The sequence below is a fragment of the Streptomyces sp. C genome, from assembly GCF_000158895.1.
Taxonomy (GTDB): domain Bacteria; phylum Actinomycetota; class Actinomycetes; order Streptomycetales; family Streptomycetaceae; genus Streptomyces; species Streptomyces racemochromogenes.
The window spans coordinates 5,453,352-5,499,710 of the sequence record NZ_GG657750.1; the positions used below are offsets into that span (position 1 = coordinate 5,453,352).

The following is a 46,359-nucleotide window of genomic DNA, read 5'->3' on the forward strand; positions in this document are numbered from 1 at the left end:
CCCCGTGGTTTCAGCGGTTCAGCCGTGGTTCACTTCCTGCCCCGAAGGGGTCAGAAGGTGAGCTTCCAGCTGTCGATCTTGCCGGTGTCCAGGCTCGCGTTGTCGTTGACCCGGAGCTTCCAGACGCCCTGGGCGACCTCGGAGGAGGCGTTCACCGTGTAGCTCTTGACGATGTTGTCCGCACTGCCGCCGGAACGGTTGTGCAGGTTGTAGACGGAGCCGTCGGGCGCGACCAGGTCGACCTTCAGGTCACCGATGTAGGTGTGGACGATGTTGACGTCCACCTTGAGGGTGCTCGGCGCGTTGCCGGTGCGGGTCACCGTGATCGGGGAGTCGACGGTCGCGTTGTCGGCGATCGCGTAGTCGTTCGTGTTCTCGAACACGTTCTGCTGCGAGGTGCCGACGGTCCAGGTGAAGGACGCCGTGCCCGTCTTGGACGCGGAGTCGGTCACCGTGACGGTCACGTTGGACGTGCCCGCGGTGGTCGCCGTACCGGAGATCAGGCCGGTCGAGGAGTTGATCGACAGGCCGGCCGGCAGGCCGGTCGCCGAGTAGGTCAGCGCGCCCGGGTTGGTGCTGGTCGCCTGGACCTGGAGGCTCACCGCGGTGTTGATCTGGGTGGTCTGGTTGGCGATCGCGGTGACCGTCACGCCGTCGTTGATGCGCGGGCCGACGTTGATGGCGGCCCAGGCGTTGGCGACGTTGTTGTAGGTGGCCGAACCCTGGCCGTACAGGTCGGCGGCGGCCTTCAGCGTCTGGACGCGGGCGTCGGCGTAGTTGGTGGTCGACTTGAAGTAGCCCACCGTCAGCGCGCGGAACCAGATCTTCGAGGCGGCGTCACGGCCGATCGCGGTGACCGGCAGACCGTCGGAGGTCGGCGAGTCGTAGCTCACGCCGTTGATGACCTTGGCGCCGGAGCCCTCGGAGGCCAGGTAGTACCAGTGGTTGGCCGGACCCGAGGAGTAGTGGACGTCGATGCCGCCGATGCCGGAGTACCAGGCGTCCTTGGAGGAGCCGTCCTTGCTCGGCTTGTCCATGTAGCGCAGCGGGGTGCCGTTGCCGCGGATGTCGATCTTCTCGCCGACGAGGTAGTCGCCGACGTCCTGCGGGTTGTTGGCGTAGAACTCGACCGCCGCCGCCATGATGTCGGAGGTGGCCTCGTTCAGACCGCCGGGCTCGCCGCTGTAGGTCATGTTGCCGGTGACCGAGGTGAGGCCGTGGGTCATCTCGTGCGCGGCCACGTCTATGGAGGTGAGCGGCTTGGAGTTGCCGTCGCCGTCGCCGTAGGTCATGCAGAAGCAGGAGTCGTCCCAGAAGGCGTTGACGTACGCGTTGCCGTAGTGGACCCGGCTGTAGGGGGCCACGCCGTCGTTGCGCAGGCCGTTGCGGCCGTGGACGTTCTTGTAGTAGTCCCACGTGACCTGGGCGCCGTAGTGGGCGTCCGCGCCGGCGGTCTCCGTGTTGGAGGCGAGACCGTTGCCCCAGATGTCGTCCGGGCCGGAGAACAGGGTGCCGGTGCCGGAGGTGCCCCGGTTCAGGTTGTAGGTCTTGTGGCTGCCGCGGCCGGCGTCGGTGAGCGTCCAGTTGCTGCCCGACTGCGAGGAGCCGAGGGTGACCTGACCGCTGTACTGGGTGTTGCCGGTGCCGGTCTGGACGCCCTGCCACTGGGAGATCTTCGCGCCGGTCTTGGCGTTGGTGATCACGTGCAGCTGGCTCGGGGTGTCGTCGTCCTGGAGGCCGCCGACGACGGTCTCGAAGGCCAGGACCGGGACGCCTTCCGCGGCCCAGATCACCTTGCGGGCGCTCTTGTCGGCCTTGGTCTGCTTGGAGCCCTCGGCGTTCGCAGCCGAAACGGCCTGGCCCTCGGCGGCGGCCGGGGTGACGGTGGCGGTGGTGTCCGAGACCTTGATCTCGTGCTGGGTCGCCTTGCTCACGCTCTTGGTGACGCCGTCCTTGGCGTGGACGGTGAGGTCACCGCCGAGCACGGGCAGACCGTCGTAGGTCCGCTCGTACGTGGTGTGCGTGGTGCCGTCCGCGTCCTTGACCACATCGCGGACGATCAGCTTCTCGCCACCACCGAGGCCGAGCGCCTTCGCGGCCTGGGCGGTGGTCGAGTTGGCCTCGGCGAGGAGCGTCGCACGCTCCGAAGCGCTGAGCTTGGCGGCCGCCGCGCCCGGGTTGGGCTGGGCAGCGGTGCGGGCCTGCGACGCGGTGGCGTCGGCGGCGGCGGTGGCGGTGCCGGCCTGTATGCCTACGGCGAGCAGGGCGGCCGCGGCTACGAGGGCGCCGGCCGCGGTGGCACGCCGCTGGGGGGTGGGACTCAACGCAGACTCCTTCTGCAAGGGGGGTTCGGATGGCTGGGTGGGCCTCCGGGCAGATCAGGGCTGGTGCGATGAACGGATCGAAGAGTGCCAGCTGTGGGCTGCGATGTCAGGGCCACATCAAAAGGTTGGCCGGAAACAGTCCGTTGTCCGAAGATACGTATCCGGTATCCGAACCATTCACCTTTGTGTGGGAGGGGTTCCGCCGACGCCCGGAACGGTTGCTACCGGCTGTTAACACTTGGGCAACAAGGGGTCCCGTTCACCCGAAGGGCGTTTACCGTACGGGTGTTTGTCGTACTGTTTCCCGGTGCGACATGTGTTCGCTGCCAGGGGAAGCAGTGGACAGGTGGCACCGAAACAGACCACGTGCCAGGGGGGACCATGAGGCATGTCCGTTTTCCTGAGCAAAGAGAGGCCTCCGGGGCGGCGGGGCCCCACACGTCGCCGGCGGCCCCGGTGCGGCGGCTCGGCGACAAGCCCCGGTGGTACCTGCCCGTGGCCGTCACGGCCGATCTCGTCGGCGCCGCCGTGCCCGTCGGCCTGGTCTTCGACGCCGCCGGACAGGCCAGGCCCCTGCACTGCGCACTCGGCGCGGCCCTCGCCTGGACCGGGGTGCAGGTGCTGCGCCGACGGTACGCCGGCCGCGTGCTCGGCGAATCCCGCGGAGTGCTCCCCGTACTGCACGACTGGCTGATTCTGATCGGTGTCCTGGCCGTCGTCCGCGTGGTGACCGCGGAGGAGACCCCCCGCCTCGCCGCCCTCGGCGCACTGCTGCCCGCACTCCTCGTCACCGTCGCCTGCCACAAACTGACGTACCGCCACCTGACCGCCGCCCGCCGCGAGGTGCAGGCCGTCAGCCGGGTGCTGGTGGTCGGCGAGCCCGCCGCCGCCGAGCACGTCATCGCCCGCCTTGCCGCGCGCACCGACCACCCGTACGTCGCCGTCGGCCTCGTCCCGGTCGGCGGGGGCCCCCTCGCCGGCGGCATGCCGGTCGCGGCCAGGCTGGACGCCTCGATGCCCAAGGCGCCGAACCGGGACGCATCCGCCGTGCTGCGCGCCGTCCGCCGCCACCGTGCCGACCTGGTGCTGGTGGCGCCCGGGGCGCGGTTCGCGGGGGAGCGGCTGCGGCGGGTGGCCTGGGCCCTGCACGACGAGGGCCTCGAACTGGCCGTCTTCCCCGGCCTGGTGGAGGTGTCCGTCAAGCGGCTGGAGACCCTGTCGGCGGGCGGACTCGCCGTGCTGCGGGTCGCGCCGCCCGTACGGCGGGGGGTGCAGCCCCTGCTCAAGGCGGTGCTCGACCGGGTGGGGGCGGCCGTCGGGCTGCTGCTGCTGTCGCCGCTGTTCCTCGGGATCGTCCTGGCCATCCGCCTCGGCTCGAAGGGGCCCGCCTTCTACAGCCAGCGCCGCGTCGGACGCGACGGGGTGCCCTTCGTCATGTGGAAGTTCCGCACGATGGTGACGGACGCCGACCGCCTCAAGGCCGGGCTGGCCGGGGCCAACGAGAACGACGGCCCGATGTTCAAGATGCGCCGCGACCCCCGGGTGACCCGGGTGGGCCGACTGCTGCGCCGCACCTCGCTGGACGAACTGCCTCAGCTGCTCAACGTGCTGACGGGCAGCATGTCGCTGGTCGGCCCCCGTCCGCCGCTGCCCGAGGAGGTGGCGGAGTACGACGAGGTCGAGCTGCGCCGGCTCACCGTACGGCCCGGGATGACCGGCCTGTGGCAGATCAGCGGGCGGTCGGACCTGTCCTGGGACGAAACGATTCAGCTCGATCTGCAGTACGTGGACAACTGGTCCTTCACCAGCGATGTCGACGTGATGGGCCGTACGCTCCGCGCCGTGGTCGACGGCCGCGGAGCGTACTGAGGGGACGTGCGGTGACGTCAGCCCCGGTCGAGCCACCAGCGGTAGGTGGCGTCGATGCCGTCCCGCAGCGCGATCCCCGGCTTCCAGCCCAGCGAGGCCAGACGGGACACGTCGAGCAGCTTGCGCGGGGTCCCGTCCGGCTTGGAGGCGTCCCAGGCCAGGCGGCCGCGGAAGCCGGTCACCTCGGCGACCGTCTCGGCCAGCTCCTTGATGGTGAGGTCCTCGCCGCAGCCGATGTTGACGGGCTCGTCGCCGTCGTAGCGCTCCAGCAGCACCACGCAGGCGGCCGCCAGGTCGTCCACGTGCAGGAACTCCCGCCGCGGGGTGCCGCTGCCCCAGAGGACGACCTCGTCGCGCCCCTCCGCGGCCGCCTCGTGGAAGCGGCGGATCAGCGCCGGCAGCACGTGCGAGGACTGGAGGTCGAAGTTGTCGCCCGGGCCGTAGAGGTTCGTGGGCATGGCCGAGACGTACGAGGCCCCGTACTGCTTGCGGTACGACTGGACCTGCACGATGCCGGCGATCTTCGCGAGGGCGTAGGCCTCGTTGGTGGGCTCCAGCGGGCCCGTCAGCAGGGCGTCCTCGGTGATCGGCTGCGGGGCCAGCTTCGGGTAGATGCAGGAGGAGCCGAGGAACAGCAGGCGGCCCACGCCGGCCGCGTGCGCGCCGGCGATGACGCTGAGCTGGATCCTGAGGTTGTCCTCCAGGAACTGCACCGGGTACGTGCTGTTCGCCATGATCCCGCCGACCTTCGCGGCGGCCAGCACGACCGCGTCCGGGCGGACGTCGCGCAGGTACGCCTCCGTCGCGGCGGCGTCGCGCAGGTCGAGCTCGGTGCGGCCGCGCGTGAGCACCTGGTGGCCGTCGGCGGTGAGGCGGCGCGCGACCGCGGACCCCACGAGGCCGCGGTGTCCGGCGACGAAGACGCGGGCGTGCGGGGGGAGGAGGGGCGGGGTGCTTGTCATACCGCCGATGATGCCAGTCCGCTGGCCGCGGGTTTCGTGGGGCCGGACTGCGCGTCCGGAGCCTCGGGTTGGCGCCCCGGGGGCGTCGTCGTGCGGGTGCGGCGCCGTTGCCGGGGGCTCCGCCCCCGGACCCCCGCGCCTCAAACGCCGGCGGGGCTGGAAGGCGTGGCGGCGCCGGAGCGTGCGGCGGGGACGGGGCGTGCGGCGGAGCCGGGCCGGGCTGCGGGGACGGGGCGTGCGGAGTGGGCGTGTACGGTACGCATCCAGTCCCGGACCAGGGACGGGCGGGCCTGGCCCGCTGCCTGCCGGAATGCCGCAGGGCCGTCGGGGGGCCCTGCGGGCGGGGCCGGGGGCGTGAACGAAGAGGCCGGCCGGACCAGAGGCCGGAGCACCTCAGAACAGCAACTGACCCCAGGGGGACACCACATGGGAAAGACCGCACTGATCACCGGCGTCACCGGACAGGACGGCTCGTACCTCGCAGAGCTCCTGCTCTCCAAGGGCTACACGGTGCACGGGCTCGTGCGGCGGTCCTCCAGCTTCAACACGGAGCGGATCGACCACATCTACCAGGACCCGCAGACGGCGAATCGTTCCTTCGTCCTGCACCACGCCGACCTCTCCGACGGCGTCGCCCTGGTGAACCTGCTGCGCGACATACGCCCCGACGAGGTCTACAACCTCGGCGCCCAGTCCCACGTCCGCGTCTCCTTCGACGCCCCCCTCTACACGGGCGACGTGACCGGACTCGGCGCGCTGCGGCTGCTGGAGGCCATCCGGGCCAGTGGCGTCGACACCCGCATCTACCAGGCCTCGTCCTCCGAGATGTACGGCTCCACCCCGCCCCCGCAAAACGAGGACACCCCCTTCCATCCGCGCAGCCCGTACGGCGGAGCCAAGGTCTTCGCGTACTGGACCACGGTCAACTACCGCGAGGCGTACGGCATGTTCGCCGTCAACGGGATCCTCTTCAACCACGAGTCGCCCCGCCGCGGCGAGACCTTCGTGACCCGCAAGATCACCCGCGCCGTCGCCCGCATCAAGGCCGGCCTCCAGGACCACCTCTACCTCGGCAACCTCGACGCCGTCCGCGACTGGGGCTACGCCCCCGAGTACGTCGACGCGATGTGGCGCATGCTCCAGCAGGACGAGCCGTCGGACTACGTGGTCGCCACAGGAGTCGCCGCCACCGTGAGGGACTTCGTCGAGTCCTCCTTCGCCCACGCGGGCCTCGACTGGACGGACCACGTCCGCTACGACCCCAAGTACGAGCGCCCCAGCGAGGTCGACGCCCTCATCGGCGACGCCTCCAAGGCCCGGGAGATCCTTGGCTGGAAGCCGATGGTCCTGGCGCCCGAGCTGGCGCAGATCATGGTGGACGCCGACGTCCGCCAGGTCGAGGACCAACTGGCTGGCGCCACCGTCCGGATCGACCGCTAGGCTCCGGCTTCACCTACGATTTGCCGTGTCCCGGTCAACTTGGTGGCCGGGTGCGCACCCGCCGTACGTGGCTCTGGCCTGCGCCAGTCCATGCGGCTGTTCGGACATTTCCAGCCATCAAGCCGGGCCAACGGCCCTGGGGGGCTCATGCGTAGATCCAGAGGGCTGAGTGCTGCCCTCGCACTGTCACTGGCCGGTGCCGGCACGGGCCTCGGCCTGGTGCTGACGCCCGAAGCGGCCGCCATCACACCGCCGGTGGCGTTCACCGCCGACGAACTGCCCACCTGGCAGCCGAACGGCGTCGTCTTCGCCATGGAACAGGCGAACGGCACCGTCTTCGCCGGCGGCACCTTCTCGGCGGTCCTCCCGCCCGACGCGGTCGGCGGTGCCGAGCAGGAAGCGGTCAACTTCGTGGCGCTGGACGCCGCGACGGGCGAGCCCACCTCCTGCAAACTGGCCTTCACCGTCGGCGACGGCACTGCGACCGTCCGGGCGCTGGCCGTCTCCAAGGACAAGAAGACCCTGTACGCGGGCGGCTACTTCGGCGCCGTCAACGGCACCCCGGTCTCCAGCCTCGCCGCGATCGACATCGAGACCTGCACCCCCAAGGCCGCCTTCCACCCGGGCGTACCCGCCACCGTGCGCGCGCTCGACGTCAGCGACGACACCCTCTACGTCGCCGGCGACTTCGCCGCCGTCGAGGGCCAGACCCGCGAGCGGTTCGCCGCGGTCGACGCCACCTCCGGCGCCCTCAAGCCCTGGACCGCCAACGCGGACGAGCCCGGCCGGGCCGTCAAGGTCAGCAACGACGGCAAGAACGTGCTGCTCGGCGGCGACTTCTTCGCCGTCAACGGCACCAACACCCACGCCCTCGCGGTCGTCAGCGCCACCACCGGCGCGGTCACCAAGACGTACTCGACCATCCCCTCCAACTCGGTCGTCAAGCACATCTCGGCCGACGCGACGGGCTACTACACCGCCAACGAGGGCTCCGGCGGCGGTGTCTTCGACGGCCGCATGGGCCTGAGCACCGACTTCAGCGAGAAGTGGCGCGACCGCTGCCTCGGCGCGACCCAGTACGTGCTGCCCTACGACGGCGTGCTCTACAGCTCCTCGCACGCACACGACTGCTCCAGCGAGCTGGAATTCCCCGACGGCAAGCGGAACTACTTCCTCGCCCAGCCCACCGACCACACCGGCGCCGCCCCCGCGCCCGTGGACGGCTTCGTGCGCGGCCCGCGCAAGCTCGGCTGGCACCCCACCGCCAACGACGGCGTCGGCGAGGGCATCGGCCCGCGCGTCATGTCCGTCGCGGAGAAGAACGGCGTCAAGTACCTCTGGGCGGGCGGTGAGTTCACCCTCATCAACGGCCAGCCCCAGCAGGGCCTGACCCGCTTCGCCAACACCGGTGACGTCGGCGCGCCGACCACCCCCGCCGCCAGCGCCGCCAGCTTCAGGCCGGGCGAGGCCCAGGTCCGCTGGCGCACCAGCTACGACCAGGACGACAGCCGGCTGACGTACCGGATCTACCGCAACGGCTCGGCGACCCCGATCGCCACCGTGACCGCGGACTCACTGGAGTTCGAGCGGCCGCAGGCCTCCTGGAACGACACCACCGTCAAGGCCGGCCAGTCCTATTCCTACCGGGTGACCGCCACCGACGCGGCCGGCAACACCAGCGCCCTGTCGGCGAACGCCTCCGTCACCGTCCCGGCCACCGCGGCGGCCTACCCGGACCGGGTCCGCGCCGACGGCGCCAACCTGTACTGGCGCTACGACGACACCGTCAGCCCGTACGTCGCGGACTCCTCCGACGGCGGCAACACCAGCGGCATCCAGGTGGGCGCCCCGGCCCTGCGCCAGAGCCCCGGCGCCGTCACCGGCACCAGCACGGCGATGGGCTTCAACGGCACCAGCCAGCAGGTGTACAGCGACCACCGGCAGAGCGTCGGCGCCTCCTTCACCGTCGAGACGTGGTTCAAGACCAACACCACCCGCGGCGGCAAGCTCATCGGCTTCGGCAACAACACGGTCAACAACAGCGGCACGACCGACAAGCAGCTGTACATGACCAACACCGGCCGCCTGGCCTTCGGCGTCCACAACGGCAGCACGCGCACCATCACCACCGGCCTCTTCGAGACGTACAACGACAACAAGTGGCACCACGTCGTCGGCACGCAGGGCCCCGGCGGCATGACCCTGTACGTGGACGGCCAGAACAAGGGCACCAACAGCGCCACCAACTCGACGCCGTACGCGGGCTTCTGGCACGTCGGCGGCGACAGCCTCACCAGCTGGCCGAACCGTCCCACGAGCAACTTCTTCGCCGGGCAGATCGACGAGACCGCCGTCTACCCGACGGCGCTCACCCAGGCGCAGGTCAAGGCCCACTTCGACCTGGCCAAGGCGCCGGCCGACACGGTCTCCAAGGTCACCGCGTCCGAGGACACCTACGTCAACCAGGGCGCCCCGGGCACCGTCTACGGAACCTCGTCCTCGCTCGCGGTGCGCGGCACCTCGGCGTACGAGTCGTACCTGCGCTTCACCCTCCCGGCCGCCCCGGCCGGACAGGTCCTGAAGGCCGCCGCCCTCCAGTTCAAGACCTCCACGCAGAGCGGCGCCGGCACCGCCGACACCGTCTCCGTGGTCCCGGTCACCGGCACCTGGAGCGGAGCCGCCACGACGTTCACCACCAAGCCCGCCCTCGGCACCACCCCGCTCGGCAGCATCGCGGGCGTGCCGGACGGCTCGGCCGTCCAGAACGTCGAACTGGACACCGCCGCGGTCTCCGCGGTGCTGGGCAGCAGCTACAGCCTCGCCCTGACCAGCACGGGCACCGACCCGCTGTGGCTCTGGTCCTCGGAGTCGACCGCCGCGGACGCCGCTCCGCAGCTCGTCCTCACCTTCGGCCAGAAGTAACCGCCCTCCTCCCCACGTACGGGAGCCACCTGATGCACCGACGCCCCGCCGCGGCCGCGGTCCTGCTCGCCGCCGCCCTGACGCTGACCGGCTGCAGTTCCCCCGACGGCGCCGAGGCCGGCACCGCCCGGGCCGCCACCACGCCGAAGCCGCCCGCCTCGTCCCCGGCGCCCGACCCGGCGGACGCCACGGCGGCGTCCACCGCACCGGCGTCACCGGACGCGAAGCCGACGGGACCGGTGCTCCCGGACGCGAAGCTCACCCCGAAGACGGGCAGCTTCAAGGAGAACGAGAAGAAGTACCTGAGCGGCCGCGTCCCCGAGAAGACGGACCCGGCCGCCGTCCTCCAGACCGGCCAGGAGACCTGTCAGCGGCTGGAGCGCACGGCCAAGCGGGACAGGGACGCGGCGGCCGCGTCGATCGTCGCCGGCGAGGTCACCGGCGCCGCGGACGCGATCACCTTCCTCTGCCCGGAGCAGAAGCCGGTCCTGGAGGCGGCCCGGAAGGGCTTCCCCGACGGCCCCCGCTCCGCCCCCGCCTCCGGCACCTACCGGGCCGCCACCCAGAGCACCGCGTGCACCTGGGAGGCCACGTCCAAGGACGGCTCCGTCCTCGCCTCCGGCCCCGAGACCCCGCCCAAGCCGGGCGACAGGATCACGGCCACCGTCCCCGCCGGCACCGACCGGTTCACGTCGACGGGCTGCTACGCCTGGCTCCCGGCGTAACCCCCGCATGCGCACGGCCCTGTTTCCGGTGCCGCCTTCCGGGTATCCGCGCGGTCACACGACACAGCGGAGGGGATTCCCGTGCGCGGCATCGGTGGTTGCATCACCCTGATCGTGGTGGGGGCCGTCCTCACCTTCGCGAGCGACTGGGAGATGGAGAGCGTCAACGTCGACCTCGTCGGCCTGATCATGATGGTGGCGGGCGGCATAGGCCTCGCCGTCTACGCCAGCGTCCTCAAACGGCGCCGCCTGGGCGCCCTCCCGGTGGTGGAGGAACACCACCGGGACGGTCTGTGAGGCCTCAGCGGCGCGCGGCCGCTTCGTACACGCCGAGCAGGGTGTCCAGTACGGCGTCCATCGAGAAGGACCTCGCGGCCAGTTCGCGGGCGGCCGTGGAGGCCGTGGCGTTCGCGGCGGGGGCCAGGAGGGTCAGGACCGCCTCCGCGACCGGGCCCGGGCCGGGGTCGACGGTCAGGCCGGCGCCGGCCGTCGCGATGTCGCGGGCCAGGCCGTTGGAGTGGGTGACCACCGGCGGGACGCCCACCGCGAGGGCCTCCAGGACCGACATGGGGAACGGCTCGTCCACCGAGGGCAGTACGTAGACGTGCGCGCGGCGGAGTTCGGCGAGGACCTCGGCGGTGGACAGGGCGCCGGGGACCGTGAAGCGGTCGGTGAGGCCCAGGGCCGTGATCCGGGCCCGGACCGCCGCCAGCTCGCCCTCGTCCGGGCCGGCCACCACGAACTCCGCGCCCGGGTGGGCCGCCAGGACGGCCGGGGCGGCGTCCACGAAGTCCACCGGGCGCTTGCGGGCCTGGAGGCGGGCCGAGAACAGGATGCGGGGCGGGCCGGACAGGGGCGGCCGTTCCTCCTGGGACGGGGTGCCGTTGACCAGGCGGACGGCCTGCGCGAGCGGCGGGGAGCCCACCACCGCGTCCAGGCCCTCCTGCTCGTGCGGGGTCAGGTACAGCACGGCGTCCGCTCCGCGCAGCAGGCGGCGTACCGCCACCGCGTCCAGGACCTTCGCGAGGAGCTTCCCGCTCGGGTCGACCATGCCGTGGGTCTGGAGGACGAGCGGCTTGCCCGCGCGCAGGGCCGCCAGGGCGACGGGCAGGGTGACCAGGTCGCGGGCCAGGTGGACGTGGACCACGTCCGCCTCCCGCACCAGGCGGGACGCCGAGGCCAGCAGGGCCGGCGAGGTCATCCCGCTGAAGCCGAGGGGGAGCAGACGGCGGGCCGGGAACAGCTTGGCCGGGACGCCCTCCACCGACGCCGGCCACGGGTCGAAGCCCTCGCCCAGGGCGAGGAGGCGGGCCTCGTGGCCGCGCGCCCGCAGGCCCTTCGCCAGGTTCAGCGCCACCCGCACCGGGCCGCCGAAGGCGTGCGAGGGGGAATGCAGGGTGACGGCGTGCAGGACCTTCACTTGGGCTCCTCCACCGGGCGGCGGCGGCCGTCCCGGGTCTGCAGGGTCAGTTCGGGCAGGTCCTCGTGGACCACCGCGCCCGCGCCGGCCACCGCGCAGCGGCCCACGGTCACGCCCGCCAGCACGGTCGCCCGTACGGCCACCCACGCGCCGTCCTCCACGGTGATCGGGGCGTTGCGGTAGCGGAAGTCGGCGGCCCGGTGGTCGTGCGAACCCGTGCACAGCATCGACTCCTGCGACAGGCACACGTGCGAACCGATCGTCACCGGCTCCAGGTTGAGCAGCCACGCGCCCTCACCGATCCACGTGTGGTCGCCGACCTCCAGCTTCCACGGCCACAGCACGCGCACCCTGTGCCGGATCAGCACCCCCTCGCCGACCTTCGCCCCGAAGGCCCGCAGCAGCGCCACGCGCAACCGGGCCGGGCAAAGCCACGACATGAACAGGGTGTTCATCACGGCGAACCACAGAGCCTGCGTCAGGAACCCGCGCCCCTTGTCGTATCCGGCCAGCGTGAAGGAAGGAAGATCGCGCAACAGAAGCCCCTCGTCGTCCACCCCGGGCGCGCCTCCCCGGGCGCCGGACGCCCAGACTAAACTGCGGGCTGATCACGTACGGGGGTGGGGGCAACAGTGGCCACGGACATGCGCGAGCCCGCCGTGGAGCCGGTGCCGACGCCCGTCGAGGACGAGTCCCAGTGGGGGAGGGTCGCCACCCCCCGCACCCTGCTCTCGCGGGCCCTGTCCGTGCCGCTCGCCCTCGGCTTCACCGTCTTCTTCCCCCTCTTCGTCGCCGCCCAGCCCGGCGACGGCCGGCGCGACGCCGCCTACTGGCTCCAGCTGCTGCTCACCATGTACGCGGGCGCCCGGCTCTCCGCGATGGTCCTGACGAGCCGCCGCAAACTGCTCCAGGGCTCCTTCTGGCTCTTCGTCTACATGGCCATGGGCGTCGCCCCGCTCGCCCAGGCCGTCCTCGGCCGGGTCCCCACCCCCGTCGTCGGCCCCCGCTCCGACCTCACCCTGGCCATCGGACTGGTCCTGCTGGGCTGCACCGCCTTCGACGTCGGCGTGCTGCTCGCCCGCCACCGGCCCGCGGGCCGCGCGGGCGGCTCCCCGAAGGAACCCCGGCCGCTCATGGCCCACCGGCGCAGGCTCCAGCTGCTGACCGCCCTGGCCTTCCTCGGCAGCGCGGCCTTCATCGTCAAACTCGGCGGCCCGGCCGTCTTCTTCTCCAGCCGCCAGGAGATCATCGCCGGCATCCAGGAGGCGGGCGTCTCCAACGGCGACGGCCAGGCCGGGCAGGCCCTGCTGCGCGGCTTCGGCACCGTGCCCGCGCTGCTCGCGCTGCTGCTGTACACCCGGTGGCTGATCACCTCGAAGTTCGCCCGCCGCAAGGTGTCGGTCATCGCCACCTGGGCGGCGCTGGCGGCGCTCAACCTGATCGTCAACAATCCGGTCTCGAACCCGCGCTACTGGTTCCTGACCGTCCTGTTCGCGCTGCTGTTCACCGTCTTCCCGGTGAGCGCCGCCATGTACCGGGTGGCGTTGTCGATGGCCGTCGTCGTCGCCCTGCTCGTCTTCCCCTTCGCGGACCGCTTCCGCTACGACGAGAAGAACTACAAGCCCGTCGAGACGACCTCCTTCCTGGAACCGATGGCGCTCAAGGACTACGACCAGATCGGCATGTTCGCCAACACCATCACCTTCTCCGAGTCCGGTCCCGGCCACTTCTACGGGCGCCAGCTCGCCGGCTCCGTCTTCTTCGCGGTGCCCCGCTCGGTGTGGCCCGGCAAGCCGCGCGACACGGGCGTGATGGTCGGCCAGTGGATGGGCACGGTCAACACCAACCTCTCCTCCCCGGTCTGGGCCGAACTCTGGCTGGACTTCGGCCCCTTGGGCATGGGCGCCGGAATGCTGGGCATCGGGTACGCGGCGGCGCGCGTCGACCGCCGCTACGCGAAGCGGGCCACGCGCCGCGCCGCCCCGGGCAGCCTGGTCTCCGTGGTGGTCCCGCTGGTCGCCGGGTACTCCTTCATCCTGCTGCGCGGCCCGCTGCTCCAGGCCTCCGGCCGGGTCGCGATCGCCGCGCTGTGCCTCGCGCTCGTGGCCACGTACCGCCAGGACAAGGCCGCCACCCTGCGCTGACGCGGCGCACTCCGGCGGCCGGTCTGGCCGCATGGAGCCAGGCACCTCCGTGCCACCCCGAACCCCTGGAACACCCCCGGGCCCGGAAGACATGATCTTCTCAACGGCGCAGCAGTGAGGCGCCGGGGGGAACCGGGCCGGCGCCGATGGGCGCACACCTGGAGCGCCACGTCACACCACAGGTCCGCGCGATGGCGCACGCCTGGCCCATCCGCGTCCGAAACATGGGGGATTGTCATGTCTGTTCGCCGTCGACTCACCACGCTCGCGTCGGTCCCCGCCACCGTCGCCGCCTCCGCCACCGGCATCGCCCTCGCCGCCTCCGGCCTGGTCGCCTTCGCCGCCTCCCCGTCCTACGCCGCCGGGCCCGCCTACCAGATGCCCTTCAGCTGCAACCAGGCCTGGCTGGGCAAGACGTACAGCGGCCACAGCCCGTCGCTCCAGTCGATCGACTGGACGCACGGCAACACCACCGCCGACCAGCCCGTCCTCGCCAGCGCCGACGGCGTCGTCAGCACCGCCACCACCCTCACCAACCCCGACGGCTCGTACCGCAGTTACGGCAAGTACGTGGTCATCGACCACGGCAACGGCTCGACCAGCCTGTACGCCCACCTCAACGGCTACGACGTCAGCGCGGGAACCCGCGTCGTACGCGGCCAGAAGATCGGCGTCGTCGGCAACACCGGCAACTCCTCCGGCGCCCACCTGCACTACGAGCAGCGCTACAACGGCACCGTCAAGCAGTCCGTCTTCGACGGCGAGCCCTTCCAGATGGGCTCGACGCTGACCAGCCGCAACTGCGCCGACACCACGACCCCGCCGGCCCCGACCGGCCAGTGGCGGGCACAGGTCGCGGTCGAGTCCGGCGGCGGGCTCTACCACGCGGTCCGCAACGCCGACCGGACCTGGACCGGCTTCGGCGACGTCCAGGGCGTCACCGGCGCGGTCCCGGGCGGGGTGCGCACCACCGCCGAGGCGGGCATCAACGGCGACACGCACGTCCTGGCCGTGAGCAACGAGGGCAAGCTCTACCACTCCATCCGCTTCGCCGACCGCTCCTGGTCCGACTTCGGCGACGTGGCCGGCGAGGCCGGCCCGCTGGCCAACATCACGCAGGTGGCGGCGGTTTCGTCGGGCACCGAGGTGCAGGTCGTGGTGGTGGCGGACGGGAAGGTCTACCACACGGTCCGCCGGGCCAACGGGACGTGGGCGCCGTTCGGGGCGGTCGGCAACCCGGGCGGGGCGCCGGTGACGAAGGTGGCGCTGTCCCAGACGGGCACCGACACGCAGGTCGTGGCCGTCTCCGCCGGCACGCTCTTCCACACGGTCCGGCACGCCGACGGCACGTGGACCAACTGGGGTGACGCCTCAGCGGAGACCGGCGTGAGCGGCATCGACGACATCGCGGTGGCCGGCACCGGCGGCGACCTCCAGCTGGTGGTGACCACCCAGGGCGGCGCCAAGCGCTACCACGGCGCCCGCCTTGCCGGCGGCCAGTGGGTCCTCAACGACCTCTCCTCCGTCGTCCCGGCCGGCGTCACCGTCACGGACGTGGCGGCGGCGCAGGTGAACAACGAGCTCCAGGCGGCCTTCGTGACCACCGACGGGCGCGTCCTGCACACGATCCGCGCCGTCAACGGCACCTGGAGCCCGGCCGCCCCGGTCGACCTGACGGGCGTCCCCGGCACCCGCACCGGCGTCTCGATCACCGGCACCTACAACTGATCCGGTACCTGATCCGGACACACCGCGGGCCCGGGACGACGACCACCGTCCCGGGCCCGCTCCCGTGCACCTCAGGCGGCGGCCGCGACCTCCGCCGGAACCTCCAGCCGGGCCACCCGCAGCCACCCGGCGGCGGCCTTCGCGGCGGAGCCCAGGGCCAGCCCCCAGGCGGCGCCCATGACGCCCCACCCGGCGTACCCGCCCAGCAGCAGGGCCACCGACAGCAGCGAGAACACCACCTGGAGCGAGAGGGTGGCCTTCGGTTCGAGCACGCGCAGCGTGAGCAGGGCGCAGGTGCCCAGGCCCATGACCGCGTACTGCGCACCGGTGGCGGGCAGCAGCGCGGCGGCCGCCGGCCAGGTGTCGCCGAGCAGCTGCCGGCCCAGCCGGTCCGGCAGCACGTACAGCACCGCCGCCCAGCCCCCGCCCAGCACCGCCAGGACGGCCCCCGTCAGCAGCGTCAGCCTGACCACGCCCCGCTTGCCGGAGGCCCGGCCGACCACCGGCGGCCCGAAGGCGTTCGCCGAGTTGAACAGCACGTTCAGGGGGCCGAAGAGGGTGCCCGCGCCGCGCAGCGCACCGACGGCCAGCGGCGTCGCGAACGCCCCGAGCCCCAGCACCGCGAGCTGGCTGGAGCCGTTGCCCACGGCGAACTCGACGACGAAGCGCCGCCCCAGGTGCCCGCGGCGCAGATAGGGCCGCAGGTCGGCGCGCACCCCGCGGACGAACGGCCGCAGCAGCCACAGCCCCACCGCCAGCGCCGGCAGCGCGGACAGCCCCCACACCAGGACCAGCCGGCCCGCCGACACCCCCTGCGGCTGTACGGCCAGCGCCGCGACCACGCACACCAGCCGCAGCGCGTCCGCGGCCAGCGCCCGCTCGGGCACCCGCAGGGCGGAGAAGCAGTAGCGCAGCCCGTCCTGTACGAGGACCGGCGGCAGTACGAGGCCCAGCGCGAGCAGCGCCCACCCGGCGTCCCCGGGCACCGCGAGGCCCGCCGCGGCCAGTACGAGCCCGGCCGCGGCGGACGCGGCGGCCGTGAACAGTACGGAGGAGCGGCACACCCCGCCCAGCCCCGCGCCCTTCTCCAGCACCACGGTCTGGCCGACGTAGGCCATGTTGAGCCCGAGCAGCACGCTGAAGGCCACGTAGACCATCGAGAAGGCGGCGAAGTCCGACGCCGACGACAGCCGGGCGGCCAGCACCAGCACCAGGATGTTCGTGGCACTGGAGGCGGCCTGGTCCAGGACCGAGGAGACCGCGGCGAGACCGCGCCGGCTCACCTCTGGCCCGTGCGGACGGTGCGCAGCGCCACCGTGTCGCTCCCCTCGCCCGGGGCGGCCTCCCCGTCTCCGGCGGCCGTGGACCCGCGCTTCCCGGAGGGCAGCGGGGCGTGCAGCACCGCGCCCAGCACGGTCCCGCCCGCGCCGCTGATCAGCTCGCGGATCCGGGAGAGGTCGCTGCGGTGCACGGCGCGCGGGTCGCAGACCACGAGGACGCCGTCGACGCGGTCGACCAGGGCGAGCGCGTCGGCGTACGAGAGCACGGGCGGTGCGAGCACCACGACGGTGGAGTTGGGGGTGTCGGCCTCGGCGATCAGCCGGCCGGTGCGCCGGGAGGTCAGGGCCCTCGCCACGTTGCGCACCCGGTCGCCGGGGATCAGGTCGAAGTCGCCGGACTCGGCGGCGTCCACGACGACCCGGCGCCCGTCGGGCCACTCGGAGTCGCCGCCGGCGGAGTCGCCCGAGAGCGCGCTCCGGCGCGGCCGGTCGCCGGTGTCGGTGGGCAGCTGGCTGGCCAGGACCGGGGTGCGCAGGTCGGCCTCGATGAGCAGGACGTCCTTGCCGGTCTCGGCGAAGGAGGCGGCCAGGTTCACGGCCACGGCGGCGGCCGTCTCGCTGCTGCCGCGCGGGGCGACCACCAGCAGCCGGCGCCGGTCGGCGAACCGGGAGTCGTAGGCGAGGCGGAACGCCACCGAGCGGTACTCCTCGGCGAGCCGCGGATCGGCCTCCCCGGCCGCGAGGAGCGGGCCGCCGCCGGTCCGGTCCCGGGGCAGGTAGCCCAGTACGGGTGCGCGCAGGGACCGGGCCACGTCGCCCTCGGAGCGCGGTGCCGGGTCGAAGACCAGCCGGACCCAGGCGGCGAGCAGGCCGAGCGCCACGCCGACGGCCGCGCCGAGCGCGAGGGACATGGGGAGGCCGGGCCCGTCGGGGGCGGCGGGCGGGGCGGCGGCGCTGGTGACCCGGCCCGGGGTCATGTCCAGGGCCTGGAGCTTGGCGATGTTGCCGTTGAGGGTGTTGACCTTGTTCTGGAGGTCGGTCCGCGAGGAGAGGGAGGCGTCCCGGGCGTTGCCCGCCGGCATGCTGTTGATCTGCCGTGCCACCTCGTCGAGCTGCCTGGCGACCGGGTCGCGCTGGGCCTCGTACCCCTTGACCATGGTGGTGCGGGTGACGTCGAGGGCCTCCTGCCGCTTGAGCAGGTAGGCGGCCGCCATTCCGTTGGCGCGCTTGGCGGCCTCCTTGGGGGAGGCGGCGGTGTAGGTGAAGCGCAGCACCATCGTCTGCGGCGGGTTGGTCACCTGGAGGCCGCCGCGGAACGCCGGGACGTCCTCGGCGGCCACGCCGAGGGTCTTCGCGGCCTGCTCGGCTATGGAGCGGGAGAGCGCGACCTGCCGCTCCGAGCCGATGTTGATGGCCTTGTCGGGGGCCAGGCTCGGGTTGAACGGGTCGTCGGTGGGCGCGCGCAGCACCACGTCCGCGACGGACACGTAGGTGTCCGCCGTGGAGACGCCGAGGTAGACGCCGCCCAGCAGGCCGACGGCCAGGCCGGCGCCGAGGAGCCGGCGGTAGCGCAGGAGCTGCTTGAACTGGTCCCGGAGGAGGTCCGGTTCGTCCTCGGCGGGGGCCGTCGCCGGGCGGTTCGTCTCGGTCACGGCCGGTTCCCCCCGAGTGCTTCGCCGATCAGCGCGTCGATGCGGGCCAGGCCCGCTTCACGGCTCAGGTGGGCGGCCACGTGGACGGGTCCGGCCGCCCCGAGGGCGTCCGCGCCCTCCGGGTCCTCGGCCAGGGACCGGACGGCCTTCAGCAGCGCCTCGGGGTCCTCCGGCGGTACGAGCACCCCGGCGCCCGAACGCCGTACCTCCTGCGCGGTCCCGCCCTGCGCCGCGACGGAGGCGACGACGGGCCGGCCGGCCTGGAAGTAGGAGGTCAGCTTGGACGGCACGCTCATGTCCAGCACCGCGGCGTGCTGCGTGACGGCGAGGACGTCCGCCGCGGCGAGGACGTCCGGGAACCCCTTGTCGGCGGCGGGCGGGATGATGTCCAGGTTCGGCACGTCGGCCGCCATGTCCGCGAGGGCCGCGCGCTGGCTGCCGTCGCCCATGAGGACGAAGCGGACCTCCGGATCCAGCCGGGCGGCGCCGACGAGGACTTCGAGGCCCTGCTTGAGGCCCATGTTCCCGGAGTGCAGGACGACGGTCTGGTCCGGCGCCCATCCCAGGTGGTGACGGGTCTCCCCGCGCGGCTTGGTGGGCTTGGCCACGTGTGACCAGTTCGGGACGAGGCGGATCCTCCCGGGGTCCACGCCCATCGCCACGACCCGGTCCACGAAGGTCTCGTGGATGACGCCGACCAGCGTGGCCCGCTTGAGGGCGTACGCCTCCGCGCGCGCGGCGAACGCGGCCGCCCGGTCCCCGCCGCTGATGCCGCTCTGCGCGGCCGCGGCGCCCATCAGGTCCTGGACGACGGGTACGAACGGCACCTTCCAGCGGGCCGCCAGCCGTGCGGCCGTCACCCCGCCGGCGAGGCTCGGCATCTGCGCCATGACCAGGTCGGGCTTCGGCATCCGGGGCGGGGCCGCGGCACCGTGCAGCAGAATCGATCCTTCGAACAGGGCGCGCCGCACGGCGGTCTGACGCGGCGGCACGGTGTGGGCGCGCCGGTGCACGGTGACCCCCGCGCGCTTCTCGGTGCGCCGCAGCACCCCCTTGTACTCCGGTTCGACCGACCAGGCCGGGTAGTGCGGCATGCCCGCCAGAACGTGCGCGTCGTGGCCGGTACTCGCCCAGTGCTCCGCGATCTGGGTGGCGTACGGGCCGATGCCCGCATGCTCCGGGGCGTAGTTGGTGGAAACCAGCAACAGGCGCCGGTGACCGGATGTGGACACTGAACGTCCCCTTCTCCCCTGGATGATGCGCACGTCACCCTATTCGTTCACCCGACGGGGTGTGGAACGCGCGCGCTATTGTCGGCTGATCCGCCGCGCCGGGGGGTGCGGCCGCTGGGGGGTAACCGATGACGGAGCGCGACATGACCGACCCTGTGCCGTCCGAGCGCAGGCCGTACCGGGTGGGCTACGCGCCCGGTGCGTACGACCTGTTCCACATAGGCCACCTCAACATCCTGCGCCACGCCCGCAGCCGGTGCGACTACCTGGTGGCCGGCGTGGTCTCGGACGAGATGGCCGAACGGGCCAAGGGGCGGCGCCCGATGATCCCGCTCGTCGAACGGCTGGAGATCGTCCGCAGCGTCAAGTACGTCGACGCCGCCTTCGTGGAGACGGTCCCGGACAAGGTGGAGACCTGGAAGCAGGTCCGCTTCGACGTCATCTTCAAGGGCGACGACTGGCGGGGCACCCCCAAGGGGGACAAGCTGGAGCGGGACTTCGCCGCCCACGGGGTCGACGTCGTCTACTTCCCGTACACCGTGCACACCTCCAGCACCCAGCTGCGCCGCGCCCTGGACGCCCTGGCCGAGCCGGCGCACCCGCCGCTGCCGGAGCAGTTCACCGCCGAACGGCGCTGAGCTCGCGGAACCACTTCGTCAGGAACGCCAGCAGGAACAGGGCGGCGACCGCGCCCAGACCCGCGTACGCCCAGCGGAACAGCGCCCCGCCGCCCAGCAGCAGGAAGACGAGGCAGAACACCCCGTAGTCCACGGGGAGCAGGGCCACCGCGCGCAGGGTCGACGGGGCGGCGGCCGGGCTGCCGGGGGCGGCCTTCGGCTTGAGCTTCTCGGTCAGCAGGCCCCCGAAGAAGGTGACGACGGCGGCGAACTGGAAGCCCAGCGGCACCAGCAGCCAGCCGTCCGAGGCGGCCCCGCCCCCTCCGATCCCGTACGCCTCGGGGAAGCGGTGGAAGGCGATGAGCACGCAGGCGTGCAGCGCGGTCAGCTTGGCGGCGTCCACCACGTGGTCGAGCCACTCGCCCGCCGCGCTCCCGCCGCCGCGGAGCCGGGCCAGCTGGCCGTCGGCCGAGTCGAAGGCGAAGCCGACCGCGAGCGCCGCCCAGACGGCGGCCCCCAGCCCCCACGAGGGCGCGGCCAGCGCCACCGCCGCGACGGCGGAGAAGCTGAACGCGGCGCTGATCAGGGTGACCTGGTTGGGGGTCAGGCCCAGCGCGTAGGACCCGGCGGCCAGGTACCGGCCGACCGGCCGGTTGACGAACCGGGAGTAGAGCGACACCCCCTTGGCCGACTTCTGCGCCCCCCGCAGTTCCCGGAGCGCGGTCCCGAATCTCCCCATGCCTGCCCCTGCCCTGTCCATGTGGTCATGTGATCGTGTGTTCACAGGAAGGGCACATCATCGCAGGGGGAACGAAAGCCTCCGCTCCGGATCGGTCAACTCCCGCAAGCAGGCCGCCGTCTCAGCCCACCACCCGCAGCAGCAGTACCGACCGGGCCGGCACCGCCAGCGCCTCCCCGCCCCGGTGCCGCGTCCCCGGCGGAGCCTCCTGGGACTCCCGCGCCGTGTCCAGCACCAGTTCGTACGCCGCCGCCCACGGCGCGCCCGGCAGCACCCACTCCACCGGCCGGTCCCCGGCGTGCAGCAGTGCGAGGAAACTGTCGTCCGTCACCTGCCGGCCCCGCTCGTCCCGGCCCGGGATGTCCCGCCCCGACAGGTACAGGCCCAGAGCCGCGGCCGGCGCGTACCAGTCCCGCTCCGTCATCTCCGCACCCGCCGGGGTGAACCAGGCCAGGTCCCGCAGCCCGTCCGCGCCCTGCGCCCGGCCCGAGAAGAACGCCCGCCGGCGCAGCACCGGATGCGCCCGGCGCAGCGAGAGCAGCCGCCGGGTCAGCGCGAACAGGCCGCTCCACTCGGGGTCGGACAGCAGCGACCAGTCCACCCACCCCGTCTCGTTGTCCTGGCAGTACGCGTTGTTGTTGCCGCCCTGCGTACGCCCGAACTCGTCGCCCGCCACCAGCATCGGCACCCCCGTCGACAGCAGCAGCGTCGTCAGCAGGTTGCGCAGCTGCCGCCGCCGCAGCGCCCCGATCCGCGGGTCTCCGCTCTCGCCCTCGGCCCCGCAGTTCCAGGACCGGTTGTCGTTGGTGCCGTCCCGGTTGGCCTCCCCGTTCGCCTCGTTGTGCTTGCGCTCGTACGACACCAGGTCGCGCAGGGTGAACCCGTCGTGCGCGGTCACGAAGTTCACCGAGGCGTACGGCCGCCGCCCGCCCCACGCGTACAGGTCGCTGGAGCCCGACAGCCGGTACCCCAGGTCCCGTACGTCGGGCAGCGCGCCCCGCCAGAAATCCCGCACGGCGTCCCGGTACCGGTCGTTCCACTCCGTCCACAGCGGGGGGAACGCCCCCACCTGGTAGCCGCCCGAGCCCACGTCCCACGGCTCCGCGATCAGCTTGACCCGCCGCAGCACCGGGTCCTGGGCGATCACCGCGAGGAACGGCGACAGCATGTCCACGTCGTGCATCGAGCGGGCCAGGGCCGCCGCCAGGTCGAAGCGGAAGCCGTCCACCCCCATCTCGGTCACCCAGTACCGCAGCGAGTCCGTGATCAGCCGCAGCACGTGCGGGCGCCCGGCGTGCAGGGTGTTCCCGCAGCCCGTGTAGTCGGCGTAGCGGCGCTGGTCCGACTGGAGCCGGTAGTAGCCCCGGTTGTCGATCCCGCGCAGCGACAGGGTCGGCCCCAGCTCCCCGGCCTCCGCCGTGTGGTTGTAGACCACGTCGAGGATGACCTCGATGCCCGCCGCGTGCAGGGCCTTCACCATCCGCTTGAACTCGCCGACCTGCTGCCCCGTCGTCCCGCTGGCGGAGTACCCGGCGTGCGGGGCGAAGTACCCCACCGAGTTGTACCCCCAGTAGTTGCGCAGGCCCCGCCGCAGCAGGTGGTCCTCGTGCGCGAACTGGTGCACCGGCAGCAGCTCCACCGCCGTCACGCCCAGCGACTTCAGGTGCCCCACCGCCGCCGGATGGGCCAGCCCCGCGTACGTGCCGCGCAGCTCCTCCGGAACACCCGGATGGCGCATCGTGAACCCGCGCACGTGCAGCTCGTAGATCACCGTGTCGGCCCAGGGGGTCTTCGGCCGGACGTCGTCCGACCAGTCGTCGTCATCGTGGACGACCACCCCCTTCGGGACGTACGGGGCCGAGTCCCGGTCGTCGCGCACCGTGTCCGCGATGTACTGCTGCGGCCAGTCCCGGACGTGCCCGTACACCTCCGGCGGCAGCGAGAAGTCGCCGTCGACCGCCCGCGCGTACGGGTCCAGCAGCAGCTTCGCCGGGTTGTACCGGGCACCCGTCCAGGGGTCCCAGCGCCCGTGCACCCGGAAGCCGTACCGCTGTCCGGGCCGCACGCCCGGTACGAAGCCGTGCCAGATCTCGTGCGTCAGCTCGGTCAGGGTGCAGCGCGTCTCCGCCCCGAAGGCGTCGAACAGACACAGCTCCACCGCCTCCGCGCCCTGCGCCCAGAGCGCGAAGTTGGTGCCCTCCACCCCGGCCGGTCCCGCGTGGTAGCGGGCCCCCAGCGGGTGCGAGGAGCCCGGCCACACCGGTGGCGGCGGGTGCGCGGCGGCCCGTAACACCTTCGCCTGGACCCGTTCCCGTACGGAGTCCATCCCCTCGACGGCCCTGCCGGCATCACTGCCGGCGGTATCCACCGCCTCTTGCTCGGCTGCGCTCGACACTGCCCGCCTCCACGGCTCCTCGGTACCGGCGGGGGCAATGCGGCCCGGCGTCCCGGCCAGGGCCCGCCCCGTCTGGTCCTTCCCACTGTTCTGCCCGGACTGTTCTGCCCGGAACGTGCCCGGCCCTCACGTTTCCCCCGGAGGGCCCCGGTCGTTGGACGGAACGTGACTCTTCTGACGAGGCGGGCAGGGGCGGGATTGGCCGCCGTGGCGGCGTGGGCGGGCCTGCTGGGCGGTCTGACCGGCTGCACCGAGGACGGCGGATCCCCCGTCGAGATCCAGCTGCCCGGCAAACCCCGCTCCCCGGACGAAGCCATTCGGATCACCCCCGACGACAACGCCAAGGGCGTACCGGCCGAGGGCCCGCTGCGGGTGAACGTCCCCGAGGGCCGCCTCGAACGGGTACGGGTCACCAAGGTCGAGGACGCCCAGGAGGAGGAGGTCCCCGGCGAGATCGCCGCCGACGGCCTCAGCTGGAGCCCCGACCCCGACGCCGGACGGCTCGCGCTCGCCGCCAAGTACACCGTAGACGCGGTCGCCCTCGACGGGCACAACCGCCGCCAGGCCCGGCACACCACCTTCACCACCTACGTCCCCGAGGAGCGGTTCATCGGCTACTTCAAGCCCGAGAACCGCTCCACCGTCGGTACCGGCATGATCGTCTCCTTCAACTTCAACCGGTCGATCAAGCAGCGCGCCGACGTGGAGCGCGCCATCACCATCACCTCCGACCCGGCCGTGGAGGTCGTCGGCCACTGGTTCGGCTCCGAACGCCTCGACTTCCGGCCCAAGGCCTACTGGAAGGCCGGCACCGAGGTCACCGTGAAGATGAAGCTCCGCGACATCGAGGGCGCACCCGGCTCGTACGGCATCCAGGACAAGACCATCCGCTTCACCGTCGGCCGCTCCCAGGTCTCCACCGTCGACGCGGAGGCGCACACCATGGAGGTCCGCCGGGACGGGCAGCTGCTGTCCACCATCCCCATCAGCGCCGGGGCGCCGAAGAACACCACCTACAACGGCAAGATGGTGGTGATGGAGATGTTCGACGTGACCCGGATGAACGGCGCCACCGTCGGCTTCACCAGCGAGGACGGCAAGGGCGAGTACGACATCCCGGACGTCCCCCACGCCATGCGGCTCACCGCCTCCGGCACCTTCCTGCACGGCAACTACTGGGCCAGCCCCGACACCTTCGGCTCCACCAACACCAGTCACGGCTGCGTGGGCCTGCGCGACGACAAGGGCGGCGGCTCGGACACCCCGGCGGGCTGGTTCTTCGACCGGACGCTGGTCGGGGACGTGGTGGAGGTCGTGAACTCGCAGGACAAGACCGTCGCCCCCAACAACGGCCTGGGCGGTTGGAACATGTCCTGGGCCGACTGGGTGGCGGGCTCCGCCATCGGCTGACACACTCCGGCCCTCCCCGCACCCCGGGGAAGCGGTGCAATCGAGTGATTGTCAGACCGGAATGCCGTACTCGCCGAGTGTCTTCCGTCCGCCGCGCCGAAGCCCGCCCGCAGCCTGTCAGGGCCACCGGCGCGGGCAGGTGGCCGAGACAGCGGACGGAGTGTCATGTCAGCAAGGAAATGGACCCTCGGGCTGGCCGTGGGCGTCGTACTCGCCGGCGGGTCCCCCACGGCCCTCGCGGCGGGCCCCGGCACCGAGCCGCCGGCCACGGCTCGCACCCTGAGGGCCCCGCTGCCGGGCGGCCTCGGGCCGTGCATCCCGGGGGACAAGGTGGGCGAGGCCTGTCCGTCCTCCTGGCCGGATCCCAACAACCGCGACTTCACCGGCCGCGACCGGAACATCAACGTCTTCGTCGGCGGGGACATGCTGGTGCGCCGGGGCGCCGCCGAGGCCGAGGGCAAGGTCGTCGTCCTCGGCGACTTCGACATGAACAAGACCGCCGGCGTCTACAACGTGGGCATCGCCGGAGTCGGCTCCCGCGTTCCCCCGCCGAACGGGTCGGACTTCCTGACCACCGGCGGCGACGTCACCGTGGCCACCGGCCAGACCCTCCTCGCCGACGGCGGTGTCGTCCGCTACGCGGGCACCCTCACCGGCAACGTGACCGGCACCCGCACCCGCGATGCCAACGCCGCCGACCCCTACACCCGCCTGCGCGGCGCCCTCACCACCGCCAGCACCTGCTACGCCTTCCCCGGAGGAGCCCCGCGCACGGCGACCGGCCGGGCCGTGTACAGCGACCAGGAAACCGTGTTCACCGGTGACGGCCGCTCGCCGCTCCAGGTCTTCAACGTGGACTTCGACCTCTCCGCCCCCTCCGGCGGGCAGCAGACCCTGCGCTTCGCCGGGATCCCGGAGAACGCCACCGTCCTGGTCAACGTCACCGGGGAGAACCCCGCACTCCGCGTCAACAACGCCCTGCTCCCGGCCGGTCTGCGCGAGCGGCTGCTGTGGAACTTCCCCAACGCGGAGTCGGTCACCATCGCCGGCTCGGCGCAGCTCGGCGGCAGCGTCCTGATCGGCCCGCAGGCGTCGGTCGCCGACGTCTCCGTGATCGGCATGAACGGCCGCTTCTTCACCGCCGGCAGCATCACCCACACCAGCCCGACGCCGACCACCGGCCTGGGCGCGGAGTTCCACGCGTACCCCTTCAACGGCGACCTGCCCGACTGCGCGCCCGTCCCGCCGGCCCGTGGGTCGGTGTCCGTCCTCAAGCACGACGAGAACGGCCGGGCCCTGTCCGGGGCGAAGTTCGAGCTGTGGAAGGAGACCAACGGCGCCGACGGACTCCAGGCCACCGGCTCGGACCCCGACACCAAGGTCGCCGACTGCACCACGGGCGCGGACGGCATCTGCGCGCGCGAGGAGGAGCTCGGCACCTACTACTGGCGCGAGACCACCCCGCCCACCGGCTACGACCTCCCCGCGCAGCCCGTCCACACGCTGGTCCTGACGGCCGAGAACGCCGCCCAAGGGGTGCGGTGGACGGCCGTGAACACCAGGACCCCCGTACCGCCGGACGAGAGCGCCCGGGTCGTGCTGCGGAAGATCGACAAGGACTCCGGCGACCCGCTGCCGGGCGCCCGCTTCGAGCTGTGGCGCGAGAGCAACGGCACCGCCGGCCTCCAGACCGGGACGAACCCCGACACCCTCCTCGGCGACGGCGCCTGCGTGACCGATGAGCGGGGCACCTGCACGGTCGAGCTGCCCGTCGGCGAGCGCTACTACTGGCGGGAGGTCGGCCTGCCGGCGGGCTACGAACGGCCCCGCGACCCCGTCACCCCCTTCGACGTGGAACCCGGCGAGACGGAGGAGTACGTCATCGTCACCGTCCCGAACCGGAAGGCTGACGAGGACCCGGGCGGCGTCATCAAGGTGCTGAAGAAGGACGCCAAGACGAAGCGGCCGCTGCGCGGCGCGGAGTTCGAGCTCTGGCGGGAGACCGGCGGGGCCGTGGGCCTGCAGCGCACCGGGGACAACGCGGACGAGCGGGTCGGGGACGAGTGCACCACCGGCCGGGACGGCGTCTGCGCCTTCGACGAGCTCCCGGACGGTTCGTACTACGTGGTCGAGGTGGACGTACCCGACGGCTACGTGCTGCCGCGCGACCCGGTGACGGGCCCGCTGACCCTGGACGGGCGCACTCCCGGCCACCGGATCGCCGTCACCCTCCTCAACAAGCGCGCGCACGACGGCCAGACCTGCCACTGCAAGGACGAGCCGGACCACGGCAAGCCGGACCACGGCAAGCCGGACCACGGCAAGCCGGACCACGGCAAGCCGGACCACGGCCGTCCCGACCACGGGAAGCCCGACCACGGCCGTCCCGACCACGACGGTCCCGACCACGGGCGTCCCGACCACGACGGTCCCGGCTGGAACCCCGGTGGTTGGCCCCTGGGCGGTGACCGCAAGGCCTGACCCCCCGTCCGCCCCGGCACTTGGGACGGAACGGTGACACGACTGTGCCTATTCGTAATCTCCCCATGTGATTTCCTGTCGACAAGCGCGCGACTGTCCGTGCGCGGGGGACATGGGGAGAACACGAGTGAACCTGCAGCCGATACGCGGCCGCGTCCGCACCGGCCTGCCGGCCGTTCTGCTGGGGGCGGCCCTGCTGCTGACCAGCGCGTGCAGCGGCGGCGGCAACAGCGGGGGCAGCGGCGGGGACAACGGCAAGGCCGGTGGCGGTACGGCGAAGACCGGTACCGAGGCGTCCAAGGCCGTGGTCAACGTCAAGCCGGACGACGGGTCGAAGGAAGTCGCCACCAGCGGCGTCCTGAAGATCACCAGCAGCGGGGGCAAGCTGACCACCGTGACGGTGGCCGACACCAAGGGCAACGCGGTCGAGGGCAAGCTGGCCGCCGACGGCGCGACCTGGGAGCCCGCCCGCAACCTGGCCGCCGCCACCGAGTACAAGGTGCACGCGGTGGCCAAGGACGAGGCCGGCCGCGAGTCCGCCAAGGACACCACCTTCAGCACCCTGACCCCGCAGAACACCTTCGTGGGCCACTACACGCCCGAGGACGGCTCGACCGTCGGCGTGGGCATGCCCGTCTCCATCAACTTCACCCGCGGCATCACCAACACCGAGGCCGTCGAGAAGGCCATCACCGTCACGGCCGAGCCGTCCGTGCCGATCGAGGGCCACTGGTTCGGCAACGACCGCCTCGACTTCCGCCCCGAGAAGTACTGGGCGGCGGGCACCAAGGTCACCGTGAAGCTCGCGCTCGACGGCGTCGAGGGCCGCCCCGGCGTCTACGGCAAGCAGACCCGCACGGTCACCTTCACCGTCGGCCGCTCCCAGGTCACCACCGTCGACGCCACCTCCAAGAAGATGGAGGTCGTGCGCGACGGCCAGGTCCTCAAGACCATCCCGATCACCGCGGGCGCCCCGTCGACGACCACCTACAACGGTCAGATGGTCATCAGCGAGAAGTACAAGGTGACCCGGATGAACGGCGCCACCGTCGGCTTCGGCGGCGAGTACGACATCTCGGACGTCCCGCACGCGATGCGCCTGTCGACCTCGGGCACCTTCGTCCACGGCAACTACTGGGCCCCCTCCAGCACGTTCGGCTCGGAGAACGTCAGCCACGGCTGCGTCGGCCTGGAGGACGAGCGCGGCGCCGGCGACCCCAACACCCCCGCGGCGTGGTTCTTCAACGAGTCGCTGATCGGCGACGTGGTCGTCGTGAAGAACTCCAAGGACAAGCAGATCGCCCCGGACAACGGCCTCAACGGATGGAACATGGACTGGGCGGAGTGGATCAAGTAGCCGATCCGCGCAGGTGAGCCGGTGGCCCGGTGCTGTGACCCACAGCACCGGGCCACTCGGCGTTAACCGCCGCTAACCTTCCCTGTATGACCATCTCTCTCGAAGTCTCCGAAGGCGTCGGCACCATCCTGCTGGACCGCCCGCCCATGAACGCCCTGGACATCGCCACCCAGGACCGGCTGCGCGAGCTCGCCGTGGAGGCCACCGACCGCGCCGACGTGCGCACGGTCGTCCTCTACGGCGGGGAGAAGGTGTTCGCGGCCGGTGCGGACATCAAGGAGATGCAGAACATGGACCACGCGGCCATGGTCGCCCGGTCCCGCGCGCTCCAGGACGCCTTCACCGCCGTGGCCCGGATCCCCAAGCCCGTCGTCGCCGCCATCACCGGCTACGCCCTCGGCGGCGGCTGTGAGCTCGCCCTGTGCGCCGACTACCGGATCGCCGCCGACAACGCGAAGCTCGGCCAGCCCGAGATCCTGCTCGGCCTGATCCCGGGCGCGGGCGGCACCCAGCGGCTCTCCCGGCTGATCGGCCCGTCCAAGGCCAAGGACCTGATCTTCACCGGCCGCATGGTCAAGGCCGAAGAGGCCCTCGCCCTCGGCCTGGTGGACCGGGTCGTGCCCGCCGCCGAGGTGTACGAGCAGGCGCACGCCTGGGCCGCCAAGCTGGCCCAGGGCCCGGCGATCGCGCTGCGCGCCGCGAAGGAGTGCGTGGACGCCGGCCTGGAGGCGGACATCGACACCGGCCTGACCATCGAACGCAACTGGTTCGCGGGCCTGTTCGCCACCGAGGACCGCGAGCGCGGGATGCGCAGCTTCGTCGAAGAGGGCCCGGGCAAGGCCAAGTTCGTCTGAGGAGTGCTCGAAGGCGGCCGGACGGAACCCCTGCGGGTGGATTAGCCCAGCCTTAAGGCAGCCTTAAGGGCACCTGGTGATCCACTGACGGTGATCGTCGCACAGCGGAACGTCACCCCAGGTCAGGGTGGTTCATGCAGCCCTCGATTGCCTTTCGCATATGCCGGGACACCCCCTCGGAATCCATGGTTCCGGGGGGTGTATTCCTGTGGAACGGCCCGGACGGGCGCGCGGGCCGTCCATGATGGGTGCATGGCGGGCCTGGAGGGTGTGGAACAGCCGCGGCAGCGCAGCAGCGCTTCGGCCGTACGGCTCACGGCGGCGGTCGAGGACGAACAGGGGCTCAGAGCCCTGGAGTTGTACGGCAACCCGGCCGAGGCGGAAGTGACCCTGCCGTCCATGCCGGAGTCCGCGAGTACGGCCCGCCGGCTCACCCAGAGCGTGGTCGTCCGCTTCTGGGGGCTGTCGCCGCAGATCTCCGAGCACGCCGTCCTGCTGGTCTCGGAGCTCGTCGGCAACGCCGTGCGCCACACCGGCGCCCGCTCCTTCGGCTTACGGATGCTGCGGCGGCGCGGCTGGATCCGGGTGGAGGTGCGCGACCCCTCGCGCGGGCTGCCCTGCCTGATGCCGGTCCACGAGCTGGACACCACCGGCCGGGGGCTCTTCCTCGTCGACAAGCTCTCCGACCGCTGGGGCGCCGACCTGCTGCCGCGCGGCAAGATCACCTGGTTCGAGATGCGGGTCGCCGACCGCTGAGCGGCCCCGGAACGCCAGAAACCCCCTGTCGCCGAGGTGGGGCGCTACGGGGGTTTCATGGGTGCGCCGAGGATCGATGGGGTGTGTGATCCTCGGCGGGGTGACTTCGCTCGGGTCAAAGGGAAGCCGTGGTTCCGACTATGGCAGACGAGCGCCTGAACGCCAAAAGTCCCGACTCGGACATAAGTGTGCATATCCCAAGAGTTTCCACCTAAATCCTAGGTGAGATGGGCCACTCGCCTCGCAATCAACGAATAAATATCGACCGCTCTGCGTAAATCGTTGATCACATAGCGGACGGCCGGGTCTGGGCCCCTGTCCGACGAAAGTCCCAAATTGGGTCAATCATTACCTTGAGGGTGATCCGGCTCTTAAATGGGCGGGTGCTCTGTTATCCAGACCGCCGTACCGCCCTGCGCGCCGCGGCGGCGGCCGCCGCCGGCGCCCTCACCGCGGCCTGCGGCACGGGCGGCGGCCGGGCAGCGCCGGGACCCGTCCGGGCCACCGCCGCCCCGCCCGCCCGCCCGGCCGGGCAGGCGCCCGCGGCCCCGGCCCCCCGCCGCATCCCGGGACAGCCCGTGGAGATCGCGCACGGCCCCCGCGACCGGCCCCGGGTCGCCCTCACCTTCCACGGCAACGGGCACCCCGCCACCGCCCGCGCCGTACTCGCCGCGGCGGAGGAGGCCCGCGCGCGGGTCACCGTACTGGCCATCGGCAGCTGGCTCGACGAACACCCCGACATGGCCCGGCGGATCCTGGACGGCGGCCACGAACTCGGCAACCACACCCAGCGCCACCTCGCCATCAACGGCATGTCCGAGGCCGAGGCCTACGCCGAGATCACCGGCTGCGCCCAGCGCCTCAAACGGCTCACCGGCTCCATCGGCACCTGGTTCCGCCCCTCGCAGACCCAGTACGCCACCCCCCTCGTCCGGACCCTCGCCCAGCGGGCGGGCTACCCGCACGTCCTCTCGTACGACGTGGACTCCCTCGACTTCACCTCGCCCGGCGCGGCGGCCGTCATCCGCAACGTCACCGGGACGATCCGGCCCGGATCGGTGGTGAGCCTGCACTTCGGCTACGCGGACACGGTCGACGCGATGCCGCCCCTCCTCGAAGAACTCGCGCGCCGCGAACTGCGCGCGGTGACCACCACGGAGCTGCTGACCTCATGAAGACCACCCGCCTTCCCCGGAAGGCCACCGTGCTGCTGGCCGGTCTGGTCCTCGCCGCCCTGGCCGGCTGCGGATCGGCCGACAAGGCCCCCGCCGAGGCGCTCGGCACCAAGGGGCCCGCCAGGCAGCCCGTCAAGGCCGTCCCGGCCGTGCCGCCGGGCCTGGCCGGGATGCCCCCGCTGCTCGACCCCCACGACGTGTACGCCGCCGACCGGCCGAACAAGCTCTCCCCGGCGGTCAAGGACTTCCCGTCCCGGGTCTACGTCCCGAACACCAACTCCAACACGGTGTCCGTCATCGACCCGGCCACGTACAAGGTCATCGACACCATCCCCGTCGGCGTCCAGCCGCAGCACGTGGTGCCCTCCTGGGACATGAAGACCCTCTGGGTCAACAACAACCGCGGCCACACCCTCACCCCGATCAACCCGGCCACCGGCGAGGCCGGCAAGCCCGTCGAGGTGCACGACCCGTACAACCTGTACTTCACGCCCAACGGCAAGTACGCCGTCGTGATGGCCTCCATGGACCGCGAGCTGGTCTTCCGCGATCCGCACACCATGGACCGGGTGAAGACCGTCCCCGTCACCTGCTTCGGCGTCAACCACGCCGACTTCTCCGCGGACGGCCGCTACTTCATCGTCAGCTGCGAGTTCTCCGGTGAACTGCTCAAGGTCGACACCGAGAAGATGGAGGTGATCGGCCAGCAGAAGCTGCCCTTCGAGGGCGCCATGCCGCAGGACGTCAAGATCTCCCCCGACGGGAAGACCTTCTACGTCGCCGACATGATGGCGCACGGCATGTGGGTGCTCAGCGGGGACAAGTTCGACGTACCCAAGCTGCTGCCCACCGGCAAGGGCTGCCACGGCCTGTACGTCAGCCGCGACTCCAGGGAGATGTACGTCTCCAACCGCGGCGAGGGCAGCGTCTCGGTCTTCGACTTCAAGGAGAACCGCCTCACCAAGAAGTGGCAGCTGCCCGACGGCGGCAGCCCCGACATGGGCGGCGTCTCGGCCGACGGCCGGGTGCTGTGGCTCTCCGGCCGCTACAACTCCGAGGTCTACGCGATCGACACCGTCACCGGCAAGCAGCTGGCCCGCATCCCGGTCGGCGGCGGCCCCCACGGCCTCGCCGTGTACCCCCAGCCCGGCCGCTACTCCCTCGGCCACACCGGCATCTTCCGGTAGCGGGACGCGACGGTGCCCCGGGAGCCCGCAGCGCACCCGGGACACCGTGGGTCTGCCGCCCGAACGGGACCCGCGGGAGCCTCCGGCACCCCGGGCCGCTACCCTGAGCCGGTCAAGAAGCACCGAGAAGGGGTGGACCCAGTGGCTGACATCGAGAGCGCACGGGCGACGTTCGACAAGTTCGACGTGAACGGTGACGGCTTCGTCACGGCCGACGAGTACAGCGCGGCCATGAAGGCGATGGGTGACCACTACGTCACCGCCGCGGTCGCGGACTCCGTGATCGCCGCCAAGGACAGCGACGGCGACAAGCTGATGAGCTTCGACGAGTTCTGGGCCTCCCTGAACAAGTAGGCGCGGCGCGTCCGCCTCCGCCCCGCCCGCCGGGGCGGGGGCGCGTCAGGCCCCGCCCTCCCTCTCCGACAGCGCCTCGACCTCCGCCAGGGCCTCCTCCAGCCAGCTCAGCCAGAAGCCCTCCAGGGCGATGCCCCCGCGCAGCACGAGCCGGCGCAGCCGGTCCGCGTCCGCGTCCCGCCCCGCCGGAAAGTCCTTCGCCTCGATGGCCTCGTACGTGGCCAACTGCGCCCGGTGCAGGTCCAGGTGGCGCCGCAGCTCCGGCCCCAGCCCCTGCGGCCCGACCACCGCCGCCGCGCGGATCCGCAGCAGCAGCGCGTCCCGCACCGGCTTCGGGTCCTGGCTCTCGTCCACCCACCGCGCCAGCTCCGCGCGGCCGTCGGGCAGCACCTCGTACTCCTTCTTCTGCCCGCGCACGGGCACCTCGCTGGGCAGCGCCCGGATCAGCCCCGCCTCCTCCAGCCGCCCCAGCTCCCGGTAGATCTGCTGGTGCGTCGAGGACCAGAAGTAGCCGATCGACTTGTCGAACCGCCGGGTCAGCTCCAGCCCCGACGAGGGCTTCTCCATCAGGGCGGTGAGGATGGCGTGCGGCAGCGACATAGGGCCATGTTAGGTGTGGGCGATCGACCCGCAGGGCGGGACGGGTGGGCACACCGGGACACCCCGCCCCGCAGGGCCACCCCGCTCCGGGTCCGCCCCTGCGCGGCCCCGCTCAGCCCAGCGCCGCGAGCTCCTCCGGGGTGCGCGGCCCCGGCGCCCCGTCCGCCAGCACCCCCCGCGCCCGCAGGAACGCGCCGACCACCGGCGCCCAGGCCGACCGCAGCCCCGCCGACGCGAGCAGCTCCGGGTCCGAGAGCAGCTCGGCGGCCGGGCCCGTGCGGATCCCCGACGGGGTGAGTACGGCCGCGTCGTCGGCCCAGCGCACCGCGAGGTCCACGTCGTGGGTGGCCATGACCACCGTGGTGCCGGCCGCGCGCAGCCCCGCGAGGACGTCCAGGAGGCGCTCCTGCCCGTCCGGGTCGAGGCCGGCCGTGGGCTCGTCCAGGATCAGCACCCGCGGGGCCATCGCCACCGCGCCCGCGATCGCCGCGCGCTTGCGCTGCCCGTACGACAGCAGGTGCGTCGGGCGGTCCCGCAGCGCGGTGATGTCCAGCGCGGCCAGCGCGGCGTCCACCCGCTCGCGGACCTCCGCCGCCGGCAGCCCCAGGTTCATCGGGCCGAAGGACACGTCCTGCTCCACGGAGGCCGCGAAGAGCTGGTCGTCGGGGTCCTGCACCACCAGCTGCACCGAGGTGCGCAGCCGGACCAGGCCCTTGCGGTCGTACGCCACCTCGGCGCCGCCGAGCCGCAGCGTCCCCGAGCCGGGCCGCAGGCCCCCGCTCAGCAGCCGCATCAGCGTGGTCTTGCCGCTGCCGTTGCGGCCGAGCAGCACCAGCGCGCGGCCCTCGGCGATGCCGAAGTCCACCCCGGACAGCACGGCCGGGCCGTCCTCGTACGCGTACCCCGCGCCGACCAGCTCCACCAACGGGGTCACAGCCACAGCTCCTTCAGTACGAGGGTCCCCGCGACCAGGGCGGTCAGCAGGGCGGCGGACCCCGTCAGGAACCGCCAGGACAGCGCCGCTTCGGGTACCAGCACCCGCAGCGCGCCGTCGTAACCGCGCCCCGCCAGCCCCTCCTGGAGCCGGGCCGCGCGGTCGAAGGCCCGGACGAACGAGGTCGCGGCGAGCCCTGCCAGCGATCGCCACACCGCCGCCCGGCCCGCCTGCCCCAGCCGGGCCGCCTGGGCGCGCCGGACCTGCGCCATCGAGTCCAGCAGCAGGAAGCCGATCCGGTACATCACCAGGGCCACGTCCACCACCGGCGCCGGCACCCCGGCCCGCACCAGCCGCGGCAGCACGTCCGAGACCGGCGTCGTGAAGGCGAACAGCAGGACCCCGAGCGAGGCCGCCGAGGTGCGCAGCAGCAGCTCCGCCGCGTGCCGGGGCCCGTCCGGGGCCGGGGCGAGGAACCCGTCCGGGCCTCCCACCGACACCAGCAGCGGCAGCGCACCGGTCACGCAGAAGCCCAGCGGGACCCGGAAGGCCCGCCAGAGCTGCCGCCCGGCCACGCCGGCGGGCCCGAGCAGCACGGCCAGGGTCGCGGCGGCCACCAGCGGCCCGCCCGGCCAGGGCGGCAGGCACACCGCGGTGACGGTGAGCCCGAGCCCCAGCAGGGCCTTCTCCAGGGGGTGGCGGCCCCGCCAGCGGCTGGAGTGCGCCGCCACGTCGATCGGCAGCACCGCCTACGGCTCCGATGTCGTACGGGTCTGCTCGGCGCCGGCCCCGGCCTGAGCGCCGGCCTCGGCCTCGGCCCCGGTCCCGGCCTGGGCATCGGCCCTGGCTCCGGCCCCGGCCCCGGCCCCGGCCCCGGCCTGGGCATCGGCCTGGGCCTCCGCCTCGGCTTCGGCACGGGCGAGGGCCTGCGCCGCGCCCTGGCGGCGGCCCTTGCGGACGCCGAAGTAGTAGGCGAGCACGCCCGCCCCGAGCGCCGCCTGGAGGGCGAACAGCGCCGACTCCACCTCGCCCGACGGGGGCTCGTACAGCGGGGCGAACCAGGGCTCGTAGTCCGGCTTCAGCTCGGTGATGGCCGCCTCGGCCTGCGCGTCGGCGCCGGTGAACGGCTCCTCCTTGCCGTCGCCGAGCCCCAGCGCGAGCGGGATCACCGCCAGCGCCGCCACCAGGAGCAGCAGCAGGGTGTTGATCTTCGCGTTCCTGCTCATCAGAGGGCCGCCTCCTGCTTCGCCTGCTTGCCCCCGGTCAGCTTCGCGACACCGAGCCGGACCAGGTCCGACTTGCTGGACTGCATCAGCAGCCGCATCACGAGGACCGTCAGCAGGCCCTCGCTGATCGCGAGCGGGATCTGGGTGAGGGCGAAGATGCCCGCGAACTTCTCCAGGGAGCCCAGGAAGCCGCTCGCCGGGTCGGGGAAGGCCAGCGCCAGCTGGACGGAGGTGACGCAGTAGGTGACCAGGTCGGCGAAGAACGCGCCGAAGAAGACGGTCACCATCAGCGGCGCGCCGGACTTCCGCAGCAGCCGGTAGACCCCGTAGCCGGCCCAGGGCCCGGCGACGGCCATCGAGAAGACGTTGGCGCCCAGCGTGGTGAGTCCGCCGTGGGCCAGCAGCAGCGCCTGGAAGAGGAGGGTGATCGTGCCGAGCACCGCCATGATCGGCGGCCGGAAGAGGATGGCTCCGAGCCCCGTCCCCGTCGGGTGCGAACAACTTCCCGTCACGGAAGGGATCTTCAGGGCGGACAGGACGAACGTGAACGCACCGGACGCCCCGAGCAGCAGTGTGCTCTCTGGGTTCGCCTTCACCTCGCGGGTCAGCGCGCGGACCCCGTGGACGACGAAGGGGGCGGACGCGGCGCCCCAGGCGGCCGCGTGCAAAGGGGGTAGGAACCCCTCGGCTATATGCATGGGTTGGGAGACCTCTCCAGCACCTCGTGGATGGACGACGCGCCCCGGCCGGTCTCCTGGCTCACGGGTACTGATGCCCTGGCTCCGCCTTCCCGGGCCCGTGCGGTATCCCGCGCGGGCCCAGTGGCTTCCCGCGGGGGAGAGTGGAGCCGGACTTCCCGATCACAGTGGCGAGGGCCGCACCGGTCTTGCACCGGTTTCCCGAACACCAAGGCCAGACGACCCTAGTCGCCCGCACGGACCGTCACAACCCGGACCGATCCGGCCACCCGCCCGCCCACCCGCCGAGCACCCGTACGGGCCAGGCCCGCTGGCCGGTCCGCCGGGCCCCCGGCACGGTGGAGGGCATGGCCGCCGACGACAGCCCCCGGTACGAGGACCTCTCCGCCGTCTACGTCAACTGCACCCTCAAGCGCTCTCCCGAGACCAGCAACACCGAGGGCCTGATCGCCCGGAGCCGGGCCGTCATGGAATCGGCGGGCGCCCGCACCTCGCTGATCCGCGCCGTCGACCACGACATCGCCACCGGTGTCTGGCCGGACATGACCGACCACGGCTGGGAGAGCGACCAGTGGCCGGTCCTGTACAGCCAGATCATGGACGCGGACATCCTGGTGCTGTGCGGCCCCATCTGGCTGGGGGACAACAGCTCCGTCATGAAGCAGGTGATCGAGCGGCTCTACGCCTGCTCCTCCCTGCTGAACGAGCAGGGGCAGTACGCCTACTACGGGCGGGTCGGCGGAGCGCTGATCACGGGGAACGAGGACGGCGTCAAGCACTGCGCCATGAACATCCTCTACAGCCTCCAGCACCTCGGCTACGCGATCCCGCCCCAGGCCGACGCGGGCTGGATCGGCGAGGCCGGCCCCGGCCCCTCCTACCTGGACCCGGGCTCGGGCGGACCCGAGAACGACTTCACGAACCGGAACACCACGTTCATGTCGTGGAACCTGATGCACCTGGCGGCACTCCTCAAACGCGCCGGCGGCATGCCGGCCCACGGCAACCAGCGCTCCCTGTGGGACGCCGGCTGCCGCTTCGACTTCCCCAACCCCGAACACCGCTAGCCGGGCGGCTCCGGGGCGGCCACGGGGTCAGCAGGTGTTGGGGTGCGGGAAGTCCAGCACGAGCCGCTCGGGCGAGTGCAGGACGGAGGTCTTCCAGGTCGGCTGGGTGTCGAAGGCGGCGCCGAAGGTCACGTACCCCTCGTAGTCGCCGGTCATGGCGATGCCCTTGAGCTTGCTGAGGTAGATCTTCTGGAGCCTGGGCCCCTGGTAGACGTTCTGCCCCGCGTCGTCGTGCCCGGCCGCGGGGTGCAGGCGGATCTCCAGGAAGTACTTCCCCGCCAGCGGCACGGGCCGGCCGGACCCGTCGTAGACGAGCTCTGACACGGGAGTGACGGTGACCGGGGGCACGTAGCCCTGGACGTCTATGACGAGCCGGTCGTACGTGCAGTGCCCGCCCCAGCGGGCATTGACGACGAGCGGCGTCTGGGTGCGGGTGGTCGTGGTGGCTGCGGAGGCCGGCGACGCGGAGAACGCCAGTCCGGCGGTGAGCAGGGCACCCGTGGCGAGGGCCACGATCCGGCGGCGGTGCAGAGGTGAGCGCGAGTGCTTCATGACGGCCCCCCGGTTCTTCGGAGACGGGTCGATGCTGTCCCCCATAGGGACGCCCACCGCGCGCCGATGGTTGCACGGGCGCTCCCGAGCAGTGCGGAGGGGAGGCGTGTGCGACGGCTAGGGAGCGTTCGTCGCGGGGGTCGTGAATCCGGAGGGCGGCACATGGGGATCGGCGCCCCCGTACGGTGCGGGCGGCGGGTCGACGGCACGGGTGGACCCGCGCACGTTGTCCAGCAGGATGTTCCCCTGCTTGTCGAGCATGCGCGTCAGCGCTTCCTGGCCGATACCGAATACGACGGCCCAGGCGGATATCTGGGCCGGGCTGTCCAGCGCGGAAAGCCCGGGAATGAATTCCCCGTGGATCAGGACCAGGCCCAGGAGGGCGGACAGCGCGCCGACGGGCACCCGCAGGAGCAGGAGGGCCATCGGGACCTTGTACGGGACGGCGCTGCCGCGCATCTTGTGCATCGCGGCGGCCCCTGCCAGAGCCGCTGCTCCGGCACCGAGGGACGCCACCAGCAGGACGTCGCCTCCCACGGGGACGACGGTGCCGCCCTTCTGCGTGTTCAGCGGGCACACCCTCTCCGTGGCACCCGGTTCCGCGACGGTGGGCGCCGGCGGGTCGAAGCAGAGCTTGTCCGCGAGTGCGGTCGAGTTCTGGTACCCGGAATAAATGAACAGGAGCACGATCGCCGACATGATGAAGAACGCCAGCATCAAGGCGCTCTGGAAATTCCGGACCCGGGCTATTTCCTTTTCCTCCATGTGGTTCGCCGCATGGAGGACACTGACCGCGAGCTCCCGGAAATCGGCGCCGAGCTGGTTCTCGTTGTCGCGCAGCCGGTCCTCCAGGAGCCGCAGTCGCGGGTCGTCGCTCCAGAGGTGCTGCCGGCCCACGGCCAGCACTGCGGGGCCCCGCCAGCCGAGCTCGTCGGCCGGGGCGATCTGCAGGAGGATCAGTTCGACCTCGTGGATGCTGGCCAGGGCCCGGTCCTTGGCCGACCCGAGCGTCCAGAAGGACCACTTCGGCCAGCTCTCCGCGGCGTCCCGCGCCGCGTCCAGCAGGCTGTGGGCCTTCTTCGCGAGCTGCTGATCGGCGTTCGGCAGTTTCCCGGTGGCCTCGATCCGGTCGAGCTGGCCCTGCAGCACCGCGATGTGCGCGGACCAGCGCTGGCGCCACGGTCCGAACTTCCTGTGTGCGGCCACGTCCCGGCTGCTCATGGGTCACTCCCGTCCGTTGACCCACCCCGCACCACCTACATCCAGTACACCGCCGGGTCGGACCCCCTGCAACCCAACGGACGTGCGGTGGAGGAAGGTTGACGCTTCACGCAGCTGCGCGTGCGAGAGGAGGAGGGACGGCCGCACGGTGCCGCGCCGGGCCTCAGAACGTCAGCAGCGCGCTCAGCTCCGCGTCCAGGTCGTAGTGGCGCCGTTCCTGCCCGCGCGGCACCAGCTCCGTCATCCGGCGGCACAGCCCGCGCACGTCCTTGGCGCGGGCGGAGACCACGCAGCTCTGCTCGCCGTTGCTGAAGCCGAGCAGGACGCGCGGCTCCGATCCGCTCCACCGCGGCCACACGTGTATGTCGCCCTCGCCGGTGGCGGCGCTCTGCCCGTCGAGCAGCAGCTCCCGCGAGAACACCCAGCGTGCGAGGTGCGTACCGGCGCCCCGGAAGTCCACGGCCACCTCGTACGGGCGGTCCGTGCGGTAGACGAACCGGCCGGTCAGGGGCACGGACAGGGGGGCGGCCTCCAGCCGCAGCGGCAGGAGTCTCTGTTCGGTGATGGTGGCCATCGGCGGCTGCCTCTCGTCGCGCGTGGGTTCTTCCCGCGCCCCTCCCGGCACGCTATCCCCGGCTCGGGGGAGCGGCGCGGGGCCGAAGGTCCCGAGCCACCGGGCCGCAGGGCCTCTTTTCGGCCACGCCCCGCGCCACACGCCCCGGGCATGCGAAGGGCCCGCCCTCCGGGGGAAGGGCGGGCCCGTTGGCACGCTGCGGCGGGGCCGCGCGGCCGGCCGCTACGGGACCGGGTTGTAGATCAGCGAGTCGTGGTTGTTGGACTGGCCGACCGCGGTGAAGCCGGAGCCGTTGGCCTGGGCGCCGTTGTTCTGGTTCGACGCCCCGAAGCCGGACGCGACCTGCTGCGCGGTGGAGGAGTTGCCGAGGTTGCTGCCGCCCACTCCGCTGCCCAGGATCCCGGCGAGGGCGGCGTTCGAAGCGGTGCCGGCGGCGCCGGCCCCGTTGTCCGCCTGGGCCGTGCCCGTGAAGAGCGCGGCGGCGAGGGGGAGCGATGCGAGCGCCGCCATCACGCGGATGCTGCGGATGCCTGCCATGGTGAAGCCTCCAGTACGCAAAAGAGCAAGGGGGTGTGGCGGTTGGCCTACCGCCCGGGGGTGACGCGACGTCGCGTGACCAGACTGGCCCACGTGATCATCGAGAAACCAGCCCGGACCGGCTTCTTCCCTCGCAAGCGTGATCAACTCGGTCCAAACCTCGAACCGGAGACCATGTGCGTACTTCGCGGATCAGCACTCGATGACGTTGACCGCGAGGCCGCCGCGCGCCGTCTCCTTGTACTTGATCTTCATGTCGGCGCCGGTCTCCTTCATGGTCTTGATGACCTTGTCGAGGGAGACCTTGTGGCTGCCGTCCCCGCGCATCGCCATCTTCGCGGCGGTGACGGCCTTGACGGCGGCCATGCCGTTGCGCTCGATGCAGGGGATCTGGACGAGTCCGCCCACCGGGTCGCAGGTCAGGCCGAGGTTGTGCTCCATGCCGATCTCGGCGGCGTTCTCCACCTGCTCGGGGGTGCCGCCCAGCACCTCGGCGAGGGCGCCGGCCGCCATCGAGCAGGCCGAGCCCACCTCGCCCTGGCAGCCGACCTCGGCGCCGGAGATCGAGGCGTTCTCCTTGAAGAGCATGCCGATCGCGCCCGCGGCCAGCAGGAAGCGGACCACGCCGTCCTCGTCCGCGCCGGGCACGAAGTTCACGTAGTAGTGCAGGACGGCCGGCAGGACGCCCGCCGCACCGTTCGTGGGGGCGGTGACGACGCGGCCGCCCGCGGCGTTCTCCTCGTTGACGGCCATCGCGTAGATCGTCGTCCACTCGCTGCGGTGCATCATCGGGTCGCCCTCGGTGCGCAGCTGGCGCGCCGTGGACGCGGCGCGGCGCTTGACGCGCAGGCCGCCCGGCAGGATGCCCTCGCGGGACATGCCGCGCGAGACGCAGGACTGCATGACCCGCCAGATCTCCAGCAGGCCCTCGCGGATCTCCTCCTCGGTGCGCCAGGCCTTCTCGTTCTCCAGCATCAGGGAGGAGATCGACAGGCCCGTCTCGTTCGCCAGGCGCAGCATCTCGTCACCGGAGCGGAAGGGGTACTTCAGCACGGTGTCGTCGAGCTTGATCCGGTCCTCGCCGACCGCGTCCTCGTCCACGACGAAGCCGCCGCCCACCGAGTAGTACGTCTTCTCCAGCAGCGGCGCGCCGGAGGCGTCGTACGCGAAGAGGGTCATGCCGTTCGCGTGGTAGGGCAGCGAGCGGCGGCGGTGCAGGATCAGCTGGCTCGGCTCGTCGAAGTCGATCTCGTGGGCACCGCCTATTTCCGCACCCAGCAGCCGCAGCTTGCCGCTCTTGCGGATGCGCTCCACCTCGGCGTCGGCGGTCTCGACGTCCACGGTGCGGGGGGAGTGGCCCTCCAGGCCCAGCAGGACCGCCTTGGGCGTGCCGTGGCCGTGGCCGGTCGCGCCGAGGGAGCCGAAGAGCTCCGCCCGCACGGCGGCGGTCTGGGCGAGGACGCCGTCCTTCTTCAGCCGCGTCACGAACATGCGCGCCGCGCGCATCGGGCCGACCGTGTGGGAGGAGGACGGGCCGATGCCGATGGAGAAGAGGTCGAAGACGGAGATGGCCACTGGCGGACTCCCTTGTCTGCTCGTGGGGTGGGGAGGGGGCAGGGGTGTGGTGATCAAGACGGGGGATCTGCGGATTTTGTCCGGCAGACGAGCGTAACGCGTGGAGATGAACGTTTCGCCTCCCGGACGGGGCCGTCAGGCGTGAGCCGGATCGCGTTCCGGTGCCGGGTTCCGGTCATGGAAAGGGCCCGGCCTTGTGGAGAACAAGGCCGGGCCCCCGAAACCGTGCCTAGAGCGACGGGTACAGCGGGAACTTCGCGGCCAGGGCCGAGACGCGCGCCTTGAGGTCGGCGGCGTCGTAGCTCGGCTTCAGCGCCTGCGCGATGATCTCGGCGACCTCGGTGAAGGCCTCGGCGTCGAAACCGCGGGTGGCCAGGGCCGGCGTGCCGATCCGCAGACCCGAGGTGACCATCGGCGGCCGCGGGTCGTTCGGGATGGCGTTCCGGTTGACCGTGATGCCGACCTCGTGGAGGCGGTCCTCGGCCTGCTGGCCGTCGAGCTCCGAGTTGCGCAGGTCGACCAGGACCAGGTGCACGTCGGTGCCGCCGGTGAGGACGTCCACGCCCACGGCCTTGACGTCGTCCTGGACCAGGCGGGCGGCGAGGATCTTCGCGCCCTCCAGGGTCCGCTCCTGGCGCTCCTTGAACTCCGGCGAGGCCGCGACCTTGAAGGAGACGGCCTTGGCCGCGATCACGTGCTCCAGCGGACCGCCCTGCTGGCCGGGGAAGACCGCGGAGTTGATCTTCTTGGCCAGCTCCTGCGTCGACAGGATGACACCGCCGCGCGGACCGCCGAGGGTCTTGTGCGTGGTGGTGGTGACGACGTGGGCGTGCGGCACCGGGTTCGGGTGCAGACCCGCGGCGACCAGGCCGGCGAAGTGCGCCATGTCGACCATGAGGTACGCGCCGACCTCGTCCGCGATCCGGCGGAAGGCGGCGAAGTCCAGCTGGCGCGGGTACGCGGACCAGCCGGCGACGATCAGCTGCGGCTTGGACTCCTTGGCCAGGCGCTCGACCTCGGCCATGTCGACCTGGCCGTCCTCGCCGACGTGGTACGGGACCACGTTGTAGAGCTTGCCGGAGAAGTTGATCTTCATGCCGTGGGTCAGGTGACCGCCGTGGGCCAGGTTCAGGCCCATGATCGTGTCGCCCGGCTTCAGCAGCGCGAACATCGCGGCGGCGTTGGCCTGCGCACCCGAGTGCGGCTGGACGTTCGCCGCCTCGGCGCCGAACAGCGCCTTGATGCGGTCGATCGCGATCTGCTCGACCACGTCGACGTGCTCGCAGCCGCCGTAGTAGCGGCGGCCCGGGTAGCCCTCGGCGTACTTGTTGGTCAGGACCGAGCCCTGGGCCTCCATGACGGCGACCGGAGCGAAGTTCTCCGACGCGATCATTTCCAGGGTCGACTGCTGGCGCACGAGCTCCGCGTCGACGGCGGCGGCGACGTCGGGGTCGAGCTCGTGGAGGGGGGTGTTCAGAACGGACATTCAGGGCCCCTGGGGTGTCAGTTGTCGGAGTGGGTGAGCGCGGCGTACTCGTCGGCGGAGAGCGCGTCCTTCGGCTCCTCCGACAGGCGCACCTTGAACAGCCAGCCACCCTCGAACGGGGCGGAGTTCACCAGCGACGGGTCGTCCACGACGTCCTGGTTGAACTCCGTGATCTCGCCGGAGACGGGGGAGTACAGGTCGCTGACCGACTTGGTCGACTCCAGCTCGCCACAGGTCTCGCCCTCGGTCACGGTCTCGCCGACCTCGGGGAGCTGGGCGTAGACGACGTCACCGAGCGCGTTGGCCGCGAACTCCGTGATGCCGACCGTCGCGACGCCGTCCTCGACGGCCGACAGCCACTCGTGCTCCTTGGTGTAACGCAGCTGCTGGGGGTTGCTCATGACCTGATTCTCCTGGATGCGGGGAGGTGGATACGAACGGTGGTCTTGCTTGCTGAGACGGGGGGACCCGGTACGAGCGTTACTTCTGCCGCTTGTAGAAGGGCAGGGCCACGACCTCGTACGGCTCATGCGTACCGCGAATGTCGACGCCGACGCCGGAGGTGCCGGGCGCGGCGTGCTCCGCGTCGACGTACGCCATCGCGATCGGCTTGCCCAGCGTCGGGGAGGGGGCGCCGGAGGTCACCTCGCCGATGACCTCGCCGCCCGCGACCACGGGGAAGCCGGCGCGCGGGACGCGGCGGCCCTCGGCGACCAGGCCGACCAGCTTGCGCGGCGGCTTGGTGGCGGCGACCTCGGCGGCGGCCTCCAGGGCGGCGCGGCCGACGAAGTCGCCCTCCTTCTCGAACTTCACGACCCGGCCCAGCCCGGCGTCGAAGGGGGTCAGCGCGGTGGTCAGCTCGTGCCCGTACAGCGGCATGCCCGCCTCCAGGCGCAGCGTGTCGCGGCAGGACAGGCCGGCCGGCACCAGACCGGCGCCCTCGCCCGCCGCCGTCAGCGCCTGCCACAGCTCCACGGCGTGCTCGGGGGAGACGAACAGCTCGAAGCCGTCCTCGCCCGTGTAGCCGGTACGGGCGATCAGCGCGGGTACGCCCGCCACGGTGCCCGGCAGGCCGGCGTAGTACTTCAGGCCGTCCAGGTCGGCGTCCGTGAGGGACTTCAGGATGCCGGGGGACTCCGGGCCCTGGACGGCGATCAGCGCGTACGCGTCACGGTCGTCGCGGACCTCGGTGTCGAAGCCGGCCGCGCGCTCGGTGAGCGCGTCCAGCACGACCTGGGCGTTGGAGGCGTTGGCGACGACCATGTATTCGTTCTCGCCCAGGCGGTAGACGATCAGGTCGTCGAGGATCCCGCCGTCCTCCTGGCAGATGTGCGTGTAGCGGGCGCGGCCGACGCCGACGGTGGAGATGTTCCCGACGAGCGCGTAGTCCAGCGCCTTCACGGCCTCCGGGCCGGTCAGGGTGATCTCGCCCATGTGGGACAGGTCGAAGAGGCCGGCCTTCGTGCGTACGGCGTTGTGCTCGTCGCGCTCACTGGCGTAGCGCAGCGGCATGTCCCAGCCCGCGAAGTCGGTCATGGTCGCACCGAGCGAGCGGTGCAGCGCGTCGAGCGCGGTCAGGCGGGGGGCAGTGCTCATGGGTGTGGCTCCCGGGTCCCAGGGCATGACATGACGAGGAGGTTCCTCCCCATCTGTCATCGGAACCTGAGAGGTTCGCCGAGAGTTCCCCGAGGGGGAACGCCGACTTGCACCTTGGGTGGAGCACGCGCCGGGCGGCCGTCGGGGACGGACGCGGCGGGGCTCGCTTTTCAGATCTGCCTCATCCACGCGGTACGGGGCCTGAGAGATTCAAGGGAGGTACTTGCTCCTTCGGCGCCCGGGCACGGCCTCACGGCCTGCCGGGACTCTCCCGCGCGGATTCAAGCGGCCGGTATGCAGTTTGGTGTCCAGATGGCGCACATCATTGCACGGGACGGGCGGGGGAGGGCAGTGGGGCCCGGAAGAACGTGCGGTCCGGACGGGGCCGGCCGTCCGCGCTGTGGAACGCCCGGCCGCAACCGGGGCCGTCGGATTACCGTCTCTTTACACGGGGCGGGCAGGGGGCCCTCGCGGCCCGATTCGGGGGAGACGATCACTGTGCGGAGACTCGGAGTGGCGACGACTACAGGCGCGGTCGGGGCGGCCCCGGAGCGGCGGAACACCGCCCGGTCCGCGCCGGCCGCCGGCGGCCCCGTCCGCGACCTGCGCGGACGGCCCGCGCGGCCGCACCGGCTGAGCTACGCCGCCGGGGACATCGTGGTGGTGTCCGGGCTGCCCGGCGGCGGCAAGAGCACCCTGATCAAGCGGGCCGCCGAAGCCGCCATCGACTCGCAGGACACCCGAGAGCGGTGGGAGCGGCGGATGCCGTCCGGCCTGCCGTACGCGGTGTACCGGCCGCTGGTCCGCGCCGCGCACTACGCGGGGCTGTGGCGCGAGCTGCGCTCCGGCGCCTCTGTGGTGGTCCACGACTGCGGCACCCAGCCGTGGGTGCGGGGGCTGCTGGCCGCCGTCGCCCGGCGCCGGGGGCGGGGGCTGCACCTGCTGCTGCTGGACACCACCGCCGAGGAGGCGCTGTCCGGGCAGACGGCCCGGGGGCGGCGGGTGTCGGCGTACGCCTTCGCGCGGCACCGGGGGGCGGTGTCCCGCCTCCTGCGCTCCGCGGAAGCGGGCCGCACCCCGCGCGGCTGCGCCTCGGTCACCCTCCTGGACCGCCCGTCGGAAGACAGCCGTCACCCGGATCACCTTCGCGGGCTGACGCCCCTGCCCTGCCGGGGCACCGGGGGCCGCTGCGCGGGCTTCTCCCCGCCCCGCCCTTCGCCCGTTCCCAGGGGCTCCGCCCCTCCCCCCGGTCCTCAAACGCCGGCGGCGC

At 72.2% G+C, this 46,359-nt stretch carries 39 protein-coding genes, 1 pseudogene and 2 riboswitches; of the genes and pseudogenes, 18 read left to right on the forward strand and 22 right to left on the reverse strand.

What is annotated here, in order from left to right:
• Positions 1 to 50 precede the first annotated feature (50 nt).
• A complete protein-coding gene (locus SSNG_RS24805) occupies positions 51 to 2,324 on the reverse strand; it encodes a M4 family metallopeptidase (RefSeq protein WP_042801815.1) in 2,274 nt (757 codons plus the stop codon).
• A 495-nt stretch (positions 2,325 to 2,819) separates the two neighbouring features.
• On the opposite strand from SSNG_RS24805, the gene SSNG_RS24810 reads away from it, so the two are divergent.
• Positions 2,820 to 4,193 carry a sugar transferase gene (locus SSNG_RS24810; protein WP_042804071.1) on the forward strand — a complete coding sequence of 458 codons (1,374 nt, stop codon included), beginning with the start codon at positions 2,820 to 2,822 and terminating at the stop codon, positions 4,191 to 4,193.
• A 17-nt stretch (positions 4,194 to 4,210) separates the two neighbouring features.
• On the opposite strand, the gene SSNG_RS24815 is transcribed toward SSNG_RS24810, so the two are convergent.
• Entirely contained in the window at positions 4,211 to 5,155 is a 945-nt protein-coding gene (locus tag SSNG_RS24815) for a GDP-L-fucose synthase (RefSeq protein ID WP_007266660.1), read from the reverse strand.
• A gap of 426 nt (positions 5,156 to 5,581) precedes the next feature.
• Here SSNG_RS24815 and gmd point away from each other — a divergent pair, with 426 nt between their 5' ends.
• The 4 genes from gmd to SSNG_RS24835 all read left to right on the forward strand — a co-directional run bounded on the left by gmd (position 5,582) and on the right by SSNG_RS24835 (position 10,539).
• Positions 5,582 to 6,595 (forward strand): GDP-mannose 4,6-dehydratase, encoded by a 1,014-nt coding sequence (gmd, locus tag SSNG_RS24820; RefSeq protein WP_042801818.1) that lies wholly within the window; start codon positions 5,582 to 5,584, stop codon positions 6,593 to 6,595.
• Positions 6,596 to 6,742: 147 nt separating this feature from the next.
• A complete protein-coding gene (locus SSNG_RS24825; protein ID WP_050779720.1) occupies positions 6,743 to 9,517 on the forward strand; it encodes a LamG-like jellyroll fold domain-containing protein in 2,775 nt (924 codons plus the stop codon).
• 32 nt (positions 9,518 to 9,549) lie between these two features.
• Positions 9,550 to 10,242, forward strand: a complete 693-nt coding sequence (locus SSNG_RS44930) for a hypothetical protein (RefSeq protein WP_042801820.1) — start codon at positions 9,550 to 9,552, stop codon at positions 10,240 to 10,242.
• A gap of 81 nt (positions 10,243 to 10,323) precedes the next feature.
• Positions 10,324 to 10,539 carry a hypothetical protein gene (locus SSNG_RS24835; protein WP_007266664.1) on the forward strand — a complete coding sequence of 72 codons (216 nt, stop codon included), beginning with the start codon at positions 10,324 to 10,326 and terminating at the stop codon, positions 10,537 to 10,539.
• A gap of 4 nt (positions 10,540 to 10,543) precedes the next feature.
• Here the strand turns inward: SSNG_RS24835 and SSNG_RS24840 are convergent, their stop codons facing one another.
• Positions 10,544 to 11,662: a glycosyltransferase gene (locus SSNG_RS24840; protein WP_007266665.1), complete on the reverse strand. Its 1,119-nt coding sequence runs from the start codon at positions 11,660 to 11,662 to the stop codon at positions 10,544 to 10,546.
• Complete coding sequence (locus SSNG_RS24845; RefSeq protein WP_050779914.1) at positions 11,659 to 12,198, reverse strand: WcaF family extracellular polysaccharide biosynthesis acetyltransferase; 540 nt, start codon at positions 12,196 to 12,198, stop codon at positions 11,659 to 11,661. The genes SSNG_RS24840 and SSNG_RS24845 overlap by 4 nt, the downstream gene beginning before the upstream one ends.
• A gap of 108 nt (positions 12,199 to 12,306) precedes the next feature.
• On the opposite strand from SSNG_RS24845, the gene SSNG_RS24850 reads away from it, so the two are divergent.
• The gene (locus SSNG_RS24850) at positions 12,307 to 13,806 is read left to right on the forward strand and encodes a hypothetical protein (protein WP_007266667.1); all 1,500 of its coding nucleotides are present in this window, start codon (positions 12,307 to 12,309) and stop codon (positions 13,804 to 13,806) included.
• A 237-nt stretch (positions 13,807 to 14,043) separates the two neighbouring features.
• Positions 14,044 to 15,534, forward strand: a complete 1,491-nt coding sequence (locus tag SSNG_RS44085) for a M23 family metallopeptidase (protein WP_050779721.1) — start codon at positions 14,044 to 14,046, stop codon at positions 15,532 to 15,534.
• Between the two features lie 71 nt (positions 15,535 to 15,605).
• Here the strand turns inward: SSNG_RS44085 and SSNG_RS24860 are convergent, their stop codons facing one another.
• From SSNG_RS24860 to SSNG_RS24870, 3 genes are read right to left on the reverse strand one after another with little or no spacing between them, the layout of a single operon-like run.
• The gene (locus SSNG_RS24860) at positions 15,606 to 16,817 is read right to left on the reverse strand and encodes a hypothetical protein (protein ID WP_007266669.1); all 1,212 of its coding nucleotides are present in this window, start codon (positions 16,815 to 16,817) and stop codon (positions 15,606 to 15,608) included.
• Entirely contained in the window at positions 16,814 to 18,466 is a 1,653-nt protein-coding gene (locus SSNG_RS24865; RefSeq protein WP_007266670.1) for a hypothetical protein, read from the reverse strand. Before SSNG_RS24865 ends, SSNG_RS24860 begins: the two co-directional genes overlap by 4 nt.
• Positions 18,463 to 19,668, reverse strand: coding sequence for a glycosyltransferase (locus tag SSNG_RS24870; protein WP_042804079.1), 1,206 nt, complete (start codon positions 19,666 to 19,668; stop codon positions 18,463 to 18,465). The genes SSNG_RS24865 and SSNG_RS24870 overlap by 4 nt, the downstream gene beginning before the upstream one ends.
• Before the next feature lie 173 nt (positions 19,669 to 19,841).
• Between SSNG_RS24870 and SSNG_RS24875 the strand changes: the two genes are divergently transcribed.
• On the forward strand, positions 19,842 to 20,336 hold the full coding sequence (locus SSNG_RS24875; protein WP_042801822.1) for an adenylyltransferase/cytidyltransferase family protein: 495 nt from the start codon (positions 19,842 to 19,844) through the stop codon (positions 20,334 to 20,336).
• Here the strand turns inward: SSNG_RS24875 and SSNG_RS24880 are convergent.
• Positions 20,317 to 21,054 carry a CDP-alcohol phosphatidyltransferase family protein gene (locus SSNG_RS24880; RefSeq protein ID WP_042801824.1) on the reverse strand — a complete coding sequence of 246 codons (738 nt, stop codon included), beginning with the start codon at positions 21,052 to 21,054 and terminating at the stop codon, positions 20,317 to 20,319. The two genes, SSNG_RS24875 and SSNG_RS24880, sit on opposite strands and share 20 nt — an antisense overlap.
• A gap of 121 nt (positions 21,055 to 21,175) precedes the next feature.
• Entirely contained in the window at positions 21,176 to 23,380 is a 2,205-nt protein-coding gene (glgX, locus tag SSNG_RS24885) for a glycogen debranching protein GlgX (protein ID WP_165365071.1), read from the reverse strand.
• Between the two features lie 267 nt (positions 23,381 to 23,647).
• Between glgX and SSNG_RS24890 the strand changes: the two genes are divergently transcribed.
• The 8 genes from SSNG_RS24890 (at position 23,648) to SSNG_RS24930 (ending at position 33,023) form a co-directional block, all read left to right on the forward strand.
• A complete protein-coding gene (locus tag SSNG_RS24890; RefSeq protein ID WP_347232467.1) occupies positions 23,648 to 24,859 on the forward strand; it encodes an Ig-like domain-containing protein in 1,212 nt (403 codons plus the stop codon).
• Positions 24,860 to 25,024: 165 nt separating this feature from the next.
• Complete coding sequence (locus SSNG_RS42315) at positions 25,025 to 27,340, forward strand: choice-of-anchor A family protein (protein ID WP_007266676.1); 2,316 nt, start codon at positions 25,025 to 25,027, stop codon at positions 27,338 to 27,340.
• Between the two features lie 133 nt (positions 27,341 to 27,473).
• Positions 27,474 to 28,697 (forward strand): Ig-like domain-containing protein, encoded by a 1,224-nt coding sequence (locus SSNG_RS24905; protein WP_007266677.1) that lies wholly within the window; start codon positions 27,474 to 27,476, stop codon positions 28,695 to 28,697.
• 86 nt (positions 28,698 to 28,783) lie between these two features.
• Positions 28,784 to 29,551: an enoyl-CoA hydratase-related protein gene (locus SSNG_RS24910; protein WP_007266678.1), complete on the forward strand. Its 768-nt coding sequence runs from the start codon at positions 28,784 to 28,786 to the stop codon at positions 29,549 to 29,551.
• Positions 29,552 to 29,749: 198 nt separating this feature from the next.
• Positions 29,750 to 30,307, forward strand: a complete 558-nt coding sequence (locus tag SSNG_RS24915; protein ID WP_241695115.1) for an ATP-binding protein — start codon at positions 29,750 to 29,752, stop codon at positions 30,305 to 30,307.
• A 383-nt stretch (positions 30,308 to 30,690) separates the two neighbouring features.
• A complete protein-coding gene (locus SSNG_RS24920) occupies positions 30,691 to 31,482 on the forward strand; it encodes a polysaccharide deacetylase family protein (RefSeq protein WP_042801830.1) in 792 nt (263 codons plus the stop codon).
• A complete protein-coding gene (locus SSNG_RS24925) occupies positions 31,479 to 32,669 on the forward strand; it encodes a beta-propeller fold lactonase family protein (RefSeq protein ID WP_042801832.1) in 1,191 nt (396 codons plus the stop codon). The genes SSNG_RS24920 and SSNG_RS24925 overlap by 4 nt, the downstream gene beginning before the upstream one ends.
• Before the next feature lie 141 nt (positions 32,670 to 32,810).
• The gene (locus tag SSNG_RS24930) at positions 32,811 to 33,023 is read left to right on the forward strand and encodes an EF-hand domain-containing protein (protein WP_007266682.1); all 213 of its coding nucleotides are present in this window, start codon (positions 32,811 to 32,813) and stop codon (positions 33,021 to 33,023) included.
• 45 nt (positions 33,024 to 33,068) lie between these two features.
• Here SSNG_RS24930 and SSNG_RS24935 read toward each other — a convergent pair whose 3' ends face one another.
• The 5 genes from SSNG_RS24935 to SSNG_RS24955 form a co-directional block, all read right to left on the reverse strand.
• Positions 33,069 to 33,623 carry a PadR family transcriptional regulator gene (locus SSNG_RS24935; RefSeq protein ID WP_007266683.1) on the reverse strand — a complete coding sequence of 185 codons (555 nt, stop codon included), beginning with the start codon at positions 33,621 to 33,623 and terminating at the stop codon, positions 33,069 to 33,071.
• A gap of 112 nt (positions 33,624 to 33,735) precedes the next feature.
• Entirely contained in the window at positions 33,736 to 34,563 is an 828-nt protein-coding gene (locus SSNG_RS24940; protein WP_007266684.1) for an ATP-binding cassette domain-containing protein, read from the reverse strand.
• The gene (cbiQ, locus tag SSNG_RS24945) at positions 34,554 to 35,303 is read right to left on the reverse strand and encodes a cobalt ECF transporter T component CbiQ (RefSeq protein WP_042801835.1); all 750 of its coding nucleotides are present in this window, start codon (positions 35,301 to 35,303) and stop codon (positions 34,554 to 34,556) included. Before cbiQ ends, SSNG_RS24940 begins: the two co-directional genes overlap by 10 nt.
• Positions 35,304 to 35,306: 3 nt before the next feature.
• Complete coding sequence (locus SSNG_RS24950) at positions 35,307 to 35,783, reverse strand: energy-coupling factor ABC transporter substrate-binding protein (protein WP_007266686.1); 477 nt, start codon at positions 35,781 to 35,783, stop codon at positions 35,307 to 35,309.
• On the reverse strand, positions 35,783 to 36,481 hold the full coding sequence (locus tag SSNG_RS24955; protein WP_007266687.1) for an energy-coupling factor ABC transporter permease: 699 nt from the start codon (positions 36,479 to 36,481) through the stop codon (positions 35,783 to 35,785). The genes SSNG_RS24950 and SSNG_RS24955 overlap by 1 nt, the downstream gene beginning before the upstream one ends.
• A 28-nt stretch (positions 36,482 to 36,509) precedes the next feature.
• Positions 36,510 to 36,709, reverse strand: a riboswitch (cobalamin riboswitch).
• 119 nt (positions 36,710 to 36,828) lie between these two features.
• Here SSNG_RS24955 and SSNG_RS24960 point away from each other — a divergent pair.
• Complete coding sequence (locus SSNG_RS24960) at positions 36,829 to 37,548, forward strand: flavodoxin family protein (RefSeq protein ID WP_042801837.1); 720 nt, start codon at positions 36,829 to 36,831, stop codon at positions 37,546 to 37,548.
• Positions 37,549 to 37,575: 27 nt separating this feature from the next.
• Here the strand turns inward: SSNG_RS24960 and SSNG_RS24965 are convergent, their stop codons facing one another.
• The 8 genes from SSNG_RS24965 to gcvT all read right to left on the reverse strand — a co-directional run bounded on the left by SSNG_RS24965 (position 37,576) and on the right by gcvT (position 45,089).
• Positions 37,576 to 38,100 carry a hypothetical protein gene (locus tag SSNG_RS24965; protein WP_206731331.1) on the reverse strand — a complete coding sequence of 175 codons (525 nt, stop codon included), beginning with the start codon at positions 38,098 to 38,100 and terminating at the stop codon, positions 37,576 to 37,578.
• A gap of 117 nt (positions 38,101 to 38,217) precedes the next feature.
• Positions 38,218 to 39,321, reverse strand: coding sequence for a hypothetical protein (locus SSNG_RS24970; RefSeq protein ID WP_007266690.1), 1,104 nt, complete (start codon positions 39,319 to 39,321; stop codon positions 38,218 to 38,220).
• Positions 39,322 to 39,484: 163 nt separating this feature from the next.
• Entirely contained in the window at positions 39,485 to 39,895 is a 411-nt protein-coding gene (locus tag SSNG_RS24975; protein WP_007266691.1) for an SsgA family sporulation/cell division regulator, read from the reverse strand.
• A 222-nt stretch (positions 39,896 to 40,117) separates the two neighbouring features.
• A complete protein-coding gene (locus SSNG_RS24980) occupies positions 40,118 to 40,432 on the reverse strand; it encodes a hypothetical protein (RefSeq protein ID WP_042801839.1) in 315 nt (104 codons plus the stop codon).
• A gap of 192 nt (positions 40,433 to 40,624) precedes the next feature.
• Positions 40,625 to 42,007: an L-serine ammonia-lyase gene (locus SSNG_RS24985; RefSeq protein WP_007266693.1), complete on the reverse strand. Its 1,383-nt coding sequence runs from the start codon at positions 42,005 to 42,007 to the stop codon at positions 40,625 to 40,627.
• A 229-nt stretch (positions 42,008 to 42,236) separates the two neighbouring features.
• The gene (gene glyA, locus SSNG_RS24990; RefSeq protein WP_007266694.1) at positions 42,237 to 43,493 is read right to left on the reverse strand and encodes a serine hydroxymethyltransferase; all 1,257 of its coding nucleotides are present in this window, start codon (positions 43,491 to 43,493) and stop codon (positions 42,237 to 42,239) included.
• Positions 43,494 to 43,510: 17 nt separating this feature from the next.
• Positions 43,511 to 43,894, reverse strand: coding sequence for a glycine cleavage system protein GcvH (gene gcvH, locus SSNG_RS24995; protein WP_007266695.1), 384 nt, complete (start codon positions 43,892 to 43,894; stop codon positions 43,511 to 43,513).
• A 79-nt stretch (positions 43,895 to 43,973) separates the two neighbouring features.
• A complete protein-coding gene (gcvT, locus tag SSNG_RS25000) occupies positions 43,974 to 45,089 on the reverse strand; it encodes a glycine cleavage system aminomethyltransferase GcvT (RefSeq protein ID WP_007266696.1) in 1,116 nt (371 codons plus the stop codon).
• Between the two features lie 180 nt (positions 45,090 to 45,269).
• A riboswitch (glycine riboswitch) is annotated at positions 45,270 to 45,373 on the reverse strand.
• Positions 45,374 to 45,602: 229 nt separating this feature from the next.
• On the opposite strand from gcvT, the pseudogene SSNG_RS25005 reads away from it, so the two are divergent.
• A pseudogene (locus SSNG_RS25005) lies at positions 45,603 to 46,208 on the forward strand (AAA family ATPase); the annotation flags it as partial.
• Positions 46,209 to 46,359: the final 151 nt, after the last annotated feature.

Coding starts and splice junctions, on each gene's coding strand:
- SSNG_RS24815 (WP_007266660.1), bottom strand. CDS start 5,155: ATGACAAGCACCCCGCCCCTCCTCCCCCCGCACGCCCGCGTCTTCGTC.
- gmd (WP_042801818.1), top strand. CDS start 5,582: ATGGGAAAGACCGCACTGATCACCGGCGTCACCGGACAGGACGGCTCG.
- SSNG_RS24825 (WP_050779720.1), top strand. CDS start 6,743: ATGCGTAGATCCAGAGGGCTGAGTGCTGCCCTCGCACTGTCACTGGCC.
- SSNG_RS44930 (WP_042801820.1), top strand. CDS start 9,550: ATGCACCGACGCCCCGCCGCGGCCGCGGTCCTGCTCGCCGCCGCCCTG.
- SSNG_RS24850 (WP_007266667.1), top strand. CDS start 12,307: ATGCGCGAGCCCGCCGTGGAGCCGGTGCCGACGCCCGTCGAGGACGAG.
- SSNG_RS44085 (WP_050779721.1), top strand. CDS start 14,044: ATGTCTGTTCGCCGTCGACTCACCACGCTCGCGTCGGTCCCCGCCACC.
- SSNG_RS24875 (WP_042801822.1), top strand. CDS start 19,842: ATGACCGACCCTGTGCCGTCCGAGCGCAGGCCGTACCGGGTGGGCTAC.
- SSNG_RS24880 (WP_042801824.1), bottom strand. CDS start 21,054: ATGGGGAGATTCGGGACCGCGCTCCGGGAACTGCGGGGGGCGCAGAAG.
- glgX (WP_165365071.1), bottom strand. CDS start 23,380: ATGGACTCCGTACGGGAACGGGTCCAGGCGAAGGTGTTACGGGCCGCC.
- SSNG_RS42315 (WP_007266676.1), top strand. CDS start 25,025: ATGTCAGCAAGGAAATGGACCCTCGGGCTGGCCGTGGGCGTCGTACTC.
- SSNG_RS24910 (WP_007266678.1), top strand. CDS start 28,784: ATGACCATCTCTCTCGAAGTCTCCGAAGGCGTCGGCACCATCCTGCTG.
- SSNG_RS24925 (WP_042801832.1), top strand. CDS start 31,479: ATGAAGACCACCCGCCTTCCCCGGAAGGCCACCGTGCTGCTGGCCGGT.
- SSNG_RS24935 (WP_007266683.1), bottom strand. CDS start 33,623: ATGTCGCTGCCGCACGCCATCCTCACCGCCCTGATGGAGAAGCCCTCG.
- SSNG_RS24950 (WP_007266686.1), bottom strand. CDS start 35,783: ATGAGCAGGAACGCGAAGATCAACACCCTGCTGCTGCTCCTGGTGGCG.
- SSNG_RS24955 (WP_007266687.1), bottom strand. CDS start 36,481: ATGCATATAGCCGAGGGGTTCCTACCCCCTTTGCACGCGGCCGCCTGG.
- SSNG_RS24960 (WP_042801837.1), top strand. CDS start 36,829: ATGGCCGCCGACGACAGCCCCCGGTACGAGGACCTCTCCGCCGTCTAC.
- SSNG_RS24965 (WP_206731331.1), bottom strand. CDS start 38,100: ATGAAGCACTCGCGCTCACCTCTGCACCGCCGCCGGATCGTGGCCCTC.
- SSNG_RS24970 (WP_007266690.1), bottom strand. CDS start 39,321: ATGAGCAGCCGGGACGTGGCCGCACACAGGAAGTTCGGACCGTGGCGC.
- SSNG_RS24975 (WP_007266691.1), bottom strand. CDS start 39,895: ATGGCCACCATCACCGAACAGAGACTCCTGCCGCTGCGGCTGGAGGCC.
- SSNG_RS24980 (WP_042801839.1), bottom strand. CDS start 40,432: ATGGCAGGCATCCGCAGCATCCGCGTGATGGCGGCGCTCGCATCGCTC.
- glyA (WP_007266694.1), bottom strand. CDS start 43,493: ATGTCCGTTCTGAACACCCCCCTCCACGAGCTCGACCCCGACGTCGCC.
- gcvH (WP_007266695.1), bottom strand. CDS start 43,894: ATGAGCAACCCCCAGCAGCTGCGTTACACCAAGGAGCACGAGTGGCTG.
- gcvT (WP_007266696.1), bottom strand. CDS start 45,089: ATGAGCACTGCCCCCCGCCTGACCGCGCTCGACGCGCTGCACCGCTCG.